Here is a 55,201-nt window from a genome sequence, read left to right on the forward strand (position 1 = left end):
GTCCGGTCGCCGGAGCATGTGAGGCTGGTCGCGGTCGACGGACCGTCCGGGTCGGGCAAGTCGACCTACGCGGCGGACCTGGCGGCGCGGCTCGGCGCGGCCGTGGTGCCGACCGACCACTTCGCCACCTGGACCGACCCGGTGTCGTGGTGGCCACGCCTGGTGTCGGAGGTGCTGGTACCGCTGTGGGAGGGCCGGCCGGGCCGGTACCGGCGCGTGGACTGGTCCGAGGGCTGGCCGCGACTGGGGCCGCCGGTGACCGTCGAGGTGCCCGAGGTGCTGATCATCGAGGGCGTGTCGTCGGCACGGCGGTCGATCGCGGAGCGGCTGGACGAGGCGGTGTGGGTCGAGCTGCCGGACGAGCGGGCACGGCTCGAGCGCGCCGTCGCACGGGACGGCGAGTCGAGCCGCGCGCACCTGGTGCGGTGGCAGGCTTTCGAGCGGGGCTGGTTCGCGGTCGACGGCACCCGCGCCCGAGCCGACCGGATCGTCACGACGAACTAGGCACCCGCTCGGTTCCGCCACGCACTCGGTGGTTCCGCCAGGCAACCGCTCAGGTTCGCCAGGGCCCGGGGCAACCGGTCAGTTTCGCACGCGACACCGACAACGCCGGGCGAAGCCGCCCCCGACTTGATCATCCCACGGGGCACCGACAACTCACGGTTGAAACGCCGCTCAACGCGGGTCGCGGGGCCGCTCGACGGAGGTCGCGGGGCCGCTCGATGCAAGTCGCGGGGCCACTCGACGCGGCCCGCAGCACTGCCCAACGCGCTCACCCCGGGTCGGAGCGCCGCTACGGGCGGTCGGACGGGTCGGTGGCCGCGAGGGCGGCTCGGACGAGGGCCGCATCCGGTGCGCCGATGGCGGTGAACCACTCCAGGGCTGTGGTCCAGTAGGTGCGAGCGGTGGCGTGGTCGCCGGTGGTCGCCGTCGCGTCGCCGGCCAGTTGCGCGGCTCGGGCCTGGACGAAGCGCTGGCCGGTGGAGCGGCTGAGCTCCAGCGAGCGCTTGGCCAGGTCCAGCGCCTCCGGCACGTCGCCCTGGTCCAGGTGGACCCTCCCCAGCAACACCAGCATCCCCACCTCGGCCAGCCGCAACCGGTACCGGACGGCGCTGTCCAGGGCCTGGCTGGCGGAGTACCTGGCCTCGTCCAGCCGACCCGCCGCCCGATGCGCCGACGCCAACCCACGGCGGGCCGCGCAGATGCCCCACGGGTAGCCGGTCTCCTCGGCGATCCGCAGCGCCTCCGTGTGGCGTTCCACGGCCTCGCTGTGCCGCCCGTCGCCGTACAGGGCCTCGCCCAGGACGTTCTTCGCATCGCAGACGCCCTTGAGGTTCCCCAGGTTCTCGGCGATGGCCAACGCCCGCGACGCCTCGGAGATCGCGTCGGCGAAGCGGCCCCGCATCACGTACGTGTGCGCCAAGCCCTCGTGCGGGATGTGGGCGAAGCCGCGGGCCTTGGCGCGCTCGTACAGGTCGCCGGCGCGTTCGTACAGCTCGGCCGCGCGTTCCGGTTGGCCCTGGAACAGGTGCACCTCGGCCAGCGCCCGGTAGCTGTCGGCCTGGGTGATCCACACGCCCAGGCGGTTGCCGACGTCCAGGGAGCCCTCGAACGACGACACCGCCCGGTCCAGCTGCCCGAGTTGCAGGTAGACGCCGCCGAGGTTGAGCAGGGCGATGCCCTCCTGCTGCAACGCCCCGATGCCGCGCGTGATGACCAGCGCCCGTTCGAGGCAGTCGGCGGCCTGCTCCAGTTCCCCCAGGTCGATGTAGACGCCGCCCAGGTTGGCCAGGACCGCGGCCTCGGCGGCCGGTGCGGCCCCGGTGCGCTGCTGGATCGGGATGGCGCGGCGGAAGTAGTCCACGGCCACCCGGTGCTGGCCGATCACCCAGTAGAGCACCCCCAGCGACGACAGCATGGCCACCTCGCCCACCGGGTCGCCGATGGCCTGCGCCACCGACAGGCCGGCCTTCGCGGTCGCCACCCACTCGACCGGCAGGCCCTGGGCGTAGAAGTAGCGGCGCAGGGCGTCGGCCAGCTGCCAGCAGTCGCTGTCCGGCTGGCGGTCGGTCGAGTGCAGCACCAGCGCGACGAGGTTGGCGCGTTCGGCGTCCAGCCACGCCAGGGCCTCCGCCGGCGTGGAGAACAGGCGGGGCGCGACGCCGGACTCGATCCCGTCGCGCGGCAGCCGCATCAGGGTCGCCTTGACCGTGTCGGTCGCGTTGTCGACCGAGCGGATCGACCAGTCCAGCAGGCGGCGGTGGGCCTGGGCGCTCTCCGCCGGGTCGTCCTCGAACGCCAGCCGCTCGGCCGCGTAGTCCCGCAGCAGGTCGTGGAACTGGTAGCGGCCGGGTGCGTGGTTGTCGACCAGGTTCGCGGTCGCCAGCCGGTCCAGCCGGCGGCGGGCGTCCTGGGTGGTCAGACCGCCCAACGCCGCCGCGATGTCCGGCGTGATGTCGCCGGGGGCCAGGCTGAGCAGCCGGAACAGGGACGCCAGCTCGGGCTTCAACGCGGTGTAGGACAGGTCGAACGCGGCGTGCACGGCCGCGCGCTCGTCGCCTTCCACGGCCAGCGCCGCCAGCCGGTTGCCCGCCCGCAGCTCCTCCACGTACGACGCGATGGTGGTCTCCGGCCGGGACAGCAGGTTCGCCGCCGCGATCCGCAGCGCGAGCGGCAGGTGCGCGCACAGCTCGGCCAGCTCGTCGGCCGCCGCCGCCTGCCCGGCCACCACGTCCTCGCCGAGCATCCCGGCCAGCAGCGCCCTGGTCTCCTCGCTGTCCAGCACGTCCAGCCGCACGTTCGACGCCGCGTGGCTGACCGCCAGCCCGCGCAGGGTGTCCCGGCTGGTCACCAGCACCGCGCAGCCCGGCGAACCCGGCAGCAGCGGCCGGATCTGCTCGGCGTTGGCCGCGTTGTCCAGCACCAGCAGCACCTGCTGGTCGGTCAGCCGGGACCGGAACATCGCCTCCTGCTCGTCCTGGTCCAGCGGCACCGACTCCGGGGGCACGCCCTGCGCCCGCAGGAACCGGGGCAGCACGTCCACCGCGTTCAGCGGCGGGCCCTGGGCGTAGCCGCGCAGGTTCACGTACAGCTGGCCGTCCGGGAAGTACCGGCGCATCTTGTGCGCCGCGTGCACGGCCAGCGCGGTCTTCCCCACGCCCGGCGGCCCGGCCAGCGTCACCACCGGCACGCCCTGCGCCGTCCTCAGCAGCGCCTCGATCAGCTGGACGGCCTGCTCGCGCCCCACGAAGTCGCCGATGTCGGCGGGCAGCTGGGACGGCACCACCCGCTCGCGCTGCGGGGGCGCCGCCGCGCCGAGGTCCAGCGCCGCCGCGCCGCTGAGCACCTGCTGGTGCACCCGGCGCAGCTCGTCGCCGGGGTCGATGCCCAGCTCGTCCGCCAGCAGCGCGCCGACCCTGCGGTACGCGCCCAGCGCGTCGGCCTGCCGGCCGGACCGGTACAGCGCCACCATCAGCTGCGACCACAGCCGTTCCCGCAGCGGGTGCTCGCTGGTCAGCCGGTACAGCTCGGGGATCAGCTCGGCGTGCCGGCCCAGCTCCAGGTCGACCTCGACCCGGCGCTCCTCCACGTGCAGCCGGCGTTCGCCCAGCCGGGGCACCTCGTCCCGGTGCAGCACCTCCGACGGCACGTCGACCATCGCCGGACCGCGCCACAGGCCCAGCGCGGCGGTGAAGATCGCCGACGCCGACTCCAGCCGGCCCGCCGCGCGCTCCTGCTCGCCCTCGTCCACCAGCTGCTCGAACCGGACCACGTCGATGGTGCGCTCGTCCACGTCGATCAGGTACGCGTCCGGCACGGTGCGGATCGGCACGGCCGGACCGAGCACCTGCCGAAGTCTCATCACGTAGGTCTGGAGCGTGCCGCGGGCCCGCGCGGGCGGATCGGCGCCCCAGATGTGCTCCGCGAGCTCGTCCACCGACACGCTCGACCCGGCGCGCATGAGCAGCGACACCAGCAGCGAACGCTGGCGACCTGCGCGGACGACCACCTGCTCGCCGTCGACCAGCACCTGCAACGGCCCGAGGACGCGGAACTCGACCTGTGGGCCCATCCCCGACCTCCCCTCCGCCCGCGTGCGGGTTTCTGTTGTCCGTTGTACAGCGTAGGAGAGCGTTTGCCCGACCGGCCGTCGTCACGTTGGGTCAGCGGACATGCGCCGGAAGTACGAGAATGGCCATTCACGTGGCCGGATCGTGACCTGCGTTACCGCTGAAGGGTTGTGGTGACCGGTTAGGGTCGCTGACCACACCGTGAGATCCCGGATTTCCACTAGGGGTGTTTGATGGCTCATTCCCGAACGGCCCGGCGCCGCTGGACGGCCGCGATCGGCCTGACCGGCGTCGCCGCGCTCGCACTGTCCGCCTGCGCGCAATCCGACCGCGGTGACGAATCGGGGTCCGGCAAGGTCGGCGGCACGCTGACCTTCGGCGCGGCCGGTGCGCCCAAGTTGTTCGACCCGTTCTACGCCACGGACGGCGAGACGTTCCGCGTGTCCCGGCAGATGTACGAGGGCCTGGTCGGCTTCAAGGCAGGCAGTGCCGATGTCGAGCCCGCACTGGCGACCAAGTGGGAGTCGTCGACGGACGGCAAGACGTGGACGTTCACACTGAAAGAAAATGTGAAATTCCACGACGGCAGTCCGTTCAACGCTGAAGCGGTGTGCTTCAACTTCAACCGTTGGTACAACCAGAAGGGGCCCGCCCAGAGCGACGCCGTTTCGCAGTACTGGCTGGACAACTTCGGCGGCTTCGCGGACACCCCGGACAAGCCGTCGCTGTTCAAGTCGTGCACCGCGAAGGACGCGAAGACCACGGTCGTCGAGTTGACCACCGCGACTTCCCAGTTCCCGTCGGTGCTGGGCTTCACGTCGTTCTCGATCTCCAGCCCCGAGGCGCTGAAGAAGTACGACGCGGACAACGTGGTCGCGGCCGGTGACAGCTTCACCTACCCGGCGTACGCGAACGAGCACCCGACCGGTACCGGTCCGTTCAAGTTCAGCAAGTTCGACAAGGCCAACAACGTCGTCGAGCTGGTCCGCAACGAGGACTACCACGGCACCAAGGCCAAGCTGGACAAGGTCGTCTTCCGGATCATCCCGGACGAGACCGCCCGCAAGCAGGCCCTGAAGGCCGGCGACATCGACGGCTACGACCTGCCGAACGCCGCCGACTGGGCCGGGCTGAAGACCGACGGCTTCGACGTCAAGGTCCGCCCCGCGTTCAACGTGCTGTACCTGGGCATCAACCAGCTGAACAACCCCAAGCTCCAGGACCTCAAGGTCCGCCAGGCGGTGATGTACGCGATCAACCGCGAGCAGCTGGTCAAGTCGCAGCTGCCCGAGGGCGCCACGGTGGCCACCCAGTTCATGCCGCCGCTGGTGGACGGCTACAACAAGTCGCTGACCGCGGTGAAGTACGACCCGGAGAAGGCCAAGTCGCTGCTGGCCGAGGCGGGCGCGTCCGACCTGACGCTGAAGTTCTACTGGCCGACCGAGGTCACCCGGCCGTACATGCCCAGCCCGAAGGACCTCTACAGCGCCGTCGCGGGCGACCTGGACAAGGCGGGCATCAAGGTCGAGGCGGTGAGCAAGCCGTGGAACGGCGGCTACCTGACCGACGTCGACCAGGGCATCCCGGACCTGTTCATGCTCGGCTGGACCGGTGACAACGGCACCGCGCACAACTGGGTCGGCACGTTCTTCGGCCGCACCGACAACCGGTTCAACACCGGCAAGTCGCCGTGGGGCAAGGACCTCGCCGACAAGCTGGCCGCGGCCAACGCCGAGCCGGACGAGGGCAAGCGCACCGCGCTGTACGAGGACGTGAACAAGAAGATCATGGAGGAGTACCTGCCGGCGATCCCGATCTCGCACTCGCCGCCGGCGCTGGTCTTCAAGAAGGAAGTCCAGGGCGTCACGCCCAGCCCGCTCACCGACGAGCGGTTCGGCACGACCACCAAGGGCTGACCCACGACGGCGTAGAGACACAGACAACGGGGTAGCGCAATGCTCCGCTACACGATCCGACGGCTCATCCAGCTGGTCGGCGTGGTGCTGGTGCTGTCCCTGCTGCTCTTCGCGTGGCTGCGCGCTCTCCCCGGAGGACCGGTCTCGGCCCTCCTGGGAGAGCGCGCCACGCCCGAGTCGCGGGAAGCCCTCACCAAACAGCTCGGCTTGGACCAGCCGATCTTCGTCCAGTACTTCAAGTTCCTCGGCCGGGCCCTGTCCGGCGACTTCGGCGTCTCCACCGGCGTCCAGCCCGGCGACTCGGCCATGGAGATCTTCCTCCAGCGGTTCCCCGCCACCATCGAGCTCAGCTTCCTGGCGATCGTCATCGCCATCGCGTTCGGCATCCCGCTGGGGTACCTGGCGGCGAAGCGGCGCGGCGGCTGGTTCGACAACCTCAGCGTCGGCGGCTCGCTGATCGGCGTGGCCGTCCCGGTGTTCTTCCTGGCCTACGTGCTCAAGGACGTGCTGTCCTCGGCGCTGGGCCTGCCCACCGAAGGGCGCCAGGACGCGATCAACGCGACCCGGGTCACCGGGTTCTTCGTGTTCGACGGCGTGATCACGCAGGAGTGGGACGCGGCGCTCAACGCGCTGGAGCACCTGATCCTGCCCGCGGTCGCGCTGTCCACCATCCCGTTCGCGGTGGTCTTCCGGATCACCCGCGCGGCCGTCCTCGACGTGCTCGACGAGGACTTCGTGCGCACGGCCGAGTCCAAGGGCCTGACCGCGCCGGTCATCCGGCGGCGGCACGTGCTGCGCAACGCGATGCTGCCGGTCGTGACCACGATCGGCCTGCAGACCGGCGCGCTGCTGGCGGGCGCGGTGCTCACCGAGAAGGTGTTCTCGTTCGCGGGCGTCGGCCAGGCGCTGGCGATCGGGTTCGAGCGCCGCGACTACCCGGTGCTGCTGCTACTGATCATCATGGCCACGATCGTGTACGTGGTGGTCAACCTGCTGGTGGACCTCTCGTACGCGTTCATCGACCCGCGGATCAGGACGAGGTAGCCCGCGATGGTCACTCCAACCAGGAAGAAAGACCGCATCGACGCCCTGGCGGCGTCCTCGGCGGACTTCGACGCCGGGGTCAGCCTGGCCGTGAGCGCGTGGCGGCAGCTGCGGCGCAGCCCGATGTTCCTCACCGGCGCGGTCATCATCGGCCTGTTCGTGCTGGTGTCCCTGCTCTCGCCGTGGCTGGCGCCGCAGGACCCGTCCGAACCGATGCTGATCGACCAGGTCGTCAAGGCGCGCAACGAGATCCCGCCCATCCAGCCGGGGCACGTGCTCGGCGGCGACCTCCAGGGCCGGGACTTCTTCTCCCGGCTGCTGGTCGGTTCGCAGCAGACGCTGATCGTCGGCGTGCTGGCCACCCTGATCGGGCTGACCGGCGGGCTGACGCTCGGCACGCTGGCCGGCGCGTTCGGCGGCTGGGTGGACTCGGCGGTCATGCGGGTGGTCGACGTCATGCTGTCGCTGCCCAGCCTGCTGCTGGCGTTCAGCATCAGCGCGCTGTTCGCGCGCCCCAACCAGTACACCGTGATCGTGGCGGTGGCGGTGGTGCAGATACCCGTGTTCGCCCGGCTGCTGCGCGGCTCCATGCTCGCGCAGCGGCACAGCGACCACGTGCTGGCGGCGACCGCGCTGGGCGTGAAGCCGGGCGCGATCGTGTTCCGGCACATGCTGCCCAACTCGCTCGGACCGGTGATCGTGCAGTCCACGCTGGTGCTGGCCACGGCCATCATCGACGCGGCGGCGCTGTCGTTCCTCGGCCTGGGCAACCCGGACGACCGGATCCCGGAGTGGGGCCAGATGCTGGGCGACGTGCAGAACGTGTTCGACACGCACCCGCAACTGGCGTTCTGGCCGGCGGGCTGCATCATCGTGGTGGCGCTGGGCTTCACGCTGATGGGCGAGACCCTGCGCGAGGCACTCGACCCCAAGAGCAGGCGGTGAGTCATGGCGTTGCTGGAAGTGCGTGACCTCACCGTGGTTTTCGAGCGCAAGGGGGAGCAGCCCTTCACCGCCGTCGACCACGTGAGCTTCGAGGTGGAACCCGGCCAGACCGTGGGTCTGGTCGGCGAGTCCGGGTGCGGCAAGTCCGTGACGTCGCTGGCGATCATGGGCCTGCTGCCCAAGCGCGGCGCGCGCGTCTCCGGCACGGTCGGCTACGAGGGCACGAACCTGCTGTCCCTGTCCGACCGGGAGATGCGCGACCGGCGCGGCCGTGACCTCGGCATGGTGTTCCAGGACCCGCTGTCGTCGCTGAACCCGGTCGTCCCGATCGGGGTGCAGGTGACGGAGGTGCTGGAGCGGCACCGGGACATGTCGCGCAAGAAGGCGATGGTGGAGGCGGCCGACCTGCTGGACAAGGTCGGCATCCCCGACCCGACCCGGCGGCTGTCCGAGTACCCGCACCAGCTCTCCGGCGGGATGCGGCAGCGCGCGCTGATCGCCATCGCGCTGGCGTGCCGGCCCCGGCTGCTCATCGCCGACGAGCCGACCACCGCGCTGGACGTGACCATCCAGGCGCAGATCCTGGCGCTGCTCAAGGAACTCGTGCGGGACATGGGCACCGCGCTGGTGATGATCACGCACGACCTCGGTGTGGTCGCCGGGCTGTGCGACGAGGTCAACGTCCTGTACGCCGGCCGGGTGGTGGAGAAGGCGGAACGGCACGAGCTGTTCGCCGCGCCGCGCCACCCGTACACGCACGGGCTGCTGTCCTCGATCCCGCGCCTGGACGCCCCGCGCGGCCAGAAGCTGTCGCCCATCAAGGGATCCGTGGCCGACAACATCCCGTGGGACCACGGGTGCGCGTTCGCGCCCCGCTGCCCGAACGCGCTGGACGTGTGCGTGCAGGTCACGCCGGCGCAGGAGGACATCGGCGGCGGCAGGCTGTTGCGCTGCCACAACCCGGTGCGGCCTCCGGTGGTCGAGGAGGTGTCGGCGTGAACCCGCAGAGCGGCGTCCGCCCGGAAAGCGGTGCCACGCCGGGACCGGCGGCTCCGGAGTCCACTGTGGACGAACTGATGTCCGTGCAGGGCATCAAGGTGCACTTCCCGATCAAGCGCGGGCTGCTGCTGGACCGCACGGTCGGGCACGTGTACGCGGTGGACGGGGTGGACCTGGGCGTCCGGCGCGGCGAGACCTACGGGCTGGTCGGCGAGTCCGGCTGCGGCAAGTCCACCCTCGGGCGGGCGATCCTGCGGCTGACCGAGCCGACCGCCGGCCGGGTGGTGTTCGACGGCACGGACCTGTCCACGCTCAAGGGCGAGTCGCTGCGCACCATGCGGCGGCGGATGCAGATGGTGTTCCAGGACCCCATGTCGTCCCTGGACCCCCGGCAGTCCGTGGAGTCGATCCTGGTGGAGGGCCTGCGGGCGCACGACCTGGACAAGGGCAAGGAGTCCACCGGCAAGCGGCTGCGCGAGCTGCTGACCGCGGTGGGCCTGGCCTCCACGTCGCTGCGCAAGTACCCGCACGAGTTCTCCGGCGGTCAGCGGCAGCGCATCGGCATCGCCCGCGCGCTGACCGTCGAACCGGACCTGATCATCGCCGACGAGCCGGTGTCCGCGCTGGACGTGTCGGTGCAGGCGCAGGTGGTGAACCTGCTGGAGGAGCTCCAGGACCAGTTCGGCCTCACCTACCTGGTGATCGCGCACGACCTGGCCGTGGTGCGGCACATCTCCGACCGGGTGGGCGTGATGTACCTGGGCGGCCTGGTGGAGGAGGCGTCCTCGGACGACCTCTACGCCGAGCCGCTGCACCCGTACACCAGGGCGCTGCTGTCGGCGATCCCGGTGCCGGACCCGCTGGTGGAGGACCGGCGGGAGCGGATCCTGCTCAAGGGCGACCTGCCCTCGCCCGCGAACCCGCCGACCGGCTGCCGGTTCCACACCCGGTGCCCGTGGAAGCAGGAGACGAAGTGCTCCACCGAACGGCCGGAGCTGCGCGAGGTGCTGCCCGGCCACCGGGTGGCGTGCCACTGGGCGGAGGACATCCGCGCCGGTCGGATCCGGCCGCACGAGGTCGAAGCCGTGCTGGTGGAGGAGGACGGCATCTCGCCGGACATCCCGCTGGTCGGCCCGGCCTCGGTGACCGAGGCGCTCAACCCGTAGTCGCGGCCGGCCGCGGCACCCGGGTCGATCCCGGGCGCCGCGGCCGGAGCGCACCCGCCGCGCACCCCGCGCAACCGCGGCGGGTCGTCCACGGCGGCCGATCAGCCGGGCTCAGGCTGACCAGTCCGGCGAACGGCCCAGCAGCCCCACCAGCCGGTCCGTGATCGAGGCGTCCTCGGCGACGTCGACCGGCAGCCCGAACGCCGCTCCGGGGCCCCGCACGTCCGGCGTCGACGGGTAGCGGCGGGCCATCTTGTAGGCGGCGAGCGCGAGTTCGTCGTCCAGCGTGCCGTCCAGGCCGAGCGCGCGGCGCAGGTCCCACGAGTGCACCAGGTTGTCCACGAAGTGCGCGGCGACGAGGTTGCTTCCCGGACGGGTGCCGAAGCCGGGGAACTCGGCCTCCCGGTCGAGGAAACCGTTGGCGCGGAACGATTCGGTGACCTGGTCACTGGCCACGGCGTAGGCCGCCACCAGGTCTTGGTCCGCCTGCGCGCGGACTTCTCCGCCCCGCGCCCCGGCGTCGAACTTCAGCGACATGTCGACCTGGTGTTGCAACAGGTCCCGGACGGTCCAGCCGGTGCAGGGCGTGACCAGGTCGAAGTCGCCCGGGGTGAGCTTCCCGGTCAGCACGATGTTGGCGTCGATGGCGGCGCGGTTCAGGTCCAGCAGGTCCACGTGGTCCCCCTCGAGAAGTTGTACGAACGATCGTACAATTAGTTTGCGAACGGTCAAGGGGTTAGCGTGGACGACGTGAAGGTCGACGGACGGGTGGAACGGGGCGAGCAGACGCGGCGGCAGATCCTGTTGCGGGCGGCCGAGATCGCGTCGGTGGAGGGCTTGGAGGGCCTGTCCATCGGGCGGCTGGCGACCGAGCTGGAGGTCAGCAAGAGCGGCGTGTTCGCCCACTTCGGGTCGAAGGAGGAGCTACAGCTGGCCACCATCCGGGCCGCCGCGAAGATCTTCGCGACCCGGGTCGTGGAGCCGGCCTCCACCGCGCCGCCGGGGTTGGCCCGGCTGGAGCTCCTGCTCGCCGGCTGGCTGGAGTACTCGGAACGCCGCACGTTCCCCGGCGGGTGCTTCTTCTACGCCGTGCAGGCCGAGTTCGACGCCCGGCACGGACGGGTGCGGGACACCGTCGCGGAGTACGGGCGCCGGTGGAACGACCTGGTGAGGACCACCATCGAGGACGTGCCCGACCTCGCCGTCGATCCCGCGCAGCTCGCGTTCGAGCTCATCGCGTTCCTGGAGATGGCCAACGTCCAATCCGTGCTGCACGACGACCCGGACGCCTACACCCGAGCCCGCACCGCCGTCCGATCCGCTCTGGAGCGCGCCACCCGGCGGCCGTGACGACGCGACAGCGGTGATCCGTGGCGGGCACTCCGCGGCGAGCCGCCCACCCGCGCCGGGGCGGGCGGCTCGCGACGGACGTCAGCGGTGGGCCCGGTTCAGGGCCGAGACGACGGCGCGCAGGGACGCGGACACCGTGGACGAGTCGATGCCGACACCCCACAGGACGCGGTCGCTCACCGCGCACTCCAGGTACGCCGCCGCGCGGGCGTCGTCACCGGAGGACATCGCGTGCTCGAAGTAGTCCAGCACGCGCACGTCGTAGCCGATGGTGGCCAGGGCGTCCACGAACGCCGCGATCGGGCCGTTGCCGGTGCCGGTGATCTCCTGCGTCTCACCGTCCACGACCACCACGGCCTTGATCGTCTCGTGGCCGCTGCCGTCGCCGGACACCTTCTGCCGCAACAGCTTCAGCGGCACGGTGCCGTCCAGGTACTCCACCGAGAACGCGTCCCACATGTCCTTCGGCGAGACCTCGCCGCCCTGGGTGTCGGTGACCTCCTGGATGACCCGCGAGAACTCGACCTGCAACCGGCGCGGCAGGTCCAGGTGGTGCTCGGTCTTCATCAGGTACGCCACGCCGCCCTTGCCGGACTGCGAGTTCACCCGGATCACGGCCTCGTAGTTGCGGCCGACGTCCTTCGGGTCGATCGGCAGGTACGGGACCTCCCACGGGAACTCGTCCACGTGCTGCCCGGCGGCCTTCGCGGCGTCCTCCAGGGCCTCCAGGCCCTTCTTGATCGCGTCCTGGTGGGAGCCGGAGAACGCGGTGAACACCAGGTCGCCGCCGTACGGGTGGCGTTCGGCGACCGGCAGCTGGTTGCAGTACTCGACCGTGCGGCGGATCTCGTCGATGTCGGAGAAGTCGATCTGCGGGTCGACGCCCTGGCTGAACATGTTCATGCCCAGCGTGACCAGGCAGACGTTGCCGGTGCGCTCGCCGTTGCCGAACAGGCAGCCCTCGATGCGGTCCGCGCCCGCCAGGTAGCCCAGCTCGGCGGCGGCCACGCCGGTGCCCCGGTCGTTGTGCGGGTGCAGGGACAGGATGATCGAGTCGCGGCGGGCCAGGTTGCGCGACATCCACTCGATGGAGTCGGCGTACACGTTCGGCGTGGCCATCTCGACGGTCGCCGGCAGGTTGATGATCAGCGGCTTCTCGGGGGTGGGCGCGACGATCGCGGAGACCGCGTCGCACACCTCCAGCGCGTAGGTCAGCTCGGTGCCGGTGTAGGACTCGGGGGAGTACTCGTAGCGGAAGTCCGTCTCCGGGTACTTCTTCGCCTCTTCCAGCGCGAACGCGGCGGCGTCGGTGGCGATCTTCTTGATGCCCTCGCGGTCGGACTTGAACACCACGCGGCGCTGCAGCACCGACGTCGAGTTGTAGAAGTGCACGATCGCCCGGCCCGCGCCGCGCAACGCCTCGAAGGTGCGTCCGATCAGCTCGGGGCGGCACTGCGTGAGCACCTGGATGGTCACGTCCGAGGGGACCGCGCCGTCCTCGATGATCTCGCGGACGAAGTCGAAGTCGGTCTGCGAAGCGGCCGGGAAGCCGACCTCGATCTCCTTGTAGCCCATGCGCACCAGCAGGTCGAACATCTTGCGCTTGCGGGCGGGCGACATGGGGTCGATCAGCGCCTGGTTGCCGTCACGCAGGTCGACCGCGCACCACAGCGGGGCCTGGGTGATCCGCTTGGTGGGCCAGGTGCGGTCCGGTACGTCCACGGTCTCGACCTGCTCGTGGAACGACCGGTAGCGGTGCACGGGCATCGAGGTGCCGCGCTGCGGGTTCCAGGCGGGCTGGTCGGCCGGGGCGGGCCGGGCCGGGGGACGGATGCGGCTGACGCCGGAGGTGTACGCGTCCGGGGAGTTCGTCATGACTGGGGGCTCCTGCTGGCCGTTGGAGGACGACCGGCGGCAACGCTCGATCCCGCGACGGGGGGCCGGTCTGATCAGACCCCGTCACGGCGGCGAAGCAGGAGGGCACGTGCCACGTCGACAGCCTAACCGGATTCCGCTCCCGGGTGGAACCGAGCGCCCAGATGGTGGAACTTCACCCGTTCGTGTTTCGCTCGTCCGTGGCCAGGGCACGCCTATGCCATGTCCAGATGGCGAACCTCAACGCGCAGCGGCAGCTTCACCGCTGCCCGAGTGATCAGCGGTGTTGGCGCTGTGTTCGCGCTCATCGAGGTGCTCTACATCCTCATGATCCTCTTCGGGGCGAACCAGGCCAACGCGTTCTTCCGCTTCATCCAGCAGCTCGCCGAGCCGCTGGCGCTGTTCTTCCCCGGTCTGTTCCAGCTAGGCAACGCCAACCTAGACGTCATCGTGAACTACGGCTTGGCGGCCGTGTTCTGGCTGGTAGTCACCGGCCTGCTGGCCCGCGTAGTAGCACGCTAGACCCCCTACGCCTCCAGCGGCCCCCGCCACCGGGCTCGGTTCGGCACCGGCCTTCGGCCTCCGATCGCCACCGGCCCGGTAGCCACCGGGCTCGGTCGCGTCGGTGGTTCGAGTCCCATTCCCGGCAATCACGCCCTCCGATTGCCGGGAATGGGACTCGAACCACCGACTTCCCGGCGACCGAGCCCCGCCGCCTGCGAAGCAGCGGCCATCAAACACAGCCATCAAACACAAAATTCACTCTCGCCCCAGGTGCCGGTGAACACCGTCTCGCTCAGCGGCTTGCGCACCCGTTCCCGGTGCTCCCGCTCCCGAAGTTCTTCGGGCAGGTCGTCGGCGTCCCCCAGGACACCGATCGCCACCACGACCACCGGCACCACGTCCTCGGGCAGCCCGAACGCCTCGGCCACCGCCTCCTTGCCGAACCCGCCGATCTGGTGCGTGACCAGCCCCAGGTGAACGGCCTGCAACACCAGGTTCTGCACGGCCAGCCCCAGCCCGTACTCGGTGTTCGGGATCGGGCCGCGCTCGTCGCCGGTGATCCGGGCCGCCAGCAGCAGCACCGACGCCCGCCCCGCCCACAACCGGTTGCCGGGCCGCAGGGTGTCGAAGATCCGCCGGAACGTCTCGTCCCCGCGGTACCCCACGACGAACCGCGCGGGCTGGGTGTTGCCGTGCGAAGGGGCCCAGCGGGCGGCCTCCAGCAGTACCCGGACCACGTCGGGGTCGACGACGGCATCGGGGTCGAACGCGCGCGGGCTCCAGCGCTGGGCGATGATCGGGTGCAGTTCCATCAGATCGCATACTGCCAAGCCGTGATGGCGTACGCGCCGAACCACGCGCTGAACACCGCGATTCCCACCAGCACCGCCACCGCCGTGGTCGTCCGCCGCCGGGCCAGCGCCAGCGCCGCCGGGATCAGCAGGGTGAACGCGGGCAGCAGCAGCCGCGCCTTGGAGTTCATCAGCCCGTTCGACCCGAGGTCCATCGCCAGCACTCCCGCCCCGTACACGATCAGCGGCCACTCCAGCCCGCGCCTCATGCTCAGCACCACCAGCGCGATCGCCACGACCAGGAACCACACCGTGGCCAGTTCCAGCACCGAACGCGGATCGCCCAGCACGACCAGCGCGAACCGCCAGGTCGCCGCGCCGCCGTCGAACCGGGAGTCCCAGCCGCGCTGCTGCACGGCGAACCACCCGTCCCACTGCCCGGTGCGCACCGCCACGTACCCGAGGTAGCCGAGCAGCCCCAAGGGCGCGATCGCGCCGCCGATCCACGGCCGCACGCCGTCCCGCCTGGTCACGATCGCCACCAGCGCCGCCGCGCACACCGCGAGGATCAGCGCCGCCGCCGTCGGCCGCACCAACCCCGCCGCCGCGCAGCACACCCCGGCCGGCACCCAGCGCCGTTCGACCACGCCCACCAGCGACCACGCGGCCAGCGCGCAGAACGTCGCCTCGGAGTACGTCATGGACAGCACGATCGCCATCGGCGACGCCGCGAACAGCACCACCAGGTACAGCCCCGCCCGGGACGAGCCGCCGAACACCCGCTGCCCGAGCCGGTGCAGCCCGTACGCGCAGAACACCCCGCTGACCATGCTCACGGTGAACGCCGCGCTGTGCCGGTCGACGCCCGGCAGCCCGTCCAGCCACCGCACCAGGGCCGGGTAGCCGGGGAAGAACGCCAGCGGCGTCTCCGCGGTGCGCCGGGAGAACGCGTCCACCAGCCACGGCGGCACGTGCGCGTAGCCGCCCTCGGCGATGCCGAGGAACCACTGCCCGTCCCACGAGGTGAGCACGCGGGTGACGTCCTTGTCCCACCGGTCCGCCATCAGCGCGAGCACGAACAGCCCCAGCTCGCGCACGGCCAGGTAGAGCACCGCCGGCGTGATGGCCAGGAACACCCGGTGTCTGCTCACGCGCGCCGGCCGGTCCCGCGCCGACGGCGCGTCCTCGGGCTCCACGTGAACGGCCTCCAGGGTTGGCACGCGCATGAGGGTAGTGCCCGTCACGGTGACCGCTGTCCACTCCCCGGTCCGGGTACTCTGCCCCCAAGCTGGGGTTTCCCGCTGGCAGGCATCGGCTCGGAGGGAGAGGATCTGTGGCGCTCGTCGTCCAGAAGTACGGCGGTTCCTCGGTCGGGAACGCCGAGCGGATCAAACGGGTGGCCGAGCGCATCGTCGCGACCCGCAAGGCGGGGAACGACGTCGTGGTGGCCGTCTCCGCGATGGGCGACACGACCGACGAGCTGCTCGACCTCGCCCGCCAGGTCTCCCCGGTGCCGCCCGCCCGCGAGATGGACATGCTGCTCACCTCCGGTGAGCGCATCTCGATGTCGCTGCTGGCGATGGCGATCCACTCGCTGGGCGCCCAGGCGCGCTCCTACACCGGCTCGCAGGCCGGCGTGATCACCACGTCCGTGCACGGCAAGGCGCGCATCATCGACGTGACGCCCAGCCGCATCCAGGACGCGCTGTCCGACGGGGCCATCGCGATCGTCGCGGGCTTCCAGGGCGTGAGCCAGGACAGCAAGGAGATCACCACCCTCGGCCGGGGCGGCACCGACACCACCGCCGTGGCGCTGGCGGCCGCCCTGAAGGCCGACGTCTGCGAGATCTACACCGACGTGGACGGCGTGTTCACCGCCGATCCGCGCATCGTGCCGAACGCCAGGCGGCTGGAGACCATCACCTACGAGGAGATGCTCGAGATGGCGGCGTGCGGGGCCAAGGTGCTCATGCTCCGCTGCGTCGAGTACGCCCGCCGCTACGGCGTCCCGGTGCACGTCCGATCTTCGTTCAGCAACAAGCCCGGGACCATCGTGTCCGGGTCAGTGGAGGACCTTCCCGTGGAACAGGCGATGATCACCGGTGTCGCGCACGACCGGTCCGAGGCCAAGGTCACGGTGACCGCCGTGCCCGACCACCCCGGCGTGGCGGCGCGGATCTTCCGTGTGGTGGCCGAGGCGGAACTCGACATCGACATGGTGGTGCAGAACGTGTCGCAGGCCGTGTCCGGCCGGACCGACGTGACGTTCACGTTGTCCAAGGACGACGGCCCCCGCGCGGTGGCCGCGTTGGAGAAGGTGCGTGGCGAGATCGGCTTCGAGCAGGTCCTCTACGACGACCACGTGGGCAAGGTGTCGCTGATCGGTGCGGGGATGCGCTCGCACCCCGGCGTGACCGCGACGTTCTGCGAGGCGCTCGCCACGGCGGGCGTCAACATCGAGATCATCTCCACCTCGGAGATCCGGATCTCGGTGATCTGCCGGGACACCCAGCTCGACGACGCGGTGCGCGCGCTGCACGACGCGTTCGAGCTCGGTGGCAACGAACAGGCCATTGTGTACGCGGGGAGTGGGCGATGAGCACGAACTCGGATGCGGGAGCACGCAGGCCCGTCCTGGCGCTGGTCGGGGCCACCGGTGCGGTGGGCACCGTCATGATCGACATCATGAACGCGCGCCCGTCCGTGCCGTGGGGCGAGGTCCGGCTGATCGCGTCGCCGCGCTCGGCGGGCAGGAAGATCACCGTTCGGGGTGCCGAACTCACCGTGGTCGCGTTGTCCGCGGAGGCCTTCGACGGCGTGGACATCGCGATGTTCGACGTGCCGGACGAGGTTTCCGCCGAGTGGGCCCCGGTCGCCGCCGCGCGCGGCGCGGTCGCGGTGGACAACTCGGGCGCGTTCCGGATGGACCCCGAGGTGCCGCTGGTGGTGCCGGAGGTGAACGCGGACCAGATTTCCGCGCGCCCCAAGGGGATCATCGCGAACCCGAACTGCACGACGCTGTCCATGATGGCCGCACTCGGTGCGCTGCACCGGGAATTCGAGCTGCGCGAGCTCGTGGTGGCGTCCTACCAGGCGGCGTCCGGTGGCGGCCAGGCGGCCATCGACCGGCTGTACGGTGAGCTGGAAGCGTTGGCGGGCAAGGAAGTCGGCGTCCGCGCCGGTGACGTCGCGGAGGCCCTGGAGGCCGCCGGCCTGCCGCTGTCCGAGTCGCCGTTCCCCGCGCCGTTGGCGTTCAACGTGGTGCCGTGGGCGGGTTCGCTGAAGGACGAGGGCTGGACCAGCGAGGAGCTCAAGGTCCGCAACGAGTCCCGCAAGATCCTCGGCATCCCGGACCTGAAGGTGTCCGCGACCTGCGTCCGCGTCCCCGTGGTCACGACGCACTCGCTGGCCGTGCACGCGACCTTCGCCCGCGAGGTGACGGTCGAGCAGGCGCACAAGATCTTCGCCGGGCAGCCGACCATCGTGCTGGTGGACGACCCGACGGCGAAGAAGTTCCCGACCCCGGTGGACGTCGTCGGCGAGGACCCGACCTACGTGGGCCGGGTGCGCCAGGCGCTGGACTTCCCGAACACGCTGGACTTCTTCGTGTGCGGCGACAACCTCCGCAAGGGCGCGGCGCTGAACACGTACGAGATCGCCGAGGAACTGGTGGACCGCCTGTAGGTTCGCCGACATGGCGGAGGTAGTTCTCGCGGTGGACCTCGGTAGCACGTCGACCAAGGTCATCGCAGTGGACCGGAACGCGGGCGTGGTGGCATCGGCGGAGCACGGCTACCCGATGCGCACCACGTCCTCCGGTGAAGCGACCCACGACCCGGCCGCGGTGTGGGCCGCGGCCCTGGAGGCCCTGCGCGAGGTGGCGGCCCAGGGGCACCGGGTCCGCGCCTTGTCGTTGACCGGTGCGATGCACACGCTGCTCGGTCTGGACTCCTCGGGCACCCCGGTGACCCCGTCGGTGAGCTGGGCGGACAACCGCGCGGTGGCCGAGGCCAGTCGGCTGCGCGGCACCCCGCAGGGCATCTTCCTGCACCGCGCGACCGGTACCCCGATCCACACCATGACGCCGCTGGTGAAGCTGGCCTGGTTCACCTCCCAGGGGTTCACCGCGCACGTCTGGTGCGGCCTCAAGGACTACGTGACCGAACGCCTCACCGGCCACCTGGTCACCGAGTACTCGTCGGGCTCCGCCACGGGCCTGATGGACCTGCGCTCGCTGGACTGGCACCCGACCGCGCTGGAGTTCGCCGGCATCACCGCGTCCCGGCTGCCACCCGTGCACGCGCCCACCGACTCGTTCCCCCTGACGTGCGACATCCCCGGCATCCCACCGGGTACGCCGGTCGTGCTCGGCGGCGGTGACGGCCCCATGGCGAACCTGGGCGTGGGCGCGGTCGTGCCCGGAGTCGCGGCGGTGTCCCTGGGCACCAGCGGCGCGCTGCGCGTCGTCCGCGACAGTCCCGCCGTCGACGAACTGGGCCGGGTCTTCTGCTACGCCATCACCGACGACCTGTGGGTGCTCGGCGGTGCCGTGAGCAACGGCGGTGTGGTCGCGCAGTGGGCCTCGGAGACGTTCGGCACCGACGTGGGAACCCTGCTGGCCGAGGCCGCCCACGTCCCTCCCGGTGCCGGCGGCATCACCGCGCTGCCCTACCTGCTGGGCGAACGCGCGCCGTGGTGGGATCCGGACGCAGTGTCCGCCGTGATCGGCCTGCGCCGGGAGCACGGCCGGGCCGAGATCGCCAGGGCGCTGGTGGAGGGCGTGGCGCAGCAGTTGGCGCTGGTGCTGGACGCGGTGCGCTCGGTGGCCGACGTCCACGCGGTCCGCGTCACGGGGGGCGCGTTCCGCAGCGACCTGTGGTCCACCGTGCTGGCGTCCGCGCTGGGCCTGGACCTGGAACTGGCCGAGGACAGCGAGGGCTCCGGCGTGGGCGCGGGCCTGCTCGGCTGGCACGCCCTCGGTGAACTCCCCGACCTGACCGCTGCCGCGGCCCTGATCCGACCCACGCGAACCATCCACCCGGATGACGCGGCGCACCGCCTCTACGCGACCAGGCGACCCGCCGTGGAACAGCTCTACCAGGCACTGCACGCCCTCGGTCGGGGGTAGGCCCCCGGTTTCCGTTTTCCACCGAGCACCGACAGTCCCGGAAATCGCGCCTGACTCCTCCGCGCCCGGCGCTAGCGTGCGGAGGATGAGCGTTCCCCCGTGGGCGTACGAGAAGGCCGTGCTGCACCCCCACGATCCCCGGTGGGCGGTCAGCGCCGAGGTCGAGCGCGACCGGCTCGTCGAACTGCTGGCCCCCTGGCTGGTGGACGGCGTGGAGCACGTCGGCTCCACCGCCGTGCCGGGCCTGGCGGCCAAGCCGATCATCGACCTGATGGCGTCCGTCGCGAACCGGGACGCGGTGGTCGGCGTCCTGGTCGCGGACGGCTGGGCGCACGTCCCGCCCGAACTCGACCGCCAGGACTGGCGGCGGTTCTTCGTCCGGCCGGACGCCACCGGGCAGCGCCGGGTGGCCCACCTGCACGTGATCGGCGCGGGCCACCCGCGCTGGGCCGACCAGCTGGCGTTCCGCGACGCCCTGCGCCACGACGAAGACCTCAGGAACCGCTACCAGGCCCTGAAGCTGGACCTGGCCCACCGCCTGGGCCACGACCGCGAGGCCTACACCGACGCCAAGACCGGGTTCATCAGGGCAGCGCTGCGCCGACCGGCTCCTTGACCGCCGCGCCGAGCACCATCGACCCGACCGCGATGACCACCGCCCCGACCCCCGCGACGAAGTACCCCCAGCCCGGCGAGGAGTGGTCGATCACGAACCCCGCGAGCGGCGCCCCCAGCGCCGCCCCCAACGTGAACGCCGACCCCTGCAACCCCATCGCCTCGCCCCGCGCCGACCCCGGCGTCATCCGGGTGATCGCCTCACCGGTCGCCGCGATCGTCGGCGCGCAGAGGAAGTTCATCGGCACCAACGCCAGCGCGAGCACCCACGGCGACCACCCGAACAGCCCGATGGGCATGGCCAGCACCCCCATCACGCCCATCAGCGCCCACACCGGCGGCACGTGCGGCAACCCGCCGTACACGAAGCCGCCGACCAGCGACGCCACGCACATGACGGCGATCAGCGCCCCCGTCCAGTCGGTCAGCCCCAGCCCCCGCATGCCGGCGACCACCGCGACCTCGACGCCGGACAGCACGAACGTCGCCCCGCCCGCGCTGATCAGCACCCCGAGCAGCTTCCCGGTCAACCACTCCCGGCGCGGCACCGGCGCGCCGTGGTCGACGTCGTCCCGGACCGGCGGGTTCACCGCGTACAGGACCAGCCCGAACACCACCATGGACACGCCGATGGTCCACATCGCGACCCGGCTGTTCCACTGCGTGGTCAGGAGCACGCCGAGCGCCGGCCCGGCCATGAACGCGACCTCCACCGCCATGGAGTCCATCGCCAGCGCCGTGCGCCGGCCTGCCTCGCCGACCAGCGCGGTGATGACCTGGCGGCCGATCTGCATGACCGGCATCACCGCGATGCCGGACACGAAGCAGGTGACCAGCAGCACCGGGAACGACAGCGCCGGCGCGACGAACCAGAACAGCCCTTCGGACACGAGCGAGACCAGCAGCATCGTCCGCAGCCCGCGCCGGTCGGTGAGCAGGCCCATCAGCGGCGCCCCGACCGCGATGCCGACCGTGGCCATCGCCCCGACCAGGCCCGCCGCGCCGTAGCCGCGTTCCAGGCCGAGCAGCACGTGCATGGTGATGGTCATGCCCGCCGCCGTCGCCGGTATCCGGGCGAACAGCATCAACAGCATCAGGGAGGGCACCCGTGGGGTGCGCAGGACGGCGAGGTAGGGGGCGAGGTTCACCAGCCCATCTTCACTCGCTCCGGCAAGAGGTTTAACCGTTCGTTTTCTTGACTGGTTCAAGAAAACCCGATGGAGTGGTGGAGCCATGACCCCAGGACCACGTGAGCTGCTCAAAGACGCAGGCCTGCGCATCACCGCGCCCCGGCTCGCGGTGCTGGAGTGGCTCGCCGGACATCCGCACGCGACGGCCGACCAGGTCACCGAGGGCGTGCGGGGCAAGTTGGGGACCGTGTCCACGCAGGCCGTCTACGACGTGCTCAACGCGTGCTCGCGGACCGGGCTGCTCCGCCGCATCGAACCGGCGGGCCATCCGGCGCGCTACGAGACGCGGATCGGTGACAACCACCACCACCTCGTGTGCAGGCGCTGCGGGCGGACCGAGGACGTGGACTGCGTCCACGGAGCGGCGCCCTGCCTGGAGCCCTCCGACGCGGCCGGCTTCGTCGTGGACGAGGCCGAAGTCCTGTTCTGGGGCCTGTGCTCCGACTGCCGCACCTCCGAGAAGGAGCAACCAGCGTGACCCAAGCGCGTCCCACCACCAACAACGCAGGCATCCCGGTCGCCAGCGACGACCACTCGCTGACCCTGGGCGCCAACGGGCCGATCCTGCTCCAGGACCACTACCTGATCGAGAAGAACGCCCAGTTCAACCGCGAGCGCGTGCCCGAGCGGGTGGTGCACGCCAAGGGTGGCGGCGCGTTCGGCCACTTCGAGACGACCGAGGACATCAGCCGCTACACCAAGGCGGCGCTGTTCCAGCCGGGCGTGAAGACCGAGACGCTGCTGCGGTTCTCGACCGTCGCCGGCGAGCTGGGCTCGCCCGACACCTGGCGCGACCCGCGCGGGTTCGCGCTGAAGTTCTACACGACGCAGGGCAACTACGACATCGTCGGCAACAACACCCCGGTGTTCTTCCTGCGCGACCCGATCAAGTTCCCGGACTTCATCCGCTCCCAGAAGCGCCGCGCCGACACCGGCCGCCGCGACCACGACATGCAGTGGGACTTCTGGACCCTCCAGCCGCAGACCGCGCACCAGGTGACGTGGCTGATGGGCGACCGGGGCATCCCGAAGACGTGGCGGCACCAGAACGGCTACGGCTCGCACACGTACCTGTGGGAGAACGCGGCCGGCGAGAAGTTCTGGGTCAAGTACCACTTCAAGACCGACCAGGGCATCGAGACCCTGACCTCGGAGGAGGCCGCCCGCATCGCGGGCGAGGACGCCGACGCGCACCGCGCCGACCTGTGGCACGCGATCGAGCGCGGCGAGTTCCCGTCGTGGACGCTCAAGGTCCAGGTCATGCCGTACGCGGACGCCGCGACCTACCGCTTCAACCCGTTCGACCTGACCAAGGTGTGGCCGCACGCGGACTACCCGCTGATCACGGTCGGCAAGCTGGTCCTGGACCGCAACCCGGCCGACTACTTCGCCGAGATCGAGCAGGCCGCGTTCGAGCCGACCAACCTGGTGCCGGGCATCGGCACGTCCCCGGACAAGATGCTGGTCGGCCGCATCTTCGCCTACCCGGACGCCCACCGGTACCGCATCGGCGCGAACTACGCCCAGCTCCCGGTCAACCGCCCGAAGTCCCCGGTGAACTCGTACTCCAAGGACGGGGCGATGGCCTACGCCAACGCCACCGACCCGGTGTACGCGCCGAACTCCTACGGCGGCCCGCACGCCTCGGCCGCGGCGGCCGGGGAGACCACCTCGGCGTACGGCGTCGAGGACGAGGTCGTGCGCTCCGCGTACAAGCTGCACGCGGAGGACGACGACTGGGGCCAGGCCGGCACCCTGATCCGCGAGGTCATGGACGACGCGCAGCGCGAGCGCCTCGTGCACACCGTGGTCCAGCACGCGGGCAACGGCGTTTCGGCTCCGATCCTGGAGCGGGTCTTCGAGTACTGGCGCAACATCGACAAGGAGACCGGCGACAAGATCGCCGCGGCCTTCGACAAGTAGCACCCGCACGTAGCACTGACTGGTCAGACCGGCCGGCAACGCCGGCAGGTAGGACTGGCTCCCACCACGGAAGGGGAGGGACGTTCCCGCGTCCCTCCCCTTCGCCATGCGTGCCGCCGCCCACCGAGCCCACCGCCTTGGCGTGGCGTGGTGGCGTGGTGTGGCGAAGCTGAGGAGCTTCGCCGTCCCCTCAAGCCGTCTCGGCGACGCCCTGCCGCGTGTTCGCCAGCGCCAGTCCGGTGCGCAGCGCTCCCACGGCCTCCGCCACCGCCTCCCGGAACACGCCGCCCACCCCGAGGATGTTCGCGTACCCGTGGAACAGCCCCTCGTACCGCCGCAGCACCACCGGAACCCCTTGCGCCGCGAGCTTTTCCGCGAACGCCTCACCTTCGTCGCGCAACGGGTCGAAACCGGCCGTGGCCAGGTAGGTCGGCGGCAGCCCGCTCAGGTCCTCCGCCAGCAGCACGGACAGCCGCGGGTCGGTGTGCGAGTCGCGGGAAGGCGCGTAGTGGTCCAGGAACCAGTCCATCTTCTGGTCGGTGAGGAAGAAGCCGTTGCCGAACAGCTCCCGCGACCGCCGCCGCACGGTCGCGTCCACCGCCGGGTAGAACAGCAGCAGGAACACCGGTTTCACGTCGCCCGCGTGCAGTGCCGTCACGGCCGCCAGGTTGCCGCCCGCGCTGTCGCCGCCCAACGCGATGCGCGCCGGGTCGATGCGCAGTTCCGCCGCGTTCGCCACGGCCCACTCGTAAGCGGTCTGCGCGTCGTCCGCCGCCGCCGGGAACGGGTGCTCGGGCGCCAGCCGGTAGTCCGCCGACAGCACCCGCACCCCGGCCTCCACGGCCAGGAACCGGCACAGGTTGTCGTGGCTGTCCAGATCGCCGCTGACCCACCCGCCACCGTGGTAGAAGACCAGCAGCGGCGAGCCCTCGGGCAGGCCGCGCGGCGTGTAGAAGCGTCCGCCGACGCCGTCCATCGAGACCGCGCGAACCGTCACGTTCCCGACGACCGGTCCGCGGACGAGTGCGGTGCTCCTGGTCAGCGCCGTGCGGTTGGCGGCGGGCGTGGTGGTCTGCCAGTCCTCGCCGCCGAGCTGCTGGAGCCGCAGCAGCAGTTGGGCCTCGGGGTGCAGGCGCTGGCCGTCCAGGGTGATCGGGCGGCCCGCGATCAGTCTGCGCAGCGGTGCGGGCAGACCGAACACGAAGCGCAGGGCACCGGCCAGGACACCGGGGGGAAGCGATTCGGCGAGCTTCGACATGAGACGCACGTTACTAGCGGGTAGCTCCGGCGGCCAGGGAGTGGACCTCCAGCTAGGTGGAGGTGGCAGGATCGGAGCCCATGACGGTCACGGTGGTGGGCATCGGCGGTTCGCTGCGTCCGAACTCGCAGTCCGAGCGCGCGATGCGGATCGCGCTCTCCGGCGCGGCGGACGCGGGCGCGAAGGTCATCGAGGTGTCCGGGCCGGACCTCGTGCTGCCGTTCTACGACCCCGCCATCCCGGACCGGCCCGAGAACGCCCGCCGCCTGGTCGACGCCCTGCGCGCGGCGGACGGCGTCGTGCTGGTCTCGCCCGGCTACCACGGCACGGTGTCCGGCCTGGTCAAGAACGCGCTGGACTACGTCGAGGACCTGCGCACCGACGAGCGCCCCTACCTGGACGGCCGGGCCGTCGGCTGCGTCGCCGCCGCCCAGGGCTGGCAGGCGTCGGTGACCACGCTGACCGCGCTCCGCTCGATCGTGCACGCCCTGCGCGGCTGGCCCACGCCGCTGGGCGCGGCGATCAACTCGCGCGAGGTCGACTTCGATCTCGAAGGCGGCTGTTCAGACCACTCGGTCGCGGGCAATCTGCGCACGATCGGGCGACAGGTGGCGGAGTTCGCCGCGTCACACGCCGGTTGACGGTTGTACTGACCGGGTACGTCTTTGTCAGGGCGTGGGCTGCCACACGACCGGGTGTGGTCCGGCTCCGGCCGGGTGTTGAGCCGAGTGGAAGTCCCAACGGCTCAAAGGAGAGCGTTCATGCAGGTGCTCTACACCGCGGAGGCGATCGCGGTCGGCGACGGCCGCAACGGCGAGGTCCGCTCCTCGGACGGCGTGATCGACGAGCAGCTCGCCACGCCGAAGGAGCTGGGTGGCCCCGGCGGGGACAAGACCAACCCGGAGCAGCTGTTCGCCGCCGGGTACGCGGCGTGCTTCCACAGCGCGCTGAAGGTCGCCGCCCGCAAGAGCGGGGTGGCGCTGGGCGACACGACGGTGACCGCGAAGGTCGGCCTCGGCCCGAACGGCGACGGCGGCTTCCAGCTCGCGGTCGACCTGCACACGCACATCCCCGGCGCGGAGCAGTCGGTGGCCGACGACCTGGTGGCCGCGGCCCACCGGATCTGCCCGTACTCCAACGCCACGCGCGGCAACATCGAGGTGGCCCTGACCGCCACCGTCTGAAGGAGGCGCTAGCACCATGAGCAAGTCCCCGATCACCAGTTCGCTTTCCGACGCCGACAAGGCGTCCGTCGCCACCGTCCTGCAGTCGACGCTGGTCGACCTGATCGACCTGTCACTGGCCGCGAAGCAGGCGCACTGGAACGTGGTCGGCAAGAACTTCCGCAGCGTCCACCTCCAGCTCGACGAACTGGTGACCACGGCGCGCACCTACACCGACGAGGTGGCCGAGCGGGCGTCCGCGCTGGGCATCTCGCCGAACGGCAAGGCCAAGACCGTCGCCGAGTCGTCGGGGGTGCCGGAGTTCCCGGACAACTGGCTCCAGGAAGAGGACGTCGTGTCCGCGGTCGTGTCCGCGCTCGCCAAGCTCATCGAGCGGTTGCGCGCCCGGATCGACGAGACGGACAAGTCCGACCTGGTCACCCAGGACCTGCTGATCGAGATCACCAAGCAGCTCGAACAGGCCCACTGGATGTGGCAGGCCCAGCAGGCCTGACCGGCGACCGCTGACGCGTTGAGCGTCTGTGGGCCGACCGTCTGCACGTCTATGAACGCGACCGTCTGTGCGCCAATCGTGGGCGTCTCCACGATTGGCGCACAGACATAGTCACGAAGCCTTGGCGCGGACGGCGCCGGAAGGCCGGCTAGAGGACCTTCCGGACGAACGCGACCTCCGCCGCCGTCTGCCGGATGGTCTCCGCGACGACCAGCGACCCGTGCCCGGCGTCGTACCGGTACACCTCGTACGCCGCACCGCGCGCGGCGAGCCGCTCCAGGTAGTTGTCGATCTGCCGGATCGGGCAGCGCGGGTCGTTCTCCCCGGCCAGCACGAGCACCGGCGCGCGCACCGCGTCCACGTACGTCAGCGGCGAGCACTCCCGGTACCGGTCGGGCAGCTCCTCCGGCGACCCGCCGAACAGCGCCCGGTCGAACGCGCGCAGCGGCTCCATCTCGTCTTCGTAGGCGGCCAGGTAGTCGGCGACCGGCACACCGGCGACGCCCGCCGCCCACCGCTCCGGCTGGGTGCCCAGCGCGAGCAGCGACAGGTACCCGCCCCACGACGCGCCGTTGACCACGCACTTCGCCGGGTCGGCGAACCCGGAGCCGACCGCCCAGTCGTGCACGGCGGCCACGTCCTCCAGCTCGGTCAGGCCCGGCCGGCCCTCGATGGCGTCCCGCCACTGCGAGCCGTAGCCGGTGGAGCCCCGGTAGTTCACGTGCACCACGGCGAACCCGGCGTCCAACCACACCGCGCGGTAGGCGGAGAACCGGTCCTCGTCGGCCGAGTGCGGGCCGCCGTGCAGGCTGAACACCGTGGGCAGCGGGCCGTCCGGGGCGTCCGCCGGGCGTGCGACCAGGGCGTGCACGTCACCGACGAAGACGTCCTGCAACTCGACCGACGGGGGAGCCTTGTGCCCCGGAGGTGCCAGCAGCACGCGTTCGTCGCCGTCCACGTCCAGCACCCGGACCACACCGGGCTGCGCGGCCGAGGACCACGAGTACTCCACCGCGCCGTCCGGCCGCACGTCGGCCGAACCGACTGTCCCGTGTGGAGTGTCCAAAGCGGACAGTGTTCCGGTGTTCAAGTCGTAGCGGTGCAGGGTGTTCCGTGCCTTGAACGTGTGGACGACCAGCAGTGCCGTCGCGTCCTCGTACCAGTCGGCGCTGATCTCACCGGGCAGGTCGATGCCGATCTCGGTCTCGGTGTCGTCGGTGACGTCCCAGATCAGCAGCTCCTCCTTGCCCCGGCGTTCGTGCAGCACGAGCAGCCGGTTGTCGCCGCGCACCGGGCTGAACGCGATGGCGTCCAGGCCCTTGCCCGGGCCGTCCCACTTCTCGGCGACCCGGGTGCCGTCCGGGGTGATCACGCGGAGCGCCGTGTGCCGGTTGTCGCCGTGCTCGGAGTGCGCCAGCGCGAGCAGCGTCTCGTCCCTGGACAGCGCGGCCACGCCGCCGTCGTTCTGGTGCGCGTAGACCACCTCGGCCGGGCCGCCGTTGCGGGACACGTAGACGGTCGTGCCGTCGTCGGTGGAGGTGCCGATCGAAACGACCTGGTGGCCGATCTCCAGGCCTGCGGGGTAGCCGGCCGGCACACCGGCGACGGCGGGTTTGGCGTCCGCGCCGGGCTTGAACGGCTCGCTGACCCACACGCCGAACTCGTCGCCGTCGCTGTCGGCGAACCACCAGATCGTCTCGCCGTCCGGGCTCAGCGCCGCGTGGGACGTGCCGTTCGGGCGGTCGGTGACCTTGCGGTGGGTGTCGGAGCCGCGGTCCCAGGCGTAGATCTCCCAGACACCGCTGGCGTTCGACAGGTACAGGCTGCGGTCCGGGGCGTCGTCCGCCCAGCCGGGCAGGCTGACCCTGGGCGCGGTGAACCGTTCCCGCCAGCGGGCCTCGGCTTCGGCGTCGTCGAACAGCGGGTCGGGGACTTCGGCGGTCGGGTGCGTCGTCACGCCCTCGATCCTGCCGGCTGGCGGGCGGTGACCAGGTAGTAGTCCGCCAGGCCGCGTTCGGTGGCCTGGATCCAGCGGTGCCCCCAGCCGTCCGGGAACCCGGCGAGCTCCTGCCACCGGTGCAGACCGGCCCAGACGTGGGCGCCGATACTGTCCGCGCGGACATCGTCGAAGCCCGCTGCCCGCAGATCGTCCGTGAACCGACCGATCGGGTGGGCCAGGTCGAGCCCGGTGGCGAACGTCTTGATCAACTCGACCAACTCCGGTCCCGCGTCGTCGTGCTCGGCGAAGAAGGTGGTCACGGCAAGTCGGCCACCGGGCGCGAGCACCCGCGCGCACTCCCGCGCGAACGCCCCCAGGTCCTCGAAGTGCTGTGCGGCCTCCACCGACAGCAGGCGGTCGAACGCGTCGTCCGGGAACGGGATGTCCGACGCCGACCCCGGCACGAACTCGACCCGCTCGTCGCGGGTCGCCGCACGCGCACGCTCGACCTGTTCAGGCATCAAGTCGATACCGCGCAACAACTCCGGACCGCGCAGCAACGTCCGCTGTGCGCCCACGCCACCGCCGCAGCCGACTTCGAGCACGCGCCGGCCGGCGACGTCGAGCGCGTCGAGCACCACGTCGTACATGGCCTGCTGGGAGGCGATGCGCTGCTCGACGGTGAGCCGGCCGTCCAGCGGGATGCCGTCCCAGTAGCCGAAGTTGATGAAGCCGCCGGCGAAGACCCATCGGGTCGCGAGGTCGCCGGTGCCGTAGGTCCGCCTGCGGAGTTCGGCTCGCTGCACATCATCTGCCATCACACGATCGTCCCGGCTACCGTGGAGGAATGACAGGGGATTCGCACGAGTTGGCGCAGGTGAACATCAGCCGGATGCAGGCACCACTGGACAGCCCGTCGATGGCGGGGTTCGTGGCGGCACCGGACCCGTCGAGGCGATGACCGCCCTGTGGTGGATGCCGGCGGGCCACCGCCCCGCCGTGGCCGAAGCCGAGGACCGCTTGGCGCACCTGCGGGAACACGGCCCCACGCCGTTCGCGTTCACCCTGCGGGAGACCTTCCCCAGTCCCGGCGCCCTCCCCGGCGACCTGGTGGCGAAGGACCTGGCGGGCTGCGGGGTCGACTAGCTGCGGGGTCGATTAGTCGAGTTCCTCGCGGAAGATCTCGTCCATCTTGCGCGAGGCCTTGGCCAGCGCGTTGCCGACCAGCGCGACCAGGGCGAGAACCGCACCCACCACGACGCCCGCGGTGGGCGAGGCGAGAACGGCGACCACACCGGCTGTCCCGAGTACGACCAGAACCCAGGCGGCGAGTCGGATCCAACTCCCGGACACGGGCCTGATCCCGGAGGCAATGCTCATGGCTGGCTCTCCCTGGCTGAAAGCATCAGTGACCGACGGTTCGTCTCGTTTTCGCGTCGACCTCGCCCCCTGTTACGTTCCGTGACGTGAATCGGTAACCTTCACTCGTTCGGGTTAACTGAACGTGACAATCGCTCGCACTTGTCACAACGCTACGTCATGACACGACTACTCGGACTAAAGTTCACTCCATCGTGCGACCTAACCAACTGTGGGTAGCGGCAGCGCACCGGGCTGCCAACGTCACCCGCCGTCATGGTGCTCCGACACCACTCCGGAGTCGTCACATGCGGGATGCAGTCAATCTGCATAAAGATGATCGGCGCACATATTGTCAAGATGGTCTGTTATCAAACGATTGAGTGACAGACGATTCTGATAGGGTCGCCACCCCCCAATGCCGAGGAGGCGACCCATGCCCACGAAGACCCGGTTGAACTTCTTCCCCCGCCTGGTGATGGAACGCCCGGACATAGCCCTGTGCCGCGTGTCCACTCTGATAACCCGTGCCGCGGAGCTCCAAGGTCACGCCAACAACGTCGGCGCGAACCACCACCTGGTCCTCAAGATGCTCGTGAACGTCGGACCGTGCTCCCAGCAAACGCTCAGCGAAGAACTCCGCATCGATCGCAGCGTCATGGTCGGCATCGCCGACGACCTGCAGAAAGCGGGCTACGTGAGCCGGGAGCGCAACCCCGACGACCGCCGGGCGTACCAGGTCGACATCACCGGAGCGGGCAAGACGGCGCTCCTGCACGCGGAGAGCAGCGTGCCCAAGTTCCTGAACGACGTGTTCGCCGCCCTGACCGCCGCCGAACGCGACCAGCTCACCAAGATCCTGGCGAAGGTCCTGGAAATCGACTGATCGGATGCCGCCGGCACCACCGCCGCCGGGCCACAGTGGGGTAGCGAACCGACCGCGGACCAAGCCCGAGCCCGAGCGACTGAGAGGTGCCCGCCGTGAGCATCGCCCGTCTCACCGCCCCGCTGTCGGGCCTCCCCCTGCTCACCGCCCTGCTGTCGGGGCTCGTGCTGCTCACCGCCTGCGCGACCCCACCCCCGGCCGCCCAGTCCCCGGCGAACAGCACGCCGCAGGCGACGACGACTGCGCCGCCACCTCCGCAGCCCACGCCCACCGCCGCCCCGCCTGCCGCCACCGCTCCGGCCGCGAAGACCTGCACGGTCCCCGACGTCGTGGGCATGGTCCACCAGACCGCCCAGGACACCATGCAGGCCGCCGGCCTCTACCGCCTACGCGAAGAAGACGCCACCGGCCAAGGCCGCCTGCTCGCCGTAGACCGGAACTGGACCACCACCGCGCAGAGCGTTCGTGCCGGTGAGGTCGTCGACTGCACGACCGAAATCCTGCTGTCCGCCAAGAAAACCGGCGAGTGATCCGCATCCGCGCGGCCTGAACAGACCCTTCATGGACGCCAGGCAGACCATCGAAGAAGCAACCGCCGCAGCCTCGCTGACTGTCGACTTGATCGACTTGGGGCAGGCGTCGGTGGCGATGACGGTCGGTCGCGAGCACACCAATTCCCTGTTCGCCTTGCTATAGGCAGTCCTGATGGCTGCCGCGATCGTCATCGGCGTCCCGTTCTCTGCCGCCAGGATGGCGTCGACCGGCCTATCCGAAAGGCTGATCGTCGCCGTAGTCGCCATGGAAGTGGCGCTGCTGACAGAGGTCCTGATCAAGGTGTCCAAGCCCGACACCCAACCCCACAACCGACCGCTGTGAAGCCCACCTCTCGTCCGAGCCGGGAGTAGACCACGAGCGGATCGTGCAGGCGCTCGATGACGGTCCCTCCCGGCCCGTCCGCTGACCGGAACACAAATCAGGCCCGGTATGTCTTGTGACATATCGGGCCTGACTTTGTCGGGGTGATTCTCTCAAGAAATGGAGTCTCCATCGGTGACGGTGGAGATCTACGCGGAGGTCTCCACCGAGGTCTCCACCGAGGTCACGCGGGCGGCGCCCAGGAAGCTCAGCGACAGCCTCGACAGCCAGGCCTGGGGTGCTGCGGTACTTCGCTGCTGCACATACGGCTCAGGGCCTTACCGAAGGATCTCGGTAAGGCCCTGAGCTGCGTCGGGGTGACAGGATTTGAACCTGCGACCTCTTCGTCCCGAACTACCGGCAGCAAGGTCGTCGTCGGTCTTTGCCGAGGTAGGAAGGTCGACCACAGTCACGCGTGGCCGGTCCTGGTCGGGCCGGTTGCTGTACTTCGCTGCTGTACCGCAGCCTTCCGACCAGGCACTACCGGAGTACGCCGACGCCCCGCCTAAGACTGCCGAGGTGCCACGCCAGCCGCAGCCTGCTGTACCTTCACGTCAGCATTTGGCACCTGCGGATTGCTGGTGGTTTCCAGAGGGTTGGAGGCTGGCTGCAACTTCTTGGCCCTGCACAGTCGGTAGCAAGATCGGGGCCAGTTTGCAGGTGGCTTAGACCACCGATGGCAGGCCCCAATGGTCATCAACCCACCACTAGTCGCTACTTGCTAGATGTTCGTTGCTGACGCTCGCTCATCGGATTCGTCGCGATGAGCGAATCTCGCAACCGTAAGATCATCTCGACCGCTCGGTTCGAACACATGATCGAACGGTTTGCGGGCGCTACACCCGATATGGTGACAGGCGCACGCCAAGCGTCGATCTATAATTTGGGGTCAATGAAAACGCAGCTAGGGGAAACAGTTGACCGAAGTGTCAGAGCACGGTAGCCCTGTAGCGTATGTACAGGTTGAGATCGATTATGCGATTTTGCAGCACTTCTCGCAGCACCTGTACTCATCGCCCAACAAGGCTGTCGAAGAACTGGTCACCAATGGCTATGATGCTCTGGCCACGAAGGTAAACATTTACCTCCCCGGAACCTCGGCTCGGGATTGCGTTCTCGTGTGGGATGATGGCGATTCCATGGATCTCGATGGCATTCGCCAATTGTGGTGGATCGCGCGGAGTCCAAAAAATGATGGTTCCGCTCGGGTAGCTCGGTCGGTCACCCGTGGAATAGAACGAGCAATGATTGGCAAGTTCGGTATCGGCAAACTGGCAAGTTACGCGCTGGGCGACCGGATATCACATCTGTGTCATCGTGACAATAAGTACTATCTTATCGCAGTATCGTATGGAGAAGCACCCAAGGTTAACCCTGGCGAGGCCGCCCCACCCAAGGGGTTTCAAGTACCGGTTATGGAGTTGTCCGAGGAAAGTGCAAAAGCGTTCGCCAAAAGCCTCTATAGGACAATTCCCGGTAACTTCAGTGAAATCTGGGCTCAGCCATCCTGGACGCTTGCTGTCATCGATGAGCTGAAGGATGAAATTAACCTAACCCCCGGCCGTCTGCGTTGGGTGCTGGGCAACGGTATGCCGAGCAGGCCCGACTTCAAGGCCTACGTCAACCAGGTTGTGGTTACACCAAAGGTTGAGCAGGGGGCACTAGTCACATGGGATGCGTCCGACAAGGTAGTCAAGGAACGTCTTAGGGGAGAATGGGACGAAGCCAAGAAATCTGGTCGCGTACAGGGTGACATAAAATTCGCCAAGAAAGGCGATAGCCACGTTGTAACAATGCCCAGTCTCGGGGACGTCCGTTTGCAAGTGAAGCTGTACGATCGATCCCTTTTTCAGAAAGATCGATCAGAATCAGGAAGAAGTGAAGGCTTCTTCGTTATGGTCCGCGATCGCCTGCTGAACCCAGACGACCCTAAACTTTTTCTGCACGACCCATCTTACGGTGCATTCAATCGGATGCAAATCTTTATCTGGGCGGACGGCCTAGACAGCGATCTTCTCGCGGACCGTGAACGTTTGCATCGACTGGCCCCGACTGGCGTCGAACTTGAAATTCTTCAGATCGCTCTCTATCGAGCTGGGCGCAATAAGCTAACCGCAACCGAGTCGCACGCAAGACTTGAATCACGCGTAGCAGAGCTCCCTATTATCGCCAGAGAGTACCTTCGGGATCCGCTCACTGCGCTCATCATGAACGAGCCCGGCGGTGATCTGACTGCCGTTAACCCCGGCCAGACTCGTATGACGATCGAAGCTAATGGAACTAATGGCCCACTTTCAAAGTTAGATGTAGCCGGGAATCGTATCGTTACCAATGTCGATCACCCAATGTATGTAACGATGCTAGAAACTTTCGGCCGTAGTCGAAGAAGTCAAGAAGCTCAAAAGCTTGTAGAAATGTTTGCGGTCGCAGATCTTCTACTCAAGGGTCGACTACTCGATCTAGGTGTGGATATTGATATTGTCGACAACGTGATGAAGTGGCGTGAAGCTCAGCTGCGGTCACTGCAAGCCGGGTTCAAGCAGAGTCCGGATCTGGTGATCAAAGAAGTGATCGACACGAGTTTCAAGGGGCATAAGCCATTCGAGCAGGCGTTGGCTAAGCTTTTTCAACTCATGGGCTTCTACGCCGAGATAGATGGGGCATCTGGACAGAAAGATGTTCTGGTAATCGCGCCAGTAGGAGAAGAAGAAAGACGCTTCACGGTAGAAGCGAAAGGCTCAAAGAAGGCGCTGTCGAACGACGATGCTGAAATCAGTGGCGCGGCGGCCCACGCGATTGAAGTCGGAGCACTCTTCAGTGTCGTTGTGGCGCGCGAGTTTGCAGGATTTTCCAGGCAAGCGGATGGCTCGGAGCCAGCCATACTCAAAGAGTGCCGAGCTCAAGGCGTCGGCGTGTCGATCATCACCGTCGATGCCTTGGTCGATCTCTACGAGGCGGTTAAGCGCCATCAATACTCTTTGCCTATGATCGCGGAGACACTGGCGGAAATCTGTTCTCCCGAAGAGAAAAAGCAGCGAATCGCTGAAATGCGAAATCCCGTCGCAGCCAACTTCGATTGGCGTGACGTCTTTGACGAACTCTGGAGTATGCAGCAGGGGACGGCCAGTCAAGAACCGGTGTCCACGCTAGCGCTTCGCCAGGCAAGGCCTGAATGGAAAGCAATGTCCCGCGAATCTTTCGATCAAGTTCTCGTTGGCCTTGATTCTTTGTCGGGAGGTTTGCTAAAGGTAAACACGTCTCAACATACTGTAAACCTGCTGCAAGCACCGGAGATGGTTGCGTCCAAGATCGCAGCTTCCGTCGAAGGGTCGTCGGGTGCAGACAAGAACTCTTGATATTTCGTTGCCACCTCTGTGGCAGGCCGGACTCAGATGGCGATATGATCACGTGGTGACCGCTACAGCACCAACCGCAGTGGACTTGTTCGCAGGGGCCGGAGGGGCGACCCAAGGGCTTCGAGACGCTGGTTTCGACGTAGTAGGTGCTGTAGAGTTTGATTCAGATGCATGTCATTCTTATCGTCTGAACCATCCAAGAACCAGGCTTTGGCAGTCCGATATACGGTCCGTGTCAGCCGTACGAATGCGAAGCGAACTAGGGCTACGCGTTCGCGAACTTACCCTCCTGAAAGCGTGCCCGCCATGTCAAGGGTTTTCGACTCTTGCGGGAGGCAGGGCCATGGATGAACAGCGCAATGATCTTGTCCACCAGGTGGTTCGGTTCGCTAGGGCATTCATGCCTAAGGCGATTCTACTTGAAAATGTCCCGGGGCTTGCACGCAATAGGCGCTTCGGAGAATTGACTGAACAACTGAGTGAACTGGGCTACTCGTTCGGCAGCTATAAGTTGAACGCTACGATTTTTGGTGTCCCTCAACGACGCAATCGCTTGGTAGTTCTTGGCGTTCGGAGCCGCCGCGCGAATATTTCTCCTGACATCTGGGAGATCCTAGATAGGCATCATGCTCCAGCATTGGCTACAGCGGGAGAAGCGCTGCAGAGATTGAGTAGGCTGACGCGCAAGAATGATCCACTTAACCGCCATCGGTCACTCAATAAGATTACTGCTGAACGCGTTAAGGCAGTCCCCGTGGGGGGCACCAGGTTCGATCTTCCTCCGAAGTATCGGCTTCGCTGTCACGACGAATTGGACAGTAAGGGAGGGCATCGTGCCACAGCCTCTTATGGTCGAGTAAGGCTTGATCTCCCTGCGCCCACGATGACTACGCGCTGTACGACGCCTGCGTGCGGCTCCTTTATCCATCCGGTTGAACATCGCGGTCTGACTCTCCGGGAAGCCGCATACTTCCAAACCTTCCCGGTAACATATGACTTTGTGGGCACCTACGAGTCGATTGAACGCCAAATAGGTAATGCCGTTCCAGTGGAAATGGCAAAGTACCTAGGAATTGCCGTGCTAAATTCCGTCAGTAAAGCCGGATTGGTATAGAGGCGAGGCACCTTTCGTTGGCAAGACTGTGGGCTGGTCGATGCCGCCAAGGCGTCGAGCTGTCCACAGGTGCGGCAGCCGAGCGCCAAGACCAGCCCGACCAAGCCGACACTTCGGCGCTCGTCCCAAGCTCCGAACGCCGGAAGCATGACCGCAACACAAGCGAATCGGTCGGACCACGCGGTTCCCTGCGGGGGTCGCTGGCCGTGGCCTCCGGCTGTTGTGGGCGGGCTCCGGTGCCTCGCGTGTCGCGCCCGTGGGCCGCCAGGCCCACGTTGGCGCGACCGACAACCTCGCCGGAGCCCGCCCACAACAGCCTGAACAGACACGAACGGCCAGCGGCCCCCGGAGGGGGCCGCCTTGATGAAGAAAAGAAACTTTGAACACGCCGGTTAGGCACGCCAGGCTCTCGACACCACTAGAGAACCCAAAGAACGGCGAGTCAATGACTATCCGTGTACCGGCGGATGCCGGGCCGCAAGTGCAGGGATCGCGGCGACCTTGTCTGGTGGGAGGTCTTCCCAGTGGAGGCCTTGCGGGCGTCGTGGTTCCGGGCAGCGGATAACGGCTTCCGGAGTGACGATCACGTCTACGCTGAAGTCGTGGCGGGTCTCGGGCAGCTCGCCGTCTACGACCTGGAGCGAGTGGACCGTTGTCACGATGGTGGTCTGTGGGCCGATGAGTCCGGCTTCTTGGAGCAGGGCCATTTCGATGTCTGAGTAACCGGCGCCCTTGCCGAGTCGTACGCCGTGGCGGTTCACGGCCACACTGCCGCAGACGACCAGATCAACGGCCCGCATGGTGTCGACGTCGGTCGGCTTGCCAATCCGGGTGGCGGTGTGTCGGTCGGCCGCCGTGTCGGGTGACACGTCGAGTTTGGCCGGGTCGAGCAGGAGGAACGGTTGCTCGTGAGCCAGCTTTGGCACGGCCATGTAGACGATCTTGCCTTCGCGCAAGGCTCGGGCGCGGACGGGTTGCTGGGCCGTGTCCGGCACCACTTTGACCACTCGGGCGTTCTGCCACTCCGGCAGCCCAGCGAGCCTGTCGGCGGCTTCCTTGGCACCGAAGAACGACGGGATGCGACCGTGCACACCAGGTGGAACGGCTTGTTCGCGTTCCAGAAGCGCCCAGACACGCTCGCGGGCTGTCTGCTTGGCCTGGTCGACATCCGACACCTCGCGGCCTCCTATCGAGCTGCCATCAGGGACATCATCCGGTCATAGACATCCTGCACGTCGGCTTGCTGACGCCACGGCTGCATTTCGCGGCAGGTGTCGAACATGATGTTGAGACCGCCGCCGCCCCAGGTCAGCTCGATCACGTCCATCGCCTTGTGCAACGTGCCGGTCGCCTCGTCCACCTTCCCCTGCCTGAGTCGGGCCAGGCTGAGGTTGCCGAGCACGATCGCTTCGGACTTCGAACGGCTCCGCAGTTGGGCAGCGGTCGCTTCGAGGATCGTTTCGGCCTTCCCGGCCTGGCCAAGGAAGAGGTAGCACGATCCGGCGAGCCGGCCGTGCTGTGTCGGGGAGAAGAGTTCGAGCGCGACGTCGTCGTTGTCGATCTGGCCGAATCGGCGGCCGGCCTCTCCGAGCGCGCGTTCACAGTCGGCCTCGTGGCCCATCATGGCGTGAGCCTCGGCTGCGTGGAGCGTGGCGAGACCGGTGAGCACTTGGCTTGTCTGCGTGGTCCTGTCGGCTGCCTGCATCGTCAGCGCCAAGCCGGCTTTCGGGTCCTTCCGGCCGTAGAGCGCGACAAAGCTGCTGCGTAGCAGGGCAAGCCCTTCGGCCGTGGAGTCACGGACCCTTCGGGCAGCCGTACGTGCCTGGTCGAAGTACTGCTGTGCTGAGCGGTGGTCTCGGCGCTGTGAGGCGTCCCAGACCAGTTGGCCCATGAGGATGGCGCACTCGGCCTCGACCGTGCTCAACTCCCGCCTGACGTGATGCGCCTCCGCGTGGGCCGACAGGAACGTGATGCGGCCAAGGGCTTGACCGGTCTCCGCCAGCAGGGAAGTCGAGGGCGCTCGGTCGTACCGCTCATCGAGTTCGCGGACGTGCTGTTGCAGCTCGGCAACAGCAACCAAGTCGACGGTGGCCGGGTGCCGCAGAGAGCGAGCGAGACGATCATCCGGCGTGGCCTGATTCGAAGTGCCTGCTGCGAGCAGTTCGTCAAGCCGATCCAGGGACACCCGCAGCAGCCTGGCCAGCTTCGGCCGCTGATACGGCAACGGTTCGCTGGTGCCGGCTTCCCAGCGCGCCACCGTTGAACGCTCCACATGGGCAGCTTCGGCAAAAGACTCTTGGGTAAAGCCGGACGCTTTCCGAGTGTTGGCCAGTCCAGTTCGCCGTACTGCCATCGGGTGACCTCCTGGCGTGGCTTGCCGTACGTGGCGGAACGCCTTATCGCAGGTCAAGCATACCGGTGAGACGTACATGCGTCGCTCGTGCCTCCGCTGCGCTCTTTCCAGAGCCCGCGTGCCCGGATTGAGTGGAATGGAATACGGAATCTTAGCGGGCTCGTTGGCTGCGAGGCGAGGTGCGATTCGATATGGCTACAGATCCCTGGTGGTTCGAGCCCTGGGGGCTCACTCTGTGCGCGCTCGCTCTGGTCGGGCTGGGACGAGTCCTGATCATCCTATTCGGACGCACGAAGTAACGGGTGCCTCAAGAAGATGCCGTTCACCGTGCGACTCAGTGCGAAGAAGTTGCTCCGCGCCGCCCGCCTGGCGGGGCTGAGATCGAACTACGCGCTGGCGAAGAAGATGGACGTTCACCAGTCGACCTTGAAACGCGTCCTCGACGGCACACTCCAGCCCGGACCCGCGTTCATCGGCGGAGTGTTGGCTGCGTTGCGGCCTATGCAGTTCGAGGACTTTTTCGAGGTCGTACCCGACGCCAAGGAGGTTGACCTCGATGACCAGGGACGAGTTGCTGTTCAGCGCCTGGCTGACAAGCCTCAACTTCCGGCTGGGCCGCTACGCCGTCCGACTCCTCGATGAGGTCAACCCACTGGCCACCACCACCTACACGACCGATCTGGCCAGCGTCGAGGCGCAGCTTGGCGACGAGTTGCGGGAGCTGGCGAACGCGCTACTGGACAAGGCTGCGGGTCTGCCTTTCCCCGTGCAGCCGGCGGCAGAACGGCCGCGCACTCCGATGCCCGAAATCCCCGAGTTCTGAACGAGGTATGGCAATGCAGTTCGATGATGCGAAGGACTCTCCGAGAAGTGCCACCGAGGCCGCTGCCCGGTACGCGGAGAGCGGATGGCCGGTGCTGCCCGGCGCGGTGTGGCACGACGGGGCGTTCGTAGACCCGGCCACCGGGAAGCCTGTGGACGATGTGAAGTTGCGACCACTACAGGAGGCGACCACCGACGTGACCTTGGTGCGCCAATGGTGGAACACCGACGGCGACAGCAGCCCCGCGATCCTCGGCGTGACCGGGCCTTCGTTCGGCGTCGTCTCCGTCCGTGTGAGCCTGACCGAGTCGATCATGTCTCACCGGTGGTTCAGCACGCGGCCGACGCCCGTTCTCTCCATGCCGGGGATGCCGATTGCGCTGTTCATCGTTCGGCCACCGTTCCCAGCCGGGTTCGACCGGGACGAAGTCCGACACTTCAGTGACGGCTCGCTGTTCCCACTTCCGCCGACCACCGCCGCCGACATGACGGTCACGTGGCTGGTTTCGCCCTGGCAAACCTCGGGCGCACTGCTCACGGCGGACGAGTTCGCCGAAATCGTGACCGGCGTGGAGACGACCGCAGCATGAGCGACCACATCACCACGGAACCACTGTGGGACGAACGGGGGTTCGCGGCGTTCCTCCGGGGTCTGGTCGAAGACGACGCCCCGCGGCTGTTCGCCGTGGGCCTGGAGTACGGCGAACGCCATGACGCGCACGTCGCCGCGTACGGCATGGCCTTCGAAGACCACACCGAAGTCATCTCCTGCGACGGCTCGCTCCGGGTGCAGACCGTGCGACCGGAGGACGTTCTGCGCCACTTCGATGACGGCAGCGCGAAGGCACGTCTCCTGTGGCTTTCGGAGTCACTGCCGACGAAGCCAAGCGAACGCGCTCCGCAAGGGGCGGACCGTGATGCGTGAAATGATCGACAACAGGACCCAGCAGAGAGGGCCGAAGGCGTGACGGCACGATTCGATGAGCAGACAGCGCGGACGGTGTTGGCTCGTGCCTGCGTTGCCGCCCAAGTGGAGTGCACTGACCCGCAACTGCTTCGCTTGGGCGAGAACGCCATCTTCCGGTTGCACGGAACCGGAACGGTCGTTCGGATCGCCCGTGGCGTGGCTCATTGGGACGACGCGGTCAAGGAAGTGAACGTCGCCCGATGGTTGGGGCGCAACGACTTCCCGAGTGCCCGAACCACTGATCTGCCGCAACCGATCCTCGTTGACGGCGGCTACCCGGTGACGTTCTGGTCGTTCATCGAGGGCCGGACCGGTGGGCCTGGCGACGTTGGGACGTTGGCCGCGTTGCTGCGCCGGCTCCACGCTCTCCCCCGGCCTGAGTCGTTCGAGCTGCCGGAACAGGAGCTGCTGGAGCGGGTGGAGCCGCGCATCGAATCGGCTCCGATCGACTCCGATGACAAGGACTTCCTGCTCGGCCACCTCGACCGGCTCAGCGCCGAGATCGCTTCGCTGAGCTACGAACTGCCTGCCGGCCCTGTGCACGGTGACGCACATGTGCAGAACCTGATGTTCACGGGCTCCACACCAACAGTGATCGACTTCGAGGCGTTCTCATGGGGTCAACCCGAGTGGGATCTCGGGATGACCGCAACGGAGTATGTGACCGCCGGCTGGTGGACAGCCGAGCAGTACCGCACGTTCGCTGATGACTACGGCTTCGACGTGACCCGGTGGGAGGGCTTTCCCGTGGTGCGGGCGACCCACGAACTGAAGATGACGACGTGGGTCATGCAGAACGTCCGGACCTCCGAGAAGGTTGCCCAGGAGTACGCGACTCGTATGGCGACACTGCGAAAGCGGGAGAACATCGGCAAGTGGAGCGCCTTCTAGGTCGTCACGCGACACGCGACAGGACGACGGCTGTTCCCAGCGTCACCTCGGGGTAAAAGGCGATGATCTTCTCCGCAAGCTGACCTGCGAGCGGGTGACGACCGTGGGACTCACTCAGCGCGCGGTGGAAATCTACGAGGTAGCGGACGTAGCGGCTGGACTGGAGAGCTCCGGTCGTTTCGATCGCCTGGATAGCGAGAGCTGCGGCTTCATCGACATCGCCGTTCGTGAGAGCCCCGGCCGCTGACACCATCCCGATGAACGCCCTGGTCCGTGGCGGTGTGTCGTCCGGAGCGACGGCGAGATCCGCGAACCGGCGAACCTCGGCGGGCCGTCCGAGGTCTCGGAAACCGTGGGCGGCCTCGCCGGCCAGCTCGGCGGCGGTGAAGTACCGAATCCACTCGGGCTCGTTGGCCGGGTCGAACTTGCTGAACGCGAGTTCGGCCCTGGCCAGGACGCGGGCGAACTCCTGGCCTTCCCCGCTGCTCGCCAACGCCCGTGCTTCCATCGCCAGGAGCATCGAGCTCACTGCCGGGGTGGCGAGTCCTTGGGCTGCGGTCTGAGCGGCGCGGGCGAACTGGACCGCGTCGCTGTGGCGTCCGAGGTAGTTCGCCTGGTGGCTGAGGTTCGAGAGGAGCCGCGCTCCTGTGACCGGGCTTTCGGCTTCACGCGCCAGGCGTAGCCCTTGGATGAAGTAGCGCTGAGCTGCGGCGTGTCGTCCGGCGTCATAGGCGCTCCAGCCGAGTAGCTGTGCCACGTCGGCGGCGGCGCTGAACAGCTCCCGCCGGACCGGTGCGGGGTGGGCCTGGCGCAGCAGGGGCGCGATCTCGGTCTTGAAGTAGAACAAGAGCATCCGCCGGACGTGTCCGCCGCCGAACTTGAAGTCGAGGTCCATGAGGTGCGCGGCGGTCGTGCGGATCGCTGCCGCCGCTGTGGCTCCGGAGTGCATGGCGGGGTCGTCCGCCGCTGCGACCTGCAACCGGTCTCCGAACAGGTAGCCCGTGATGGCCCCTGACGTGGATGCCGGGTTCCACGTGGCGCTCAGCAGGCTGGGTTGGTCTTCGAGGTCGGCAGCGGTGAGCTTGCCGAGCTGGTCGAGCGCCGTGGACGAGCTCACGGGGTACTCGGCGGCGTCTGCCGTGGCGTCGGTGCCGACAGGTTGAAGGCCTCCGGTGAACCCGATGTCTTCGGGCTTGACCAACCTGCCCAGCTTCGCGCCCAAGGCAAGAGCTATGTACTGCTGCGTAGCGGCCTTGGGGCTCGTCCCATCCAGCCAGCGTTTCACCGACACGTGGTCGGCCGCGATGGTCTCGCCATCGCGCGCAGCGAGTTCGCGCACCCGTGCGGCCAAGCCCTTGTTGCTGACCCCGGCTTCCCGCATCACCGCCGCCAGGAGCCGGTTCGGTTCCTTCGTCACAGCCATCTGATCACCCTCTACACGTGGGTGCGCACCCCATCACGCACACCCCGTGCACCCCCTTCGTGTCCTGATGCACCCCTATGAGCACACTGTCACACACCCCGTGACCTGGCGTTTGCTGTTCCTATGACAGATAAGCCAAGCGAGTTGGAAGTCATCCGCGACCGGCTCCGGTGCATCGCCGACGAAGTGTCCGGGCTCAGCGAGGCTGTTGGTCGACTGGAGCGGCGCCGCCGCCTTCGAGTCGTTCCACCCGTTGACGCAGGTCAGCGACTGCGGAGCCGAGATCATCGAGAGCCTTCATGACGTCGGCAGTGGTCACGGGCGGCGCGGTGGCGTCGGGGTTGCGGACGTATACCCCGACGTTCGGGATGCGGGTGATCCACCCTTCTTCGACCAGGACCGCCAGGGACCGCTGCACGGTGGCGTTGGTGGTGCCGTACTCGGCGGCGAGTTGTCGAACCGGGGCCAGACGTTCCCCTGGTCGCAGGTCGCCACCCGCGATCTTGCTCGCGATCTTGGCAGCCACCTGTTGATAAGGGTGACCAGGCGAGGCTTCGAGATCCATGCGCGCAGGTTAGCGAGGCTGTACTAGCGCGTGCGAGCACCACTCGAACGGAGTAGTGACGTACTAGTACGTATGAGGTCTACTGGTTCTAGTACGTATCAGGCGCGAGCGCGGAGGTTCTTGAGATGGCGTTGCAGGACTTGCCGGTGATGTTGAGCGGATTCCGGCTGATGATCACTGAGGCTCCGGCCGTGAAGATGAAGGAGCTGGAGGACGGCTCGGTGACTCCGGTCGTGGACCGGGTGTCGGGTCAGGAGCAGTACGTGGTGACGGTGTTCGCGAAGCCGTTGCCGGTGGATGGTCGGCGTGCCGGCAAGGGGGAGGAGATCCGGGTCAACCTGCCGGGTGACCCCGGTGAGGGGTTCGAAGAGGGGATGTACGTGGAGCTGGTGAACGCGGTGGTGAACACGTACGAGATCCCGGACCGGAACAACCCCCGTGTGATCGCGTCGGCGGGCCTGTGGTTCAAGGCGGCCGGGTTGAAGCCGGCGGTGCGCCCTTCGGTGGTGCCGAACGCGGCCTGACGTGCCGTTCGTGTTCACCTCCCTTTGAGTTGATTCCCTAAGCCGTTTTTCTGGGCTGCTTGTTCCTTGAGAATTCCACAGTGGGTAGAGCCATGCCTGAATCCGGCGCACTTTGTGTGGTGTGCCGGGATGTTCGGCGGTGTCAGGGGTGTGTTGAACGGCTCCTGACATCTGCCGTGTGTCCCGTGTGGATTGGAGGCATGAATGGCGCTGTCGTGGCGTTTGCAGAATGCCGCTGAAGCTGCGTTAGGCACAGTGATGAACGAGGTCGGCGCTCACTGTAGGCCGATGAACTGGTCGGTCGACCAGTGGCATGGGTCGGACAGCCGGATCCATTTGTCAGGGTTTCCGGGTGGCGACTACGACGATGAGGAGGGTCTGACGGTAGCGGCCGAATGGGTATCCGCGTTGGGCCTGACCGCGCGTTCGGATCTGTCTGGCTTCGGCGTGGTCCGGTACTCGGGAGTCGTGGGGGATGACGTGGTGGTCATGGTCTGGGCGGTTGCCGATCGTGAGGTGTTCGAAGGGAGGAGGGCCGCGGGTGTCCGGTGTCAACAGGCGGGCTGAGCAGCGGTACGGGAACCTGGTCAACTCGATGGACTTCGTGACCGAACAACTCGGTCCGATCGGGAAGCTGATCGACAGGATGAGGGACAACCCGGCTCCGCCTGGTTCGTGGCGGGTGACCCCACCGGACGAGCTGAAGAAGATGCTCGCCGCAGTCCAGACCAAGTTGACCGCGTTGAAGGACACGGCGGTCAAGTACGAGACCGAACTGAAGACCCGTGAGTGGAAGGTCTGAATGGTCGTGTCGAATCAGTTGAATCTGGCGCTGGAATGTGTCGATAAGGCGATGGCGCAACTGCGTGTGGCGTTGCGGGACGTGCCGTATCGGCGTGAGGGCTTCCGATCCGATCACACGGCGTTCGTCAAGTCCATGGCACAACTGCGGGTGGCGTTGTCCTATTCCCGTTCGCAGCTCGAATCGCCTTCGGCGCGTCGCCGGCGGCGAGGTAGTCCGCGCACCTAGCGCACCAATCAAACCAACGTTCGGCAACGGCCGGTCACCTGCACGGGTGGTTGGCCGTTGCCCTGCCTGAGGGGAAATGACTATGTCGAAGTCGGTGGTGGGGACGTCCCGGCGTTCCCCAGGGTGGGAGTTCCGCACAGTGCGGTGGTTGGTTCGCCATCCCGGTGGGGTGGCCGGCGGTGGTGGGTTGGGGGCCGCGTTGGTCGAGCTGGGCGCGACTGCGACCGGGGGAATCGTCGGCGGGGCGGCCTTGGGTACGGCTGCGTGGTACCGGGGGCATCCGGACTCGTTCGACGCGTGGGCGGCCCCGGTGCTGCGGGCTTGGCGTCGCCGGTGGGCCGGTGCCTATACCGGTCGCAGGTGGGTGGGGCTGATGGGCTCGTGCGAGTTGACGAAGACGCATCACAGGACGGGGGAAGTCCTGGTGCCGCGTGTGTTGCGGGTGCGGTCGTGGTCGGCGTCGATCGACACGGTCAGGGTGCGCATGGTGCCTGGTCAGGCGCTGCGGGCGTTCTCCGCCGTGCTGCCGGAGCTGGCGGCCACGTTGAAGGCCGAACGGGTCGCGGTCGAGCAGGGCAAGCCCGGTGAGGTGGTGTTGATCGTCCAGCGGGACGAACCGTTCACGCACGTCATCCCGGCACCGGAGATGCCAGAGTCTTCCGACGCGGTGGACCTGCGGTCGCTGTGCCTGGGGGAGACGGAGCTGGGCGGTGAGTGGCGTGAGCCGCTGATCGGCACCCAACATCTGACCGCCGGCGCGACCGGAGCGGGGAAGAACTCGGTGGTGATGGCCAAGCTGCGGGCGGTCGCGCCGATGATCCGTGACGGCCTGGTCCGGCCGTGGGTGTGTGACCCGAAGCTGTTCGAGTTCGTCGCGCTCAAGCCGATCCTCGACGGCCGGTATGCCGACACTCCGGAGGACTGCGCCGAGCTGATCGCGCGATTCGTGGACAACATGGGCCGCAAGCAGAAGCGGTTGCAGCGCAAGCGGAAGCGGTCGGTGCCGGTGTCGCGGGAGAACCCGGTCGACTGGCTGATCATCGATGAGGTCGGGTTCCTTCTGGCCTACAACGCCGAGTATGCGCACGAGATCACCTCGGCGTGCTCGGTGATCTCCAGCATGGGCCGTGCTACCAACGACATCCTCGACGTCTACGTGCAGGAACCGTCCAAGGACGTCGTGCCCATCCGGGACCTGCTCCCGCACCGGGTGTGTCTGCGCGTCACCAGCGAGCGACACCCTGACATGGTCCTCGGGGACGGTGCCCGCGAACGAGGCGCGATCGCGGACGAGATCCCTGCCGACGAGTCCAGCGCGGGTATCGGGTTCCGCGTCGACTCCCGCTCGCGCATCCCGCGACGGGTGCGTGCGGCCTACACCTCCGATGCCGACGTTGACGCCCTGGTGGCGTTCGTCAAGGCCGGACCCGCCGACTCCGGTCCGGGTCTGCGCGCGGTCGCCTGACCGCTTCCCTTACCCACCAAGTTTTTCCTCGCACCTGTGGAGCCTTGTCATGCCTTGCAACAGTTCCCGGTCATTGGACCGGATCATCCGTACCGTGCGTTCGCTGATGCGTTCACACGGCCTGCCGCGCCCGGATCGACTGCTGATTTCCGCCCCGTCGCGGTCGGTGCACCTGGAGTTCAGTTCCGGTACCGCGCCCGACCGGTTGGCGGCGCTGCTGCTCTGGTCGACCCAGTTGGAGGGCGTCCGGTTGACGTGGACACTGCGGCCGGACCGCACGCTGACCGTGGCCGCGACCGCCCGAACCGCGGCCGGCCTGTCCTTCGGGCTGACCGCCTCGGCTGCCGTCACTGACCTCGACGGCATCCCTTCCGGAGAGCGCGAGAGCGCCCTGGTGGTGCTCGCGGGGATGTTCCGCCTGGCGCCCATGGTGGTCGAGCCCGTGACCTTCGAGGAGGTAGCCCGCTTGGTCCATCTCGGCCGCGCGGTCGCTCGCCGTCGCCTGGTCGCGTCCGGGGCGGTGGCGGCATGACCAGGACCGACCACCCTGGTTACCACGGCTATCGCGCCCTGATGTTGGCCCTGTTCGGCAGCTCAGGCCAACCTCCTGCCTGGCGGGACCAGGCGGCGTGCAAGGGGCAAGACCCCGAACGGTTCTTCAGGCCAAGCCACCACGGCCAACAGGACGCGGCGACGGTGTGCGCGGGCTGCCCGGTCCTCGACCGATGCCGAGAAGACCAGATCGGTTGGGAAGCACGGGGGCCGGCTGCACGGCGTTACCGCCCTACCGGCGTCGTCGGCGGTCTGACCGGCCGTGAACGCCACGCCGTCCACTACCCGGCATCCGGCCTGCGGAAGGACGCCGCCTGATGTTGCAGTTCGCGATTCCCGTGAGGCTCCGCACCCTCGGCCGACTGCTGATCCGGGCCGCACGCGACAGCTAGCCCCATCAGCCATCTGCGACTGCTGAAAGGAGGTGAAACCGTTGTCTCGCAGGCACAAGGACACCAATGAGCCGGACGAGACACGGGCCGTGCGGCGGCTGCGTGCCCGCCTCGCCGAGTCGCACCAACTCCACGGACTTGCCGAAGACCCGCTGCTGCACGCCGTGCGACTCGAACGCTTCCGCGTCTCGATCACCCGCTCCATGTGGTTCTTCCTCGCGCTCGGTCTGGGGTTCACCACCACGGGCGTGCACGAGTTCCTGGCCGGACGCCTCGCACCGACAGATCCGATGTGGTGGGGCTCCTGGCTGGTGGAACCTGGCTTGGCCGGAATCCTGGTCACCCTCCTGCGTTGGGAAGCCGAAATGCTCTCGCGCGGCCTGGCCGTCGACGCCCGGCCCGTGCTGTGGCTGAAGCGCCTCCTGCTCGGCGCAACCCTCGTCACCAACGTGTGGGCCGCATTGCGCCCCGCCTTCGGGCCGGTCAACACCGGGATGGTGTTCCTACACCTGGTCATCCCGCTGGTGGTGTTCCTCATCGCCGAAGTGATGCCGGTAATCCAACACCGCTGTAACGCCGCCAAAGACCGAGCCCTTGCCGCCGCAGACCCCACCACCACACCGACGTCACGACCGGTGCCTACCTCGGCCGCCGTGCCCCCGGCCTCCTCGGCCGCACCGTTGGCACCCAGGATGCCGGTCAAGCTTCCGGCCCACCTGCAACAGCAGCTCGCCGAGAAAGCGGCACAGGTCCGTGCAGAGGACCGCACCATCACCCCTGCCGACGTGCAGGACGCGGTCAACGTTCCCGACGCCTACGCAGCCCGTCTCGCCGAACAACTGAACGCCGCGACCACGGCCACCAACGGCCAACCCGTTGCTGCGCAGGGTTGATCCGATCGGCCAGCAGTCCACAGCAGCAGACACCAGCGGGGCATGACCAGCATCACCGGTCGTGCCCCGCTTTTTCGTCGTTCTCCACCACTACCGGGAAGGGGGAGCCTTTTGGTCTTCACGCTTCAAGATCGCATTGCGGACAGGGTCCGGCGGGCTGACTACCGGGATTGGCGCGACAAGGTCACCGCCATCGGCGGGTGTGCCCAGCCGATCCGGCTGTTCGGGGCCTGGCAGCTCCACAACCAGGACAGCAGCACGGTGTTGGCGCACCTGGGCGGGGACGTGATGGTGCCCTGCGGCAACCGCCGTGCCTCGGTCTGCCCCGCTTGTTCGGATCGGTACGCCGCTGATGCCTATCACCTGATGAGGGCGGGCCTGGCCGGCGGAAGCAAAGGCGTCCCGGTCACGGTCGCCGAGAAGCCCCGTGTGTTCGCCACGCTGACCGCTCCGTCGTTCGGCGCGGTCCACAACCGGCCCACCACCCCGGCGGGCAAGGCCCGGCACTGCACCGGGTGCGGCCAGTTCCACCACCCGGACGACCCGCGTCTCGGCGGCCCTGTCGACCCGGACGGCTACGACTACATCGGGGCGGTGCTGTGGCAGGCACACGCCGGGAAGTTGTGGCACCGGTTCACCATCGCCCTACGCCGCGCCCTCGCCCGTGCTGCCGGGCTGACCGTGCGGGACTTCCGACACCACGCACGGATCTCGTACGCCAAAGTCGCCGAGTACCAGCGGCGCGGCCTGGTCCACTTCCACGCCGTGATCCGGGTCGACGGCCCGGACGGCTCCACCGACCCTGCCCCGGCCTGGGCGACGGTGGACCTGGTGGACCACGCGGTACGGGCCGCTGCCCGGTCGGTGCTGGTCCGGTCCCACCGACCGGACGGGACCGTGCTGGATCTGGCCTGGGGTGACCAGGTCGACGTGCGCCCGATCAGGGCCAGCTCGGCGGGGGAGTTGGAGGACCGGGCGGGCGCGGTAAGTGACGCCCGGTTGGCCGGCTACGTGGCCAAGTACGCCACCAAAGGCACCGGAGCACGCGACACCCCCGACCGGCCCATCCGGTCACAGCTCGACATCGACCACCTCCGGGTGTCGACACATCACCGACGCATGATCCAAACCGCCTGGGACCTCGGCGACCTCGGCTTCTACGCAGAACTCAACCTGCGGAAATGGGCACACATGCTCGGGTTCCGGGGCCACTTCCTGACGAAGTCCAAGCACTACTCAACGACCTTCAAGCGCATCCGCGAAGACCGGCGGGCGTTCCGGGCGGCCGAAGTCCTCGAACGCCTCGGCCTCGAAGCCGACTCGGTGATCGTCGTCAACGACTGGGCCTACAGCGGCTCCGGCTACGCCAACGACGCCGAACGCGAACTAGCCGCAGCCCTCGCCGAACGACTCCGCAACCAACGACAACGCAAATACACAGAGGAGGTAGCAGCATGAACCGACAGATCCAACCCAAGTGGCACACGGTCGCGGAAGTCGCGGCGATGCTCGGTTACGGCCTGTCCAAGACCAAGATGCTTGTTGCCTCCGGCCGGATTCGTTCCATCAAGGACGGCGGAAACCGTCGCATCCTTCCCGAATGGGTGGATGCCTACGTGAACCAGCGGGTAGAGGAGGCGGCCTGACATGGCTGGAAAGGCGCGCGAGAATGGGGAAGGGTCGATCTTTCCGTACCGCAATGGGTACGGAGCTTACGCCTGGGTGACGACGCCGGCCGGTGAGCGCAAGCGCAAGTACGTGTACGGCAAGGACCGAGAAGTCGTCCACGCGAAGTGGATCAAGCTTCTGGGCGAAGCGGAGGCCGGTCCAGTCGTGACCTCCAAGCCCAAAGTCGGGTCGTTTCTGCTGCGCTGGCTTGAGGAGGTCGTCAAGCCGAATCTCGCTCCACTGACCTACGCGACCAACGAAACCTTCGTTCGGCTCTACATCATCCCGGCGCTCGGCGACTTGACTTTCGCCAAGCTCACCATCGACAAGGCGCAGAAGTGGATGAACAAGTTGGCGACAACCTGCCAATGCTGCGCTCAGGGTAAAGATGCCCGGCGCGATGTGAAGAAACAACGATGCTGCGCCAAAGGGAACTGCTGCGGACAGTTGTTGAGTTCCAGAAGCCTGTCCGATGTCAGGGCCTGTCTCCGTAATGCGCTGTCCGAGGCGATGCGTCAGGAGCTGGTCTCTCGCAACGCTGCATCGCTGATCAAGATTCCCAAAGTCAGCAAACGGCAACGGCGGCGGAAGCGGAAACGGTGGTCGGCTGAGCAGGCGAAGGCATTCCTGCTCTCGGCGAGACAAGACGGCGACCCGCTGTATGCCGCGTATGTGTTGATTGTGGTCCAAGCCCTGCGCAAGGGAGAAGCACTCGGCGTCACGGTCGATGCGGTCGACCTCGAAGACCACGAGCTGGATGTCAACCTTCAGCTTCAGCGGGTCGGGCGGCAGCTACTGCACCGGGAGACCAAGACGGAAGCGTCAGACGACACCTTGCCGCTGACTCCCTTGGCAGTGGCAGCCCTGACCGAACGGGCTGTACGGCGGGAACTGGACCGGAAGAACGCGGGGGAGGCCTGGCAGGAGACGGGTCTGATGTTCACCACGCGGTTCGGAACGCCGATCGAGCCGCGCAACTTCAACCGATCGTGGAACGCACGGTGCGACAAGGCGGGCGTCCCTCGGATCACCGTGCACGACGGCCGGCGGAGCTGTGGGTCGCTGCTGGTGGAGTTGGATGTACACCCTCGGGTGATCATGAAGATCCTGCGGCACGCCCAGATGCAGGTGACGATGGAGATCTACGCGGAGGTGTCCACGGACGTCACGCGGGCGGCTCTCAGGAAGCTCAGCGACAGCCTGGGCGGCTAGGCCTCAGGTCCTGCTGTACTTCGCTGCTGTACAGACGACTCAGGGCCTGTCCAAAACCACAATGGACAGGCCCTGAGCTGCGTCGGGGTGACAGGATTTGAACCTGCGACCTCTTCGTCCCGAACGAAGCGCGCTACCAAACTGCGCCACACCCCGGCTTGGGATCGAACGAGGAGAACTCTACCTGACGTTCCCGCCCACTCCGAACCGGGTATCCCTTTCCGCCCCCGACGCGCTCTGACCTGCGTCGACAGCACGTGGCACGAGGGTGAGGAGGCTGGCTTCCGGGGGGCACGCGAAGCGGACCGGGGCGTAGGGGGAGGTGCCGAGGCCGGCTGAGACGTTCAGCCACATGTGCGCACCCCAGCGGGAGACGCCGCGGGCGCGGGAGCGGTCGAGGTCGCAGTTCGTCACGATGGCGCCGTAGCCCGGCACGCGGAGCTGGCCGCCGTGGGTGTGGCCGGCCAGGACGAGGTCGTAGCCGTCGGCCGCGAACGGGTCGAGGACTCGTGGTTCCGGAGAATGTGTGACGCCCAACCGCAGGGACGCAGACGGAACCGCGCCGGCGATGTCCTGGTAGCGGTCGCGTTTCAGGTGGGGGTCGTCCAGGCCTGCCGCGAACACCGACTGGCCGGCCACGGTGAACGCTTGCCGCACGTGCGTCAGGTCGAGCCAGCCGCGTTCGATCATCGCCGCGCGCAGGTCCCGCCACGGCAGCGGGATGCCGTGGACGCGCTTGGTCTTCGCGGACGGCAGCAGGTAGCGCGCCGGGTTCTTCGGGCGGGGCGCGAAGTAGTCGTTGCTGCCGAACACGAACACACCGGGGCGGTTCAGCAGGGGGCCCAGCGCGCGGATGACGGCGGGCACGGCCTGCTTGTGCGCGAGGTTGTCGCCGGTGTTGACGACGAGGTCCGGTTCGAGCTCGTCCAGGGCCGCCACCCACCGCTGCTTCGACCGCTGGCCCGGCAGCATGTGCAGGTCCGAGATGTGCAGCACGCGCAACGGCGCGGAACCGGGCGCGAGCACCGGCACGGTGGCCTCGCGCAGGGTCCAGTGCCGGCGTTCGATCCCCGTCGCGTAGGCGAGCGTGGCCGTGCCGATGGCGGTCGTGGCGAGCAGGGTGCGGCCGAGCGTGTTCACACACCCGAGGGTAGGGGGTTGACCGATTCGGGGCGCAGCGCGGTGCCCGGTAACGTTTGCCCACATGGCAGAGCTGAAGGCGCGGTTGCAGGCGGATCTGACGGCGTCGATCAAGAACCGGGAGACGGTCCGGGCGGGTGCGCTGCGCATGACGCTGGCCGCGATCACCACCGAAGAAGTCTCCGGGAAGGCCGCGCGCGAGCTCTCCGACGACGAGGTGCTGAAGGTCATCACCCGCGAGGTGAAGAAGCGGCGGGAGGCCGCCGAGGCGTTCGCGGGCGCGGGCCGCGCCGAGCAGGCCGAGCTGGAGCAGTCCGAGTCGACGGTGCTGGAGGCCTACCTGCCCGCGCAGCTGGACGACGCCGAGCTGAGCGCGCTGGTGGACGCGGCGGTCGCCGAGGTCGCCGGGCAGTCGGGCGAGCAGCCGGGGCAGCGGCAGATGGGCCAGGTCATGAAGCTGGTCAACGCCAAGGTCGCGGGCCGCGCCGAGGGCGGCCGGGTCGCGGCCGCGGTCAAGGCGAAGCTGGCCTAGGGACGCGGCTGCCGCCGGCCCTCTCAGCGCCGACACCGGACCCCTCTCAGGGCAGACACCGGCCCGGGTGGTGGTCCGAGCCCCTCAGGGACGCCAGGTCCGACGAGCGAGCGCCAGAGCGCACTCCTACGGCCATCGGCGATGTGCGGCCGGTGGCCGTAGGGGCGCAACGCTGTCGGGCCGGTGGCCGTAGGAGTGCGACGGTGTCAGGCCGGTGGCCGTAGGAGTGCGACGGTGTCAGGCCGCCGGCAGGTCCGCGATCAGCGGCCACCTGGCGGGTCGGTGGGCAGGGTCACCTGTGGTGGCTCGGTCGGACGGCCGGTGTCCGGTGGTGTCTCGCTCGGTGGTGGGGGCTGTGCGGTGGTGTCGGCCGGCTGCGGCGGCGGGACGTAGCCCGTCGACACGAGCAACGTCACGACCGTGCCGCGCAGGGCGCTGCCGCGCGGTGTCTGGCTGACCACGGTCCCCTTCGGCTGCTCCGAGTTCCGGTTCGAGGTGGTGACCTTGTAGCCGGCCTCCTCGAGGATCCTGGTGGCGTCGTTGACGTTCTTGCCGACCACCTCGGGGATCTGGATCTCCTTGCCGCCCTTGCGGTAGCGCTCCTCCACCGGTGGCAGGTCGCGGTTCGGGAGTCCTTCGTGGACCTTCGTCATGGTGTCGAACCACGTCTTCGCGGGCACGGTGCCGCCGTAGATGTCACCCTCGCCGCAGAGCCTCGGCGGTCCGCCGTTCACGCAGATGCCGCGCGGCGTGGTGCCGTCGTTGAAGGTCTGGACCGAACCCGCGTAGTCCATGGTCGCGCCGATGAACGCCGCCGACTTGTACTCCTCGGTCGTGCCGGTCTTGCCGAGCATCGGCCTGGCCCACTTGAACTCCTTGGCCGCCGCCGCCGCCGTGCCGCGGTCCTGGTCGTCCTTGCTCATCCCGACCGCCAGGCCGTTCGCCAGGCCCTCGGCGACCACCTGCTCGCACGGCGCCTCGTTGACCGGGACCTGCTTCCCGTTGCGGTCCATCACCTTCGCGATCGGGGTCGGCGGGCACCAGACGCCGCCGCTCATGATGGTCGCCGCGACGTTCGCCAGTTCCAGGGTGCTGACCGGGGCGGGGCTCAGCGTGAACGAGGCGTTGCCGCCGTTGGCCTTGTAGTACTCGGTCTGCGACACGCGCAGCGCCTTGTCCTTGGCCTTCGGGTCCGGGCGGGTGCCGGCGATGTTGGTCGCCATCGTCTCGCGCATCCCGAGCCGGGAAGCCATGTCCACCACGGGGTCCATGCCCAGCTGCTCTTCCAGGATCACGAAGCCGGTGTTGGGCGAGGTCTGCAGCGCGGTCTGCAACGACATCTGCGACGGGTAGTTGGAGTTCGAGTTCCCCAGGCAGTACCAACGGGTGTCGGGTTCGCCGGTGGACGGGCACCTCGCGCCGCCGCCCTTGAACACCCGTGACACGTAGGAGTTCGGCGTGGCCATCGTGTTGTCGATGCCCATGCCCTTCTCCAGCGCCGCCGCCGCCGTGAACACCTTGTAGATGCTGCCCGCGCCGAACTTGTTCTCCACGCCCGAAGGCAGGTCGTACGTGGTCTGGAACTCGTCCGCCTTCAGGCCGTAGTCGCGGTTCGCGACCAGCGACACCACCTCGTGCCGCTCCCGTCCCGGACGCACGATCGCCATCGTGTTCGCGATGCCCTCGGTGGTCTTGGCGACCTGCGCCTCGGCGGACTCCTTGGCCTGCCGGGTGATGTTGCGGTCCAACGTGGTCTGGATCGTGTAGCCGCCGTTCCGGATCTGCTCCAGGCTGAAACCGTTGCGCTCCAAGTACGTCAAGACGTACGAGCAGAAGAACCCGTTCTCCGGGCCGGCTCCGATGCAGCCGTTCGGCGGCGTCCGCACCGGGTTCGCCAGCCCCAGCGGCTCCTTCTTGGCGGCCTCGGCGGCGTCGCGGGACAGCTTGTCGTTCTCCACCATCTTGTCGATGACCTGGTTGCGCCGCTCCAGCGCCTTCTCCGGGAACGCCTCCGGGTTGAGCGCCGACGGGCTGTTGACCATCCCGGCGAGCATCGCCGCCTGCGGCACGGTCAGCGCGTCCGGTGTGGTGTTGAAGTACGCCTGGGACGCCGCCGCGATGCCGTAGATCGTCGAGCCGAACGGCACCACGTTGAGGTACCGGGCGAGGATCTCCTCCTTGCCCAGTTTGCGTTCGAGTTGCAGAGAGATGCGCGCTTCACGCGCTTTTCGAGCGATTGTCTGCTCTTGTGCCTTCTGCTGCTCGACCTGGTTATTCCGCGCGACAACGTGCACGAGGTAGTTCTTCACGTATTGCTGCGTGAGCGTGGAGGCACCCTGCGTGACCGCACCGCTGAACTGGTTGGTGAGCCCGGCGCGGATCGTGCCGCGCCAGTCCACGCCCTCGTGTTCGTAGAAGCGCCGATCTTCGACCGAGATGAGAGCCGCCTTCATCGACGCGGCGATCTTCTCGGGTGGGGTCAGCACCCGGTACTGGTCGTACAGGTACGCGATCGGCGCCCCGTCCTTGTCCGTGATCGTGGAGATCAACGGGGGGTCGGTGGTCACCAGATCTGCGGAGATGCTGTCCACCGTGTCGCTGGCTCTGTTCGACACCAACCCCAGCGAGCCCACGACAGGGAACATCATGCCCGCCAGCAGTACGCCGGCCAGCAGACACAGTCCGAGCAGTTTCAGCACGCCGTTCCTGGCTCGCATGCAGGTCAGCGTACGCGGCACCTGATCGGGTGATC

The 55,201-nt window shown here is 68.1% G+C and carries 58 protein-coding genes and 1 tRNA gene (1 of these 59 cut by a window edge); 42 read left to right on the top strand and 17 right to left on the bottom strand.

Features of this window, described 5'->3' with window-relative positions; all coding sequences use genetic code 11:
• Both recR and FHS29_RS27320 read left to right on the top strand, forming a co-directional pair.
• A protein-coding gene (gene recR / locus FHS29_RS27315; RefSeq protein ID WP_184695359.1) for a recombination mediator RecR crosses the window boundary here: on the top strand, positions 1 to 22 show its end. The gene continues 572 nt to the left of window position 1, outside the view; 22 of the gene's 594 nt are visible here — the last part of the coding sequence; its start codon lies off the left edge, out of view; the stop codon is at positions 20 to 22.
• Positions 19 to 504 carry a uridine kinase family protein gene (locus FHS29_RS27320; RefSeq protein ID WP_184695361.1) on the top strand — a complete coding sequence of 162 codons (486 nt, stop codon included), beginning with the start codon at positions 19 to 21 and terminating at the stop codon, positions 502 to 504. Before recR ends, FHS29_RS27320 begins: the two co-directional genes overlap by 4 nt.
• Positions 505 to 793: 289 nt before the next feature.
• Here FHS29_RS27320 and FHS29_RS27325 read toward each other — a convergent pair whose 3' ends face one another.
• Positions 794 to 4,072, bottom strand: coding sequence for an AfsR/SARP family transcriptional regulator (locus tag FHS29_RS27325; RefSeq protein WP_184695363.1), 3,279 nt, complete (start codon positions 4,070 to 4,072; stop codon positions 794 to 796).
• Positions 4,073 to 4,303: 231 nt separating this feature from the next.
• On the opposite strand from FHS29_RS27325, the gene FHS29_RS27330 reads away from it, so the two are divergent.
• The 5 genes from FHS29_RS27330 to FHS29_RS27350 all read left to right on the top strand — a co-directional run bounded on the left by FHS29_RS27330 (position 4,304) and on the right by FHS29_RS27350 (position 10,140).
• Positions 4,304 to 5,986 (top strand): ABC transporter substrate-binding protein, encoded by a 1,683-nt coding sequence (locus FHS29_RS27330; RefSeq protein WP_184695365.1) that lies wholly within the window; start codon positions 4,304 to 4,306, stop codon positions 5,984 to 5,986.
• A gap of 39 nt (positions 5,987 to 6,025) precedes the next feature.
• A complete protein-coding gene (locus FHS29_RS27335) occupies positions 6,026 to 7,030 on the top strand; it encodes an ABC transporter permease (RefSeq protein WP_184695367.1) in 1,005 nt (334 codons plus the stop codon).
• Between the two features lie 6 nt (positions 7,031 to 7,036).
• Positions 7,037 to 7,975: an ABC transporter permease gene (locus FHS29_RS27340; protein WP_184695369.1), complete on the top strand. Its 939-nt coding sequence runs from the start codon at positions 7,037 to 7,039 to the stop codon at positions 7,973 to 7,975.
• A 3-nt stretch (positions 7,976 to 7,978) separates the two neighbouring features.
• A complete protein-coding gene (locus tag FHS29_RS27345; protein WP_184695371.1) occupies positions 7,979 to 8,974 on the top strand; it encodes an ABC transporter ATP-binding protein in 996 nt (331 codons plus the stop codon).
• A gap of 77 nt (positions 8,975 to 9,051) precedes the next feature.
• On the top strand, positions 9,052 to 10,140 hold the full coding sequence (locus FHS29_RS27350) for an ABC transporter ATP-binding protein (protein ID WP_184695532.1): 1,089 nt from the start codon (positions 9,052 to 9,054) through the stop codon (positions 10,138 to 10,140).
• Positions 10,141 to 10,251: 111 nt separating this feature from the next.
• Here the strand turns inward: FHS29_RS27350 and FHS29_RS27355 are convergent, their stop codons facing one another.
• The gene (locus tag FHS29_RS27355; protein WP_184695373.1) at positions 10,252 to 10,815 is read right to left on the bottom strand and encodes a TIGR03086 family metal-binding protein; all 564 of its coding nucleotides are present in this window, start codon (positions 10,813 to 10,815) and stop codon (positions 10,252 to 10,254) included.
• Between the two features lie 75 nt (positions 10,816 to 10,890).
• Here FHS29_RS27355 and FHS29_RS27360 point away from each other — a divergent pair, with 75 nt between their 5' ends.
• Positions 10,891 to 11,490 (top strand): TetR/AcrR family transcriptional regulator, encoded by a 600-nt coding sequence (locus FHS29_RS27360; RefSeq protein WP_312865120.1) that lies wholly within the window; start codon positions 10,891 to 10,893, stop codon positions 11,488 to 11,490.
• Positions 11,491 to 11,571: 81 nt separating this feature from the next.
• On the opposite strand, the gene leuA is transcribed toward FHS29_RS27360, so the two are convergent.
• A complete protein-coding gene (gene leuA, locus FHS29_RS27365; RefSeq protein ID WP_184695376.1) occupies positions 11,572 to 13,365 on the bottom strand; it encodes a 2-isopropylmalate synthase in 1,794 nt (597 codons plus the stop codon).
• Positions 13,366 to 13,587: 222 nt separating this feature from the next.
• On the opposite strand from leuA, the gene FHS29_RS27370 reads away from it, so the two are divergent.
• On the top strand, positions 13,588 to 13,887 hold the full coding sequence (locus FHS29_RS27370; protein WP_184695377.1) for a hypothetical protein: 300 nt from the start codon (positions 13,588 to 13,590) through the stop codon (positions 13,885 to 13,887).
• Positions 13,888 to 14,111: 224 nt separating this feature from the next.
• Here the strand turns inward: FHS29_RS27370 and FHS29_RS27375 are convergent, their stop codons facing one another.
• Positions 14,112 to 14,681 (bottom strand): nitroreductase family protein, encoded by a 570-nt coding sequence (locus FHS29_RS27375; protein ID WP_184695378.1) that lies wholly within the window; start codon positions 14,679 to 14,681, stop codon positions 14,112 to 14,114.
• On the bottom strand, positions 14,681 to 15,886 hold the full coding sequence (locus tag FHS29_RS27380) for a mannosyltransferase family protein (protein ID WP_221456651.1): 1,206 nt from the start codon (positions 15,884 to 15,886) through the stop codon (positions 14,681 to 14,683). The genes FHS29_RS27375 and FHS29_RS27380 overlap by 1 nt, the downstream gene beginning before the upstream one ends.
• Before the next feature lie 107 nt (positions 15,887 to 15,993).
• On the opposite strand from FHS29_RS27380, the gene FHS29_RS27385 reads away from it, so the two are divergent.
• The 4 genes from FHS29_RS27385 to FHS29_RS27400 all read left to right on the top strand — a co-directional run bounded on the left by FHS29_RS27385 (position 15,994) and on the right by FHS29_RS27400 (position 20,404).
• Positions 15,994 to 17,259 (top strand): aspartate kinase, encoded by a 1,266-nt coding sequence (locus tag FHS29_RS27385; protein ID WP_184695380.1) that lies wholly within the window; start codon positions 15,994 to 15,996, stop codon positions 17,257 to 17,259.
• Positions 17,256 to 18,344 (top strand): aspartate-semialdehyde dehydrogenase, encoded by a 1,089-nt coding sequence (locus FHS29_RS27390; protein WP_184695388.1) that lies wholly within the window; start codon positions 17,256 to 17,258, stop codon positions 18,342 to 18,344. The genes FHS29_RS27385 and FHS29_RS27390 overlap by 4 nt, the downstream gene beginning before the upstream one ends.
• A 10-nt stretch (positions 18,345 to 18,354) precedes the next feature.
• Positions 18,355 to 19,788 carry a gluconokinase gene (locus FHS29_RS27395; protein ID WP_184695390.1) on the top strand — a complete coding sequence of 478 codons (1,434 nt, stop codon included), beginning with the start codon at positions 18,355 to 18,357 and terminating at the stop codon, positions 19,786 to 19,788.
• Between the two features lie 85 nt (positions 19,789 to 19,873).
• Positions 19,874 to 20,404: a GrpB family protein gene (locus FHS29_RS27400; protein WP_184695392.1), complete on the top strand. Its 531-nt coding sequence runs from the start codon at positions 19,874 to 19,876 to the stop codon at positions 20,402 to 20,404.
• Here the strand turns inward: FHS29_RS27400 and FHS29_RS27405 are convergent.
• Complete coding sequence (locus FHS29_RS27405) at positions 20,373 to 21,551, bottom strand: MFS transporter (protein ID WP_184695393.1); 1,179 nt, start codon at positions 21,549 to 21,551, stop codon at positions 20,373 to 20,375. The genes FHS29_RS27400 and FHS29_RS27405 overlap by 32 nt on opposite strands.
• Before the next feature lie 85 nt (positions 21,552 to 21,636).
• Between FHS29_RS27405 and FHS29_RS27410 the strand changes: the two genes are divergently transcribed.
• Both FHS29_RS27410 and FHS29_RS27415 read left to right on the top strand, forming a co-directional pair.
• Positions 21,637 to 22,071, top strand: a complete 435-nt coding sequence (locus FHS29_RS27410; RefSeq protein WP_184695395.1) for a Fur family transcriptional regulator — start codon at positions 21,637 to 21,639, stop codon at positions 22,069 to 22,071.
• Positions 22,068 to 23,516 (top strand): catalase, encoded by a 1,449-nt coding sequence (locus tag FHS29_RS27415; RefSeq protein ID WP_184695397.1) that lies wholly within the window; start codon positions 22,068 to 22,070, stop codon positions 23,514 to 23,516. Before FHS29_RS27410 ends, FHS29_RS27415 begins: the two co-directional genes overlap by 4 nt.
• A 190-nt stretch (positions 23,517 to 23,706) precedes the next feature.
• Here the strand turns inward: FHS29_RS27415 and FHS29_RS27420 are convergent, their stop codons facing one another.
• Complete coding sequence (locus tag FHS29_RS27420) at positions 23,707 to 24,774, bottom strand: alpha/beta hydrolase (RefSeq protein ID WP_184695399.1); 1,068 nt, start codon at positions 24,772 to 24,774, stop codon at positions 23,707 to 23,709.
• 80 nt (positions 24,775 to 24,854) lie between these two features.
• Between FHS29_RS27420 and FHS29_RS27425 the strand changes: the two genes are divergently transcribed.
• The 3 genes from FHS29_RS27425 to FHS29_RS27435 all read left to right on the top strand — a co-directional run bounded on the left by FHS29_RS27425 (position 24,855) and on the right by FHS29_RS27435 (position 26,451).
• The gene (locus FHS29_RS27425) at positions 24,855 to 25,415 is read left to right on the top strand and encodes an NADPH-dependent FMN reductase (protein WP_184695401.1); all 561 of its coding nucleotides are present in this window, start codon (positions 24,855 to 24,857) and stop codon (positions 25,413 to 25,415) included.
• A 120-nt stretch (positions 25,416 to 25,535) separates the two neighbouring features.
• Positions 25,536 to 25,958, top strand: a complete 423-nt coding sequence (locus FHS29_RS27430; RefSeq protein WP_184695403.1) for an organic hydroperoxide resistance protein — start codon at positions 25,536 to 25,538, stop codon at positions 25,956 to 25,958.
• Positions 25,959 to 25,974: 16 nt separating this feature from the next.
• Positions 25,975 to 26,451 carry a Dps family protein gene (locus FHS29_RS27435; protein WP_184695405.1) on the top strand — a complete coding sequence of 159 codons (477 nt, stop codon included), beginning with the start codon at positions 25,975 to 25,977 and terminating at the stop codon, positions 26,449 to 26,451.
• 148 nt (positions 26,452 to 26,599) lie between these two features.
• Here the strand turns inward: FHS29_RS27435 and FHS29_RS27440 are convergent, their stop codons facing one another.
• Positions 26,600 to 28,408: a prolyl oligopeptidase family serine peptidase gene (locus FHS29_RS27440; protein ID WP_184695407.1), complete on the bottom strand. Its 1,809-nt coding sequence runs from the start codon at positions 28,406 to 28,408 to the stop codon at positions 26,600 to 26,602.
• On the bottom strand, positions 28,405 to 29,208 hold the full coding sequence (locus tag FHS29_RS27445; RefSeq protein WP_184695409.1) for a class I SAM-dependent methyltransferase: 804 nt from the start codon (positions 29,206 to 29,208) through the stop codon (positions 28,405 to 28,407). The genes FHS29_RS27440 and FHS29_RS27445 overlap by 4 nt, the downstream gene beginning before the upstream one ends.
• 29 nt (positions 29,209 to 29,237) lie before the next feature.
• Here FHS29_RS27445 and FHS29_RS37120 point away from each other — a divergent pair, with 29 nt between their 5' ends.
• The gene (locus tag FHS29_RS37120; RefSeq protein ID WP_246440880.1) at positions 29,238 to 29,351 is read left to right on the top strand and encodes a DUF3291 domain-containing protein; all 114 of its coding nucleotides are present in this window, start codon (positions 29,238 to 29,240) and stop codon (positions 29,349 to 29,351) included.
• Positions 29,348 to 29,536, top strand: a complete 189-nt coding sequence (locus FHS29_RS37125) for a DUF3291 domain-containing protein (protein ID WP_246440881.1) — start codon at positions 29,348 to 29,350, stop codon at positions 29,534 to 29,536. The genes FHS29_RS37120 and FHS29_RS37125 overlap by 4 nt, the downstream gene beginning before the upstream one ends.
• Before the next feature lie 12 nt (positions 29,537 to 29,548).
• On the opposite strand, the gene FHS29_RS27455 is transcribed toward FHS29_RS37125, so the two are convergent.
• Positions 29,549 to 29,770, bottom strand: a complete 222-nt coding sequence (locus tag FHS29_RS27455) for a hypothetical protein (RefSeq protein ID WP_184695411.1) — start codon at positions 29,768 to 29,770, stop codon at positions 29,549 to 29,551.
• A gap of 415 nt (positions 29,771 to 30,185) precedes the next feature.
• Between FHS29_RS27455 and FHS29_RS27460 the strand changes: the two genes are divergently transcribed.
• From FHS29_RS27460 to FHS29_RS38535, 6 genes are all read left to right on the top strand, one after another.
• Positions 30,186 to 30,635, top strand: a complete 450-nt coding sequence (locus tag FHS29_RS27460; protein WP_184695413.1) for a MarR family winged helix-turn-helix transcriptional regulator — start codon at positions 30,186 to 30,188, stop codon at positions 30,633 to 30,635.
• 95 nt (positions 30,636 to 30,730) lie between these two features.
• Positions 30,731 to 31,165, top strand: coding sequence for a hypothetical protein (locus FHS29_RS37130; RefSeq protein WP_312865121.1), 435 nt, complete (start codon positions 30,731 to 30,733; stop codon positions 31,163 to 31,165).
• A 31-nt stretch (positions 31,166 to 31,196) separates the two neighbouring features.
• Positions 31,197 to 31,331, top strand: a complete 135-nt coding sequence (locus FHS29_RS37825; protein ID WP_281391734.1) for a hypothetical protein — start codon at positions 31,197 to 31,199, stop codon at positions 31,329 to 31,331.
• Between the two features lie 9 nt (positions 31,332 to 31,340).
• Entirely contained in the window at positions 31,341 to 31,511 is a 171-nt protein-coding gene (locus tag FHS29_RS27470; protein WP_184695415.1) for a hypothetical protein, read from the top strand.
• A gap of 965 nt (positions 31,512 to 32,476) precedes the next feature.
• Positions 32,477 to 34,906 carry an ATP-binding protein gene (locus FHS29_RS27475; protein WP_312865128.1) on the top strand — a complete coding sequence of 810 codons (2,430 nt, stop codon included), beginning with the start codon at positions 32,477 to 32,479 and terminating at the stop codon, positions 34,904 to 34,906.
• 79 nt (positions 34,907 to 34,985) lie between these two features.
• Positions 34,986 to 36,020: a DNA cytosine methyltransferase gene (locus FHS29_RS38535; RefSeq protein ID WP_376774476.1), complete on the top strand. Its 1,035-nt coding sequence runs from the start codon at positions 34,986 to 34,988 to the stop codon at positions 36,018 to 36,020.
• A 449-nt stretch (positions 36,021 to 36,469) separates the two neighbouring features.
• On the opposite strand, the gene FHS29_RS27485 is transcribed toward FHS29_RS38535, so the two are convergent.
• Together FHS29_RS27485 and FHS29_RS27490 are read right to left on the bottom strand one after the other, a co-directional pair.
• A complete protein-coding gene (locus FHS29_RS27485; RefSeq protein WP_184695422.1) occupies positions 36,470 to 37,195 on the bottom strand; it encodes a 5-formyltetrahydrofolate cyclo-ligase in 726 nt (241 codons plus the stop codon).
• An 11-nt stretch (positions 37,196 to 37,206) separates the two neighbouring features.
• Complete coding sequence (locus tag FHS29_RS27490) at positions 37,207 to 38,373, bottom strand: helix-turn-helix transcriptional regulator (protein ID WP_184695424.1); 1,167 nt, start codon at positions 38,371 to 38,373, stop codon at positions 37,207 to 37,209.
• Positions 38,374 to 38,929: 556 nt separating this feature from the next.
• On the opposite strand from FHS29_RS27490, the gene FHS29_RS27495 reads away from it, so the two are divergent.
• From FHS29_RS27495 to FHS29_RS27510, 4 genes are read left to right on the top strand one after another with little or no spacing between them, the layout of a single operon-like run.
• Positions 38,930 to 39,196: a hypothetical protein gene (locus FHS29_RS27495; protein WP_184695426.1), complete on the top strand. Its 267-nt coding sequence runs from the start codon at positions 38,930 to 38,932 to the stop codon at positions 39,194 to 39,196.
• A gap of 13 nt (positions 39,197 to 39,209) precedes the next feature.
• Entirely contained in the window at positions 39,210 to 39,785 is a 576-nt protein-coding gene (locus tag FHS29_RS27500) for a bifunctional DNA primase/polymerase (RefSeq protein WP_246440882.1), read from the top strand.
• Positions 39,782 to 40,120 (top strand): hypothetical protein, encoded by a 339-nt coding sequence (locus tag FHS29_RS27505; protein ID WP_246440883.1) that lies wholly within the window; start codon positions 39,782 to 39,784, stop codon positions 40,118 to 40,120. Before FHS29_RS27500 ends, FHS29_RS27505 begins: the two co-directional genes overlap by 4 nt.
• Positions 40,121 to 40,159: 39 nt before the next feature.
• Positions 40,160 to 41,053 (top strand): phosphotransferase enzyme family protein, encoded by an 894-nt coding sequence (locus tag FHS29_RS27510; RefSeq protein ID WP_184695429.1) that lies wholly within the window; start codon positions 40,160 to 40,162, stop codon positions 41,051 to 41,053.
• 4 nt (positions 41,054 to 41,057) lie between these two features.
• Here the strand turns inward: FHS29_RS27510 and FHS29_RS27515 are convergent, their stop codons facing one another.
• Positions 41,058 to 42,476, bottom strand: coding sequence for an NsdA family TPR-like regulatory protein (locus FHS29_RS27515; protein WP_184695431.1), 1,419 nt, complete (start codon positions 42,474 to 42,476; stop codon positions 41,058 to 41,060).
• 196 nt (positions 42,477 to 42,672) lie between these two features.
• Positions 42,673 to 43,041: a GntR family transcriptional regulator gene (locus FHS29_RS27520; RefSeq protein WP_184695433.1), complete on the bottom strand. Its 369-nt coding sequence runs from the start codon at positions 43,039 to 43,041 to the stop codon at positions 42,673 to 42,675.
• A 125-nt stretch (positions 43,042 to 43,166) separates the two neighbouring features.
• Between FHS29_RS27520 and FHS29_RS27525 the strand changes: the two genes are divergently transcribed.
• The 11 genes from FHS29_RS27525 to FHS29_RS27575 all read left to right on the top strand — a co-directional run bounded on the left by FHS29_RS27525 (position 43,167) and on the right by FHS29_RS27575 (position 50,777).
• Entirely contained in the window at positions 43,167 to 43,565 is a 399-nt protein-coding gene (locus tag FHS29_RS27525) for a hypothetical protein (RefSeq protein WP_184695435.1), read from the top strand.
• Positions 43,566 to 43,769: 204 nt separating this feature from the next.
• Positions 43,770 to 44,132: a hypothetical protein gene (locus FHS29_RS27530; RefSeq protein WP_184695437.1), complete on the top strand. Its 363-nt coding sequence runs from the start codon at positions 43,770 to 43,772 to the stop codon at positions 44,130 to 44,132.
• Positions 44,107 to 44,367 (top strand): hypothetical protein, encoded by a 261-nt coding sequence (locus FHS29_RS27535; protein WP_312865122.1) that lies wholly within the window; start codon positions 44,107 to 44,109, stop codon positions 44,365 to 44,367. The genes FHS29_RS27530 and FHS29_RS27535 overlap by 26 nt, the downstream gene beginning before the upstream one ends.
• Positions 44,368 to 44,373: 6 nt before the next feature.
• Positions 44,374 to 44,595, top strand: coding sequence for a hypothetical protein (locus tag FHS29_RS27540; protein ID WP_184695438.1), 222 nt, complete (start codon positions 44,374 to 44,376; stop codon positions 44,593 to 44,595).
• Positions 44,596 to 45,019: 424 nt separating this feature from the next.
• The gene (locus tag FHS29_RS27545) at positions 45,020 to 46,060 is read left to right on the top strand and encodes a cell division protein FtsK (RefSeq protein ID WP_376774475.1); all 1,041 of its coding nucleotides are present in this window, start codon (positions 45,020 to 45,022) and stop codon (positions 46,058 to 46,060) included.
• A gap of 73 nt (positions 46,061 to 46,133) precedes the next feature.
• Positions 46,134 to 46,592, top strand: coding sequence for a hypothetical protein (locus FHS29_RS27550; protein WP_246440884.1), 459 nt, complete (start codon positions 46,134 to 46,136; stop codon positions 46,590 to 46,592).
• A gap of 41 nt (positions 46,593 to 46,633) precedes the next feature.
• Positions 46,634 to 46,930, top strand: a complete 297-nt coding sequence (locus FHS29_RS27555) for a WhiB family transcriptional regulator (RefSeq protein WP_184695540.1) — start codon at positions 46,634 to 46,636, stop codon at positions 46,928 to 46,930.
• A 115-nt stretch (positions 46,931 to 47,045) separates the two neighbouring features.
• Positions 47,046 to 47,897 carry a hypothetical protein gene (locus tag FHS29_RS27560; RefSeq protein WP_184695542.1) on the top strand — a complete coding sequence of 284 codons (852 nt, stop codon included), beginning with the start codon at positions 47,046 to 47,048 and terminating at the stop codon, positions 47,895 to 47,897.
• A 111-nt stretch (positions 47,898 to 48,008) separates the two neighbouring features.
• Entirely contained in the window at positions 48,009 to 49,355 is a 1,347-nt protein-coding gene (locus tag FHS29_RS27565; RefSeq protein ID WP_184695544.1) for a replication initiator, read from the top strand.
• Positions 49,352 to 49,543 (top strand): excisionase family DNA-binding protein, encoded by a 192-nt coding sequence (locus tag FHS29_RS27570; protein ID WP_184695444.1) that lies wholly within the window; start codon positions 49,352 to 49,354, stop codon positions 49,541 to 49,543. The genes FHS29_RS27565 and FHS29_RS27570 overlap by 4 nt, the downstream gene beginning before the upstream one ends.
• A 1-nt stretch (position 49,544) precedes the next feature.
• Positions 49,545 to 50,777 carry a site-specific integrase gene (locus tag FHS29_RS27575; protein ID WP_184695445.1) on the top strand — a complete coding sequence of 411 codons (1,233 nt, stop codon included), beginning with the start codon at positions 49,545 to 49,547 and terminating at the stop codon, positions 50,775 to 50,777.
• An 82-nt stretch (positions 50,778 to 50,859) separates the two neighbouring features.
• On the opposite strand, the gene FHS29_RS27580 is transcribed toward FHS29_RS27575, so the two are convergent.
• Positions 50,860 to 50,933: transfer RNA gene (locus FHS29_RS27580), tRNA-Pro, on the bottom strand.
• A gap of 24 nt (positions 50,934 to 50,957) precedes the next feature.
• On the bottom strand, positions 50,958 to 51,917 hold the full coding sequence (locus FHS29_RS27585; protein ID WP_184695447.1) for a metallophosphoesterase: 960 nt from the start codon (positions 51,915 to 51,917) through the stop codon (positions 50,958 to 50,960).
• Positions 51,918 to 51,981: 64 nt separating this feature from the next.
• On the opposite strand from FHS29_RS27585, the gene FHS29_RS27590 reads away from it, so the two are divergent.
• Entirely contained in the window at positions 51,982 to 52,449 is a 468-nt protein-coding gene (locus tag FHS29_RS27590; protein ID WP_184695450.1) for a GatB/YqeY domain-containing protein, read from the top strand.
• Between the two features lie 260 nt (positions 52,450 to 52,709).
• On the opposite strand, the gene FHS29_RS27595 is transcribed toward FHS29_RS27590, so the two are convergent.
• Positions 52,710 to 55,166: a transglycosylase domain-containing protein gene (locus FHS29_RS27595; protein ID WP_184695452.1), complete on the bottom strand. Its 2,457-nt coding sequence runs from the start codon at positions 55,164 to 55,166 to the stop codon at positions 52,710 to 52,712.
• Positions 55,167 to 55,201: the final 35 nt, after the last annotated feature.

This window comes from Saccharothrix tamanrassetensis, assembly GCF_014203665.1.
Classification (GTDB): Bacteria; Actinomycetota; Actinomycetes; order Mycobacteriales; family Pseudonocardiaceae; genus Actinosynnema; species Actinosynnema tamanrassetense.

Excerpts from the sequence above, each read along its gene's own strand:
- FHS29_RS27490 (WP_184695424.1), bottom strand. The coding sequence starts at position 38,373 with ATGGCAGTACGGCGAACTGGACTGGCCAACACTCGGAAAGCGTCCGGC.
- FHS29_RS27495 (WP_184695426.1), top strand. The coding sequence starts at position 38,930 with ATGACCAGGGACGAGTTGCTGTTCAGCGCCTGGCTGACAAGCCTCAAC.
- FHS29_RS27520 (WP_184695433.1), bottom strand. The coding sequence starts at position 43,041 with ATGGATCTCGAAGCCTCGCCTGGTCACCCTTATCAACAGGTGGCTGCC.
- FHS29_RS27410 (WP_184695395.1), top strand. The coding sequence starts at position 21,637 with ATGACCCCAGGACCACGTGAGCTGCTCAAAGACGCAGGCCTGCGCATC.
- leuA (WP_184695376.1), bottom strand. The coding sequence starts at position 13,365 with ATGACGAACTCCCCGGACGCGTACACCTCCGGCGTCAGCCGCATCCGT.
- FHS29_RS27420 (WP_184695399.1), bottom strand. The coding sequence starts at position 24,774 with ATGTCGAAGCTCGCCGAATCGCTTCCCCCCGGTGTCCTGGCCGGTGCC.
- FHS29_RS27570 (WP_184695444.1), top strand. The coding sequence starts at position 49,352 with ATGAACCGACAGATCCAACCCAAGTGGCACACGGTCGCGGAAGTCGCG.
- FHS29_RS27325 (WP_184695363.1), bottom strand. The coding sequence starts at position 4,072 with ATGGGCCCACAGGTCGAGTTCCGCGTCCTCGGGCCGTTGCAGGTGCTG.
- FHS29_RS27430 (WP_184695403.1), top strand. The coding sequence starts at position 25,536 with ATGCAGGTGCTCTACACCGCGGAGGCGATCGCGGTCGGCGACGGCCGC.
- FHS29_RS27445 (WP_184695409.1), bottom strand. The coding sequence starts at position 29,208 with ATGGCAGATGATGTGCAGCGAGCCGAACTCCGCAGGCGGACCTACGGC.
- FHS29_RS27500 (WP_246440882.1), top strand. The coding sequence starts at position 39,210 with ATGCAGTTCGATGATGCGAAGGACTCTCCGAGAAGTGCCACCGAGGCC.
- FHS29_RS37120 (WP_246440880.1), top strand. The coding sequence starts at position 29,238 with ATGACAGGGGATTCGCACGAGTTGGCGCAGGTGAACATCAGCCGGATG.
- FHS29_RS27460 (WP_184695413.1), top strand. The coding sequence starts at position 30,186 with ATGCCCACGAAGACCCGGTTGAACTTCTTCCCCCGCCTGGTGATGGAA.
- FHS29_RS27530 (WP_184695437.1), top strand. The coding sequence starts at position 43,770 with ATGGCGCTGTCGTGGCGTTTGCAGAATGCCGCTGAAGCTGCGTTAGGC.
- FHS29_RS27380 (WP_221456651.1), bottom strand. The coding sequence starts at position 15,886 with ATGCGCGTGCCAACCCTGGAGGCCGTTCACGTGGAGCCCGAGGACGCG.
- FHS29_RS37125 (WP_246440881.1), top strand. The coding sequence starts at position 29,348 with ATGACCGCCCTGTGGTGGATGCCGGCGGGCCACCGCCCCGCCGTGGCC.
- FHS29_RS27590 (WP_184695450.1), top strand. The coding sequence starts at position 51,982 with ATGGCAGAGCTGAAGGCGCGGTTGCAGGCGGATCTGACGGCGTCGATC.
- FHS29_RS27470 (WP_184695415.1), top strand. The coding sequence starts at position 31,341 with ATGGCTGCCGCGATCGTCATCGGCGTCCCGTTCTCTGCCGCCAGGATG.
- FHS29_RS27395 (WP_184695390.1), top strand. The coding sequence starts at position 18,355 with ATGGCGGAGGTAGTTCTCGCGGTGGACCTCGGTAGCACGTCGACCAAG.
- FHS29_RS27345 (WP_184695371.1), top strand. The coding sequence starts at position 7,979 with ATGGCGTTGCTGGAAGTGCGTGACCTCACCGTGGTTTTCGAGCGCAAG.
- FHS29_RS27400 (WP_184695392.1), top strand. The coding sequence starts at position 19,874 with ATGAGCGTTCCCCCGTGGGCGTACGAGAAGGCCGTGCTGCACCCCCAC.
- FHS29_RS27335 (WP_184695367.1), top strand. The coding sequence starts at position 6,026 with ATGCTCCGCTACACGATCCGACGGCTCATCCAGCTGGTCGGCGTGGTG.
- FHS29_RS27390 (WP_184695388.1), top strand. The coding sequence starts at position 17,256 with ATGAGCACGAACTCGGATGCGGGAGCACGCAGGCCCGTCCTGGCGCTG.
- FHS29_RS37825 (WP_281391734.1), top strand. The coding sequence starts at position 31,197 with ATGGACGCCAGGCAGACCATCGAAGAAGCAACCGCCGCAGCCTCGCTG.
- FHS29_RS27425 (WP_184695401.1), top strand. The coding sequence starts at position 24,855 with ATGACGGTCACGGTGGTGGGCATCGGCGGTTCGCTGCGTCCGAACTCG.
- FHS29_RS27575 (WP_184695445.1), top strand. The coding sequence starts at position 49,545 with ATGGCTGGAAAGGCGCGCGAGAATGGGGAAGGGTCGATCTTTCCGTAC.
- FHS29_RS27375 (WP_184695378.1), bottom strand. The coding sequence starts at position 14,681 with ATGGAACTGCACCCGATCATCGCCCAGCGCTGGAGCCCGCGCGCGTTC.
- FHS29_RS27595 (WP_184695452.1), bottom strand. The coding sequence starts at position 55,166 with ATGCGAGCCAGGAACGGCGTGCTGAAACTGCTCGGACTGTGTCTGCTG.
- FHS29_RS27555 (WP_184695540.1), top strand. The coding sequence starts at position 46,634 with ATGTTGGCCCTGTTCGGCAGCTCAGGCCAACCTCCTGCCTGGCGGGAC.
- FHS29_RS27455 (WP_184695411.1), bottom strand. The coding sequence starts at position 29,770 with ATGAGCATTGCCTCCGGGATCAGGCCCGTGTCCGGGAGTTGGATCCGA.
- FHS29_RS27525 (WP_184695435.1), top strand. The coding sequence starts at position 43,167 with ATGGCGTTGCAGGACTTGCCGGTGATGTTGAGCGGATTCCGGCTGATG.
- FHS29_RS27340 (WP_184695369.1), top strand. The coding sequence starts at position 7,037 with ATGGTCACTCCAACCAGGAAGAAAGACCGCATCGACGCCCTGGCGGCG.
- FHS29_RS27515 (WP_184695431.1), bottom strand. The coding sequence starts at position 42,476 with ATGGCTGTGACGAAGGAACCGAACCGGCTCCTGGCGGCGGTGATGCGG.
- FHS29_RS27505 (WP_246440883.1), top strand. The coding sequence starts at position 39,782 with ATGAGCGACCACATCACCACGGAACCACTGTGGGACGAACGGGGGTTC.
- FHS29_RS27370 (WP_184695377.1), top strand. The coding sequence starts at position 13,588 with ATGTCCAGATGGCGAACCTCAACGCGCAGCGGCAGCTTCACCGCTGCC.
- FHS29_RS27350 (WP_184695532.1), top strand. The coding sequence starts at position 9,052 with ATGTCCGTGCAGGGCATCAAGGTGCACTTCCCGATCAAGCGCGGGCTG.
- FHS29_RS27330 (WP_184695365.1), top strand. The coding sequence starts at position 4,304 with ATGGCTCATTCCCGAACGGCCCGGCGCCGCTGGACGGCCGCGATCGGC.
- FHS29_RS27435 (WP_184695405.1), top strand. The coding sequence starts at position 25,975 with ATGAGCAAGTCCCCGATCACCAGTTCGCTTTCCGACGCCGACAAGGCG.